General features: G+C 63.1%; 56 protein-coding genes (2 of these 56 running past the window's edge). 36 read left to right on the plus strand and 20 right to left on the minus strand.

Annotation, left to right across the window (positions count from 1 at the left end; genetic code table 11):
- Positions 1-599: the 3' portion of a carboxymuconolactone decarboxylase family protein gene (locus So717_RS16190; RefSeq protein ID WP_159979182.1), read on the plus strand. Its footprint begins 10 nt before the window's first position; 599 of the gene's 609 nt are visible here — the last part of the coding sequence; the start codon falls outside the window, past its left edge; it ends in the stop codon at positions 597-599.
- A 10-nt stretch (positions 600-609) separates the two neighbouring features.
- On the opposite strand, the gene So717_RS16195 is transcribed toward So717_RS16190, so the two are convergent.
- Positions 610-1,890 carry an alpha/beta hydrolase family protein gene (locus So717_RS16195; protein ID WP_159979184.1) on the minus strand — a complete coding sequence of 427 codons (1,281 nt, stop codon included), beginning with the start codon at positions 1,888-1,890 and terminating at the stop codon, positions 610-612.
- A gap of 217 nt (positions 1,891-2,107) precedes the next feature.
- On the opposite strand from So717_RS16195, the gene So717_RS16200 reads away from it, so the two are divergent.
- The gene (locus So717_RS16200; RefSeq protein ID WP_159979186.1) at positions 2,108-3,481 is read left to right on the plus strand and encodes an MATE family efflux transporter; all 1,374 of its coding nucleotides are present in this window, start codon (positions 2,108-2,110) and stop codon (positions 3,479-3,481) included.
- Positions 3,482-3,521: 40 nt separating this feature from the next.
- Here So717_RS16200 and So717_RS16205 read toward each other — a convergent pair whose 3' ends face one another.
- From So717_RS16205 to So717_RS16215, 3 genes are all read right to left on the minus strand, one after another.
- A complete protein-coding gene (locus So717_RS16205; protein WP_159979188.1) occupies positions 3,522-4,343 on the minus strand; it encodes an N-formylglutamate amidohydrolase in 822 nt (273 codons plus the stop codon).
- 190 nt (positions 4,344-4,533) lie between these two features.
- Complete coding sequence (locus So717_RS16210; RefSeq protein ID WP_159979190.1) at positions 4,534-5,154, minus strand: 2-hydroxychromene-2-carboxylate isomerase; 621 nt, start codon at positions 5,152-5,154, stop codon at positions 4,534-4,536.
- 4 nt (positions 5,155-5,158) lie between these two features.
- Positions 5,159-6,178, minus strand: coding sequence for a phosphotransferase (locus tag So717_RS16215; protein WP_159979440.1), 1,020 nt, complete (start codon positions 6,176-6,178; stop codon positions 5,159-5,161).
- A gap of 89 nt (positions 6,179-6,267) precedes the next feature.
- Here So717_RS16215 and So717_RS16220 point away from each other — a divergent pair, with 89 nt between their 5' ends.
- The 4 genes from So717_RS16220 (at position 6,268) to So717_RS16235 (ending at position 10,904) form a co-directional block, all read left to right on the plus strand.
- Positions 6,268-7,503: an acyl-CoA dehydrogenase family protein gene (locus So717_RS16220; protein ID WP_159979192.1), complete on the plus strand. Its 1,236-nt coding sequence runs from the start codon at positions 6,268-6,270 to the stop codon at positions 7,501-7,503.
- A gap of 280 nt (positions 7,504-7,783) precedes the next feature.
- Complete coding sequence (locus So717_RS16225) at positions 7,784-8,764, plus strand: membrane dipeptidase (RefSeq protein ID WP_159979194.1); 981 nt, start codon at positions 7,784-7,786, stop codon at positions 8,762-8,764.
- Positions 8,761-10,413 (plus strand): hypothetical protein, encoded by a 1,653-nt coding sequence (locus So717_RS16230; protein ID WP_159979196.1) that lies wholly within the window; start codon positions 8,761-8,763, stop codon positions 10,411-10,413. The genes So717_RS16225 and So717_RS16230 overlap by 4 nt, the downstream gene beginning before the upstream one ends.
- A complete protein-coding gene (locus tag So717_RS16235; protein WP_159979198.1) occupies positions 10,410-10,904 on the plus strand; it encodes a hypothetical protein in 495 nt (164 codons plus the stop codon). The genes So717_RS16230 and So717_RS16235 overlap by 4 nt, the downstream gene beginning before the upstream one ends.
- Before the next feature lie 74 nt (positions 10,905-10,978).
- Here the strand turns inward: So717_RS16235 and truA are convergent, their stop codons facing one another.
- A complete protein-coding gene (truA, locus tag So717_RS16240; protein WP_159979200.1) occupies positions 10,979-11,761 on the minus strand; it encodes a tRNA pseudouridine(38-40) synthase TruA in 783 nt (260 codons plus the stop codon).
- A gap of 114 nt (positions 11,762-11,875) precedes the next feature.
- On the opposite strand from truA, the gene So717_RS16245 reads away from it, so the two are divergent.
- The 7 genes from So717_RS16245 (at position 11,876) to So717_RS16275 (ending at position 20,344) form a co-directional block, all read left to right on the plus strand.
- Entirely contained in the window at positions 11,876-13,291 is a 1,416-nt protein-coding gene (locus tag So717_RS16245; RefSeq protein WP_159979442.1) for a YcjX family GTP-binding protein, read from the plus strand.
- On the plus strand, positions 13,288-13,737 hold the full coding sequence (locus tag So717_RS16250; protein WP_159979202.1) for a GNAT family N-acetyltransferase: 450 nt from the start codon (positions 13,288-13,290) through the stop codon (positions 13,735-13,737). Before So717_RS16245 ends, So717_RS16250 begins: the two co-directional genes overlap by 4 nt.
- Positions 13,737-14,741, plus strand: coding sequence for a YcjF family protein (locus So717_RS16255; RefSeq protein WP_159979204.1), 1,005 nt, complete (start codon positions 13,737-13,739; stop codon positions 14,739-14,741). The genes So717_RS16250 and So717_RS16255 overlap by 1 nt, the downstream gene beginning before the upstream one ends.
- 37 nt (positions 14,742-14,778) lie before the next feature.
- Positions 14,779-16,395 carry an FAD-dependent oxidoreductase gene (locus tag So717_RS16260; RefSeq protein ID WP_159979206.1) on the plus strand — a complete coding sequence of 539 codons (1,617 nt, stop codon included), beginning with the start codon at positions 14,779-14,781 and terminating at the stop codon, positions 16,393-16,395.
- A gap of 235 nt (positions 16,396-16,630) precedes the next feature.
- Positions 16,631-19,597 (plus strand): isoleucine--tRNA ligase, encoded by a 2,967-nt coding sequence (ileS, locus tag So717_RS16265; RefSeq protein ID WP_159979208.1) that lies wholly within the window; start codon positions 16,631-16,633, stop codon positions 19,595-19,597.
- Entirely contained in the window at positions 19,576-19,938 is a 363-nt protein-coding gene (locus So717_RS16270; RefSeq protein WP_438810663.1) for a DUF3253 domain-containing protein, read from the plus strand. The genes ileS and So717_RS16270 overlap by 22 nt, the downstream gene beginning before the upstream one ends.
- Positions 19,889-20,344 carry a methylated-DNA--[protein]-cysteine S-methyltransferase gene (locus So717_RS16275; protein ID WP_159979210.1) on the plus strand — a complete coding sequence of 152 codons (456 nt, stop codon included), beginning with the start codon at positions 19,889-19,891 and terminating at the stop codon, positions 20,342-20,344. The genes So717_RS16270 and So717_RS16275 overlap by 50 nt, the downstream gene beginning before the upstream one ends.
- An 85-nt stretch (positions 20,345-20,429) precedes the next feature.
- On the opposite strand, the gene So717_RS16280 is transcribed toward So717_RS16275, so the two are convergent.
- The 4 genes from So717_RS16280 to fsa all read right to left on the minus strand — a co-directional run bounded on the left by So717_RS16280 (position 20,430) and on the right by fsa (position 23,628).
- A complete protein-coding gene (locus So717_RS16280) occupies positions 20,430-21,134 on the minus strand; it encodes a CDP-alcohol phosphatidyltransferase family protein (RefSeq protein WP_159979212.1) in 705 nt (234 codons plus the stop codon).
- Between the two features lie 84 nt (positions 21,135-21,218).
- A complete protein-coding gene (locus So717_RS16285; protein WP_159979214.1) occupies positions 21,219-22,139 on the minus strand; it encodes a tyrosine recombinase XerC in 921 nt (306 codons plus the stop codon).
- Positions 22,136-22,819 (minus strand): DUF484 family protein, encoded by a 684-nt coding sequence (locus So717_RS16290; protein WP_159979216.1) that lies wholly within the window; start codon positions 22,817-22,819, stop codon positions 22,136-22,138. Before So717_RS16290 ends, So717_RS16285 begins: the two co-directional genes overlap by 4 nt.
- Before the next feature lie 155 nt (positions 22,820-22,974).
- Positions 22,975-23,628 carry a fructose-6-phosphate aldolase gene (fsa, locus tag So717_RS16295; protein WP_159979218.1) on the minus strand — a complete coding sequence of 218 codons (654 nt, stop codon included), beginning with the start codon at positions 23,626-23,628 and terminating at the stop codon, positions 22,975-22,977.
- A 118-nt stretch (positions 23,629-23,746) separates the two neighbouring features.
- On the opposite strand from fsa, the gene So717_RS16300 reads away from it, so the two are divergent.
- The 6 genes from So717_RS16300 (at position 23,747) to So717_RS16325 (ending at position 29,488) form a co-directional block, all read left to right on the plus strand.
- The gene (locus tag So717_RS16300) at positions 23,747-25,942 is read left to right on the plus strand and encodes a primosomal protein N' (protein ID WP_159979220.1); all 2,196 of its coding nucleotides are present in this window, start codon (positions 23,747-23,749) and stop codon (positions 25,940-25,942) included.
- Positions 25,943-26,075: 133 nt separating this feature from the next.
- The gene (locus So717_RS16305) at positions 26,076-27,308 is read left to right on the plus strand and encodes an MFS transporter (protein WP_159979222.1); all 1,233 of its coding nucleotides are present in this window, start codon (positions 26,076-26,078) and stop codon (positions 27,306-27,308) included.
- Positions 27,309-27,480: 172 nt separating this feature from the next.
- Complete coding sequence (locus So717_RS16310) at positions 27,481-28,356, plus strand: 50S ribosomal protein L11 methyltransferase (RefSeq protein WP_159979224.1); 876 nt, start codon at positions 27,481-27,483, stop codon at positions 28,354-28,356.
- A gap of 158 nt (positions 28,357-28,514) precedes the next feature.
- Positions 28,515-28,724, plus strand: a complete 210-nt coding sequence (locus tag So717_RS16315) for a hypothetical protein (protein WP_159979226.1) — start codon at positions 28,515-28,517, stop codon at positions 28,722-28,724.
- Positions 28,725-28,771: 47 nt separating this feature from the next.
- Entirely contained in the window at positions 28,772-28,969 is a 198-nt protein-coding gene (locus So717_RS16320) for a hypothetical protein (protein ID WP_159979228.1), read from the plus strand.
- A 48-nt stretch (positions 28,970-29,017) separates the two neighbouring features.
- The gene (locus So717_RS16325) at positions 29,018-29,488 is read left to right on the plus strand and encodes a hypothetical protein (RefSeq protein ID WP_202981917.1); all 471 of its coding nucleotides are present in this window, start codon (positions 29,018-29,020) and stop codon (positions 29,486-29,488) included.
- 80 nt (positions 29,489-29,568) lie between these two features.
- On the opposite strand, the gene So717_RS16330 is transcribed toward So717_RS16325, so the two are convergent.
- Positions 29,569-29,787: a DUF1127 domain-containing protein gene (locus tag So717_RS16330; RefSeq protein WP_159979230.1), complete on the minus strand. Its 219-nt coding sequence runs from the start codon at positions 29,785-29,787 to the stop codon at positions 29,569-29,571.
- A gap of 329 nt (positions 29,788-30,116) precedes the next feature.
- Between So717_RS16330 and ruvC the strand changes: the two genes are divergently transcribed.
- The 16 genes from ruvC to folD all read left to right on the plus strand — a co-directional run bounded on the left by ruvC (position 30,117) and on the right by folD (position 45,355).
- Positions 30,117-30,620, plus strand: coding sequence for a crossover junction endodeoxyribonuclease RuvC (ruvC, locus tag So717_RS16335; protein WP_159979232.1), 504 nt, complete (start codon positions 30,117-30,119; stop codon positions 30,618-30,620).
- Entirely contained in the window at positions 30,617-31,279 is a 663-nt protein-coding gene (gene ruvA / locus So717_RS16340; RefSeq protein ID WP_159979234.1) for a Holliday junction branch migration protein RuvA, read from the plus strand. The genes ruvC and ruvA overlap by 4 nt, the downstream gene beginning before the upstream one ends.
- Positions 31,280-31,282: 3 nt before the next feature.
- On the plus strand, positions 31,283-32,302 hold the full coding sequence (ruvB, locus tag So717_RS16345; RefSeq protein WP_159979236.1) for a Holliday junction branch migration DNA helicase RuvB: 1,020 nt from the start codon (positions 31,283-31,285) through the stop codon (positions 32,300-32,302).
- A gap of 37 nt (positions 32,303-32,339) precedes the next feature.
- A complete protein-coding gene (locus tag So717_RS16350; protein WP_159979238.1) occupies positions 32,340-32,963 on the plus strand; it encodes a hypothetical protein in 624 nt (207 codons plus the stop codon).
- The gene (ybgC, locus tag So717_RS16355) at positions 32,960-33,364 is read left to right on the plus strand and encodes a tol-pal system-associated acyl-CoA thioesterase (protein WP_159979240.1); all 405 of its coding nucleotides are present in this window, start codon (positions 32,960-32,962) and stop codon (positions 33,362-33,364) included. The genes So717_RS16350 and ybgC overlap by 4 nt, the downstream gene beginning before the upstream one ends.
- Before the next feature lie 98 nt (positions 33,365-33,462).
- On the plus strand, positions 33,463-34,158 hold the full coding sequence (gene tolQ, locus So717_RS16360) for a protein TolQ (RefSeq protein ID WP_159979242.1): 696 nt from the start codon (positions 33,463-33,465) through the stop codon (positions 34,156-34,158).
- Positions 34,159-34,161: 3 nt separating this feature from the next.
- Positions 34,162-34,638 carry a protein TolR gene (tolR, locus tag So717_RS16365; protein WP_159979244.1) on the plus strand — a complete coding sequence of 159 codons (477 nt, stop codon included), beginning with the start codon at positions 34,162-34,164 and terminating at the stop codon, positions 34,636-34,638.
- 9 nt (positions 34,639-34,647) lie between these two features.
- Positions 34,648-35,787 (plus strand): cell envelope integrity protein TolA, encoded by a 1,140-nt coding sequence (gene tolA, locus So717_RS16370; protein ID WP_159979246.1) that lies wholly within the window; start codon positions 34,648-34,650, stop codon positions 35,785-35,787.
- Positions 35,784-37,115, plus strand: a complete 1,332-nt coding sequence (tolB, locus tag So717_RS16375) for a Tol-Pal system beta propeller repeat protein TolB (protein ID WP_438810664.1) — start codon at positions 35,784-35,786, stop codon at positions 37,113-37,115. The genes tolA and tolB overlap by 4 nt, the downstream gene beginning before the upstream one ends.
- Positions 37,116-37,200: 85 nt before the next feature.
- Positions 37,201-37,722 (plus strand): peptidoglycan-associated lipoprotein Pal, encoded by a 522-nt coding sequence (gene pal / locus So717_RS16380; protein ID WP_159979248.1) that lies wholly within the window; start codon positions 37,201-37,203, stop codon positions 37,720-37,722.
- Positions 37,723-37,726: 4 nt separating this feature from the next.
- The gene (gene ybgF / locus So717_RS16385; RefSeq protein ID WP_159979250.1) at positions 37,727-38,557 is read left to right on the plus strand and encodes a tol-pal system protein YbgF; all 831 of its coding nucleotides are present in this window, start codon (positions 37,727-37,729) and stop codon (positions 38,555-38,557) included.
- Positions 38,550-39,809: a tRNA lysidine(34) synthetase TilS gene (gene tilS, locus So717_RS16390; RefSeq protein ID WP_238841008.1), complete on the plus strand. Its 1,260-nt coding sequence runs from the start codon at positions 38,550-38,552 to the stop codon at positions 39,807-39,809. The genes ybgF and tilS overlap by 8 nt, the downstream gene beginning before the upstream one ends.
- 80 nt (positions 39,810-39,889) lie before the next feature.
- Positions 39,890-41,809 (plus strand): ATP-dependent zinc metalloprotease FtsH, encoded by a 1,920-nt coding sequence (gene ftsH / locus So717_RS16395; protein ID WP_159979252.1) that lies wholly within the window; start codon positions 39,890-39,892, stop codon positions 41,807-41,809.
- Between the two features lie 114 nt (positions 41,810-41,923).
- Positions 41,924-42,520 (plus strand): MOSC domain-containing protein, encoded by a 597-nt coding sequence (locus So717_RS16400; protein WP_159979254.1) that lies wholly within the window; start codon positions 41,924-41,926, stop codon positions 42,518-42,520.
- A 147-nt stretch (positions 42,521-42,667) separates the two neighbouring features.
- Positions 42,668-44,344 (plus strand): formate--tetrahydrofolate ligase, encoded by a 1,677-nt coding sequence (locus tag So717_RS16405; RefSeq protein WP_159979256.1) that lies wholly within the window; start codon positions 42,668-42,670, stop codon positions 44,342-44,344.
- Positions 44,345-44,452: 108 nt separating this feature from the next.
- Positions 44,453-45,355, plus strand: a complete 903-nt coding sequence (gene folD, locus So717_RS16410) for a bifunctional methylenetetrahydrofolate dehydrogenase/methenyltetrahydrofolate cyclohydrolase FolD (RefSeq protein WP_159979258.1) — start codon at positions 44,453-44,455, stop codon at positions 45,353-45,355.
- A 140-nt stretch (positions 45,356-45,495) separates the two neighbouring features.
- Here the strand turns inward: folD and So717_RS16415 are convergent, their stop codons facing one another.
- Genes So717_RS16415 through So717_RS16425 form a run of 3 tightly spaced genes read right to left on the minus strand, consistent with a single transcriptional unit; the run spans position 45,496 to position 49,080 of the window.
- Positions 45,496-45,915 carry a PaaI family thioesterase gene (locus So717_RS16415; protein ID WP_159979260.1) on the minus strand — a complete coding sequence of 140 codons (420 nt, stop codon included), beginning with the start codon at positions 45,913-45,915 and terminating at the stop codon, positions 45,496-45,498.
- A gap of 9 nt (positions 45,916-45,924) precedes the next feature.
- Entirely contained in the window at positions 45,925-46,587 is a 663-nt protein-coding gene (gene pdeM / locus So717_RS16420; RefSeq protein ID WP_159979448.1) for a ligase-associated DNA damage response endonuclease PdeM, read from the minus strand.
- 39 nt (positions 46,588-46,626) lie between these two features.
- Positions 46,627-49,080, minus strand: a complete 2,454-nt coding sequence (locus So717_RS16425) for a ligase-associated DNA damage response DEXH box helicase (RefSeq protein ID WP_159979262.1) — start codon at positions 49,078-49,080, stop codon at positions 46,627-46,629.
- 150 nt (positions 49,081-49,230) lie between these two features.
- Here So717_RS16425 and So717_RS16430 point away from each other — a divergent pair, with 150 nt between their 5' ends.
- The gene (locus So717_RS16430) at positions 49,231-50,010 is read left to right on the plus strand and encodes a carbohydrate ABC transporter permease (RefSeq protein WP_159979264.1); all 780 of its coding nucleotides are present in this window, start codon (positions 49,231-49,233) and stop codon (positions 50,008-50,010) included.
- Between the two features lie 13 nt (positions 50,011-50,023).
- On the opposite strand, the gene So717_RS16435 is transcribed toward So717_RS16430, so the two are convergent.
- The 7 genes in view from So717_RS16435 to So717_RS16465 are tightly spaced (at most 60 nt apart) and all read right to left on the minus strand, a layout consistent with a single transcriptional unit that may run on beyond the window.
- Positions 50,024-51,331, minus strand: coding sequence for a DUF8689 domain-containing protein (locus So717_RS16435; RefSeq protein ID WP_159979267.1), 1,308 nt, complete (start codon positions 51,329-51,331; stop codon positions 50,024-50,026).
- Between the two features lie 60 nt (positions 51,332-51,391).
- Positions 51,392-51,886, minus strand: a complete 495-nt coding sequence (locus So717_RS16440) for a prepilin peptidase (protein WP_159979269.1) — start codon at positions 51,884-51,886, stop codon at positions 51,392-51,394.
- Positions 51,887-51,900: 14 nt separating this feature from the next.
- Positions 51,901-52,749: a tetratricopeptide repeat protein gene (locus So717_RS16445; protein WP_159979271.1), complete on the minus strand. Its 849-nt coding sequence runs from the start codon at positions 52,747-52,749 to the stop codon at positions 51,901-51,903.
- 32 nt (positions 52,750-52,781) lie between these two features.
- Positions 52,782-53,357, minus strand: a complete 576-nt coding sequence (locus So717_RS16450; RefSeq protein ID WP_159979273.1) for a tetratricopeptide repeat protein — start codon at positions 53,355-53,357, stop codon at positions 52,782-52,784.
- Positions 53,357-54,340 carry a type II secretion system F family protein gene (locus tag So717_RS16455; RefSeq protein ID WP_159979275.1) on the minus strand — a complete coding sequence of 328 codons (984 nt, stop codon included), beginning with the start codon at positions 54,338-54,340 and terminating at the stop codon, positions 53,357-53,359. Before So717_RS16455 ends, So717_RS16450 begins: the two co-directional genes overlap by 1 nt.
- 12 nt (positions 54,341-54,352) lie before the next feature.
- Positions 54,353-55,315, minus strand: coding sequence for a type II secretion system F family protein (locus So717_RS16460; RefSeq protein ID WP_159979277.1), 963 nt, complete (start codon positions 55,313-55,315; stop codon positions 54,353-54,355).
- 59 nt (positions 55,316-55,374) lie between these two features.
- Positions 55,375-56,303, minus strand: the 3' portion of a protein-coding gene (locus So717_RS16465) for a TadA family conjugal transfer-associated ATPase (RefSeq protein WP_159979279.1). It continues 493 nt past the right edge of the window; the window shows 929 of its 1,422 coding nt (coding positions 494-1,422); the start codon falls outside the window, past its right edge; its stop codon occupies positions 55,375-55,377.

Raw genomic sequence — 56,303 nt, forward strand, 5'->3', positions numbered from 1 at the left:
TTGCCACCATTCCATTTGAGGCCGCCACCGGCAAGCTGCGCAGGCTGTACGAGCGCATTGCAGGGCCCGACAACAATGTCGACAACATCATGATGGCGCACAGCCTGCGGCCGCATACGATGGAGGGTCACATGGCCCTCTACAAGTCTGTGCTGCATCACTCCGGGAACACACTCCCGAAATGGGTTTTGGAGGCGCTGGGTGTTTTTGTGTCGGGCCTGAATGGCTGCGCCTATTGCGAGACGCATCATTTTGCCGGTATGGCGCGCCTGCTGCGCGACGATGCACAGGCCGACCAGATCAGATCCGCACTGGCCGACCGGCGGGTCGACGCCGCCCCCATCAGCTCCGGTGAGAAGGCGGCCATGCGATATGCCGAGAAACTCACCCTGCGTCCGGCGGAGATGGTTGCGGAGGATGCCGACGCGCTGCGCACAGCCGGGTTTGACGACGGGCAGATCCTCGAAATCAATCAGGTGGTGAGCTATTTCGCCTATGCCAATCGGACGGTGTTGGGACTTGGGTGTTCAACCAAGGGCGATGTTATCGGGTTGTCACCGGGCAATTCGGACGACCCCGACGACTGGGGGCATCATTAGGCGCGCCCGGCTATTCGCCTTTCAGCCGCGTCTCAAACCGCAAACCTTCCGCGGTGCGGGCGGCAAACCCCTGCCAGTACGTGTGGTCTTCGGTGGGTTTGGCTTCTTCATCCAGCGCAATGATGCCATCGCTGGCGTTCGGGATCAGCTCCAGATAAGGCCGCTTGTCCAAATCGCCTTTCAGATGCAGTTCGAAGAACGCCGTCGAAAAGTGCTGCGCAATGTTGTTCATGCGCGTCGTGTCCCAGACCGGATCGGCATAGTGCTCGAAGGGCACAAAGTCGAGCTCTTCAACCGGGATCCAGGATTCCTTTGGCGCGGGGATCGGAGCTGCAGCGTTGTGATTGGCGTTTTCAAAGGTCAGCAGGTGACGCTCCGCGCCTGTGGCTTCCTCAAAGATCGTGCGGATGGTCTCGTAGACGGACACATCATCCGCCCCGCCCGCCATCAGCAGCGTCGGCACACGCAGGCCGGCCAGCCCGTTTGCATCCCAGAAGCCGGCGTTGCGACCCCAGGGCCCGATGGCGATGATGGCCTTCACGCGGCTGTCCACCAGCGCCTCGTGGCTGTCCGAGCCCGCAAGATGTGAGGAGAGCAGCCCATTGGGTGTGCCCCAATTGTATTCGGTGGCTGCCTGAGTGACGCCCGCGCCCCCAAAGATCAGCGCGCCGTAGCCGCCCATGGAATAACCGATGACGCCCACGGCGTCGGTGTTGATAATGGCGCCCAACTCACCCTCCAGCGCGGCCATCTGGTCCAGAATGAAACGCTGGTCAATCGGGCGGTGGTAAAGCGTGGCGCCAAAGGCCCCCTGGTCCGAATAGGTGCTGTCTGTGTGATCGATGGAAACCGTGACAAAGCCCTTGGAGGCCAGGTTTTCTCCTAGATGAGACATCAGGAAGCGGTTGCCCGGATAGCCGTGGCTTATCAGGATCAACGGATAGGTCTCGCCAGCGGCGGGCAGGGCGCCGCGCACCGCCCGACCGCTCAGGGTGACTTCGGTCTTCCCGTCACGCAGAACCGCGCGATAGTTTCCGCCTGGCCGCGTCCCGTCCGCCGCCGGATACCAGACCTCCGCTTTAAGAGGCCGGTCATAGAGCGGCGTGTCATTGCCGTCGATGCTCACAATATCAATCTGCGCGCTGTGAACAAACTCCAGCGTACGCACACCGATGGGTCTCGATCCGTAAGAGGCCAGTTCCGGCGCGTCGGGTCTGATTTGGTCAATCGGATTCGACAGCGCTGGCAGCGCAATCAGGGCCGCCGCCGCCGCAAGCAGTCGTGTGAACATAATGTACTCCCGCAGGTCTCGTCCTACCCGCAGGCACAGAGTGACAGGTTCTTCGGGCAATTCAACCAGTTGAGGCCGCTTTTTTGTGTCTGGAGGCGGCTTTTTACGGGCAAATTCAGTGGAACGGTGACGCTTTGAGGGGATCAACGTCCATTTTCACACTTCCCGTTATGCGAGAATACTTCCCCCCGACCCGCGAGAGGCGTATGGCAGGGATATGCGTAAAGTGATGACTTACCCCCAACACGTCTGGGCCATCCTGTGTTTGGGGCTTCCGCTCATTGGCGGTCACCTGGCTCAAGTGGCCATCGGTGTGACCGATACAGTCATGCTGGGCTGGTACGGGGTGGACGCCCTGGCGGCTGTCACGCTGGGGTCGACGGTATTCTTTGTGCTGTTCATCTTCGGGTCGGGCTTTGCCTGGGCGGTGATGCCGCTGGTGGCCTCGCTCGCGGCGGAGGGAGATGAGGTTGGATTGCGCCGTGCCACGCGCATGGGGCTGTGGTTAAGCCTGGGCTTCGCTCTGCTCGCTGTTCCGGTGATGATCTGGTCCGAGCCCATTCTGCGCGTGCTGGGGCAGGGGAATGTACTGGCCGCCCAGGCCAGCGCCTATCTGCGCATCGCCGGTCTTGGGCTTGTGCCCGCGCTGTTGGTCATGGTGTTGAAATCCTATCTGGCCGCGCTGGAACGCACACAAGTCGTGTTTTGGATCACGGTGCTGAGCGCGGTGACCAACGGGCTGATCAACTACTCGCTGATCTTCGGCAACTGGGGCGCGCCGGAGCTGGGCGTCCGGGGTGCGGCACTGGCTTCGGTTGCGACGCAAATCGTGGCGTTGTCAGGCGTGGTGGTTTATGCGCGCTGGGCGCTGCCTGAACATGCACTCTTTCAAAGGCTCTGGAGGCCGGACTGGCCCATGCTGGCGCGCGTGTTCCGCTTGGGGTGGCCCATCGGGCTGACCAGCTTGAGCGAGGTGGGCCTCTTTGCCGCCTCGGCGATGATGATGGGCTGGCTTGGCACGGTCACGCTTGCCGCACATGGGATCGCCATTCAGCTCGCATCCATCACCTTCATGATCCATGTGGGCTTGAGCAATACGGCCACCATCCGCGCGGGCAATGCCTATGGGCGCACTGACGTCGGTCACATGAAAAAGGGGGCCTTGGTGGTCACGATCATGTCGCTGGTGATGGCCTCTTTGACGATCGTCGCGTTTTTGCTGTTGCCTGAGCAGTTGCTGTCTTTCTTCATGAAGAGCGATGAGCCGCACCGCCTCCAGATTCTCGCTATTGGGACGGGGCTTTTGGCCATGGCGGCGCTGTTTCAACTGGTCGATGGGGCGCAGGTCATTGCGCTGGGGTTGTTGCGGGGCGTGCAGGACACCCGGGTTCCCATGATCTTCGCGGCTGTCAGCTATTGGGGTGTCGGGTTGCCCTGCAGCTATGTTTTCGGATTTATGCTGGGGCTGGAGGGTATCGGCATCTGGCTCGGGCTTGTTGTCGGGCTGGGCCTTGCCGGTCTGCTTCTGTCGGTTCGGTTTTGGGGGGTGGCCCTGCGCAAGCTGACGGTCCCATCGCAGGCGATGGCCTGAACGCCGCAGTGGAGCTGCCTGGGCTGGTATCACGGGCGGATCAATTGACCACGACCTTGCCATCCCGCGTGGCACCAACTGTGTCCGGCACCCAGACTTCCATATGTCGCAGAGCCCGTGCGAGCAGGTTGCGCAAGGCTTCGGCCCGGGCGGGATCGTAGTGCCAACCGTCCTCTTGCGCGGTCAGATAGGCAGGGCGCGCTATCTCGATTTTGAGCGCATGCACCCCAAGTTTCGGTCGCCCATGGCGCGCGACAGTCCAGCTGCTGTTGCGGCTTGCCTGCATCTTTGTGTGATAGCCCGAAGCCTTCAGCAAGATCCCCCCAACATCGGCTGCAAGGCTGTGGCTGCAGGCCACGCCTGTGTTCGTGTGCAGTCTGATGTCGGGCAGGCTTGGATCGACCGAGCCGATCCTGTCAACCCGCGCGGCGTGACAATCCAGAAGCAACGCATACCCGTGATTGGCCCGCACCCGCGCGATTTGAGAGGCAAGTGCGGCGTGGTAGGGCGCGTGAAAAGCCGCCCGCCAGTGCCGGATCTCCGCCGTACTGGGCGGGTCGTGCCAAATCTCTGCTCCGTCGAGGTTGAGGAAGGGCACCACCGCATCAGCGCTATTGACGCTGCCCGCGTCGGTCAGCGTTGGATCTCCGTTGGCATTGCACATGTAACGGTGAAAAGCCGGTATGATGATGGTGGCGTCGTCCGAAAGCCCGTCGAAGAGCTGGTCAATGTGCCAGTCGGTATCCGCAAGGCTGCGCCCCGTCGCGTTCAACCGGTCCATCACCACCTCCGGTATGTGAGAGGAGGCATGTGGCAGAGCGAGGATCAGCGGGCTGTTGCCCTTGACCGCCTTGATTGGCATTGGTGTCCTCCTCTCATGCGCCTCTCCGTGTCAGGGCACGGTGTGCCGGGGTCTGAATATCTGTGGTCACAGGGTCCGCGACGGGGGTTAAGCGCCGGTATAGGGATCGCACGACCACGACTTGGATGAGACCGGAAGGCCGTCCGGCCTGCTTGCGCGTCGGGCGTAAAGGCAAGATGTTCGTGGCGCATCACGCGGAGAGTTTTGCGAAGGGTTTCACCAGCGCACGGGCGACCATGTCGAGCCGGTCCTGACCGTAAAACATATCCCCTTCCACGAAATATGTCGGCGACCCAAGCACATGGCGGGCGATGGCCACTTTGGTGTTGGCCGCGTGCTGCGCCTGAATGGCATCGCTTTGTGCTGCGTCCACCAAGGCCGCACCGTCCATCCCCAGAGCATCGGCAAGCGCGGCAATGGTCGCGGCATCCGCGTGATCTGCGTCGTCGCGCCAATGCGCCTGCAAAAGCGCACGGGACAGCGCGTGCACGTCCAGGCCCATCGTCTGCGCCGCGATGATCGCGCCGTTGCCCAAGGCCAACGGGTTGTCGTGGTGTTTGGGGCGGCGCATGATCCAGGGCAGATCGCGGTACTCCGCCCAGCGGGTGATCTCTCGTCCGAAGTAGTAGGAACTGTGTGTCTTGGAGCGGGCGCTGAACGGCGCGCTGCCCGCGGCGGCGATCACCGGGTTGAGGTCCATTGGTTTGTGGATCACCTGCGCATCATGTTCAGCAGCGATCTCGGCCAGCCGCCAAGCGCCGAGGTAGGCAAAGACGGAGTGGCAGGAATAGAAGTATTCGATCTCTTTCATGGCATTACCCTTTCTCAGCCAATTGGCGCGCATCCTGGGCCATGCGTGCGATCACATCGCGCAGGCGACCCGTATCCTTGGGGTTGGAGGCATTGCCATCCAGCCCGCGCCTGAGCACGCCTTGCAGGATCGCAAGCAGGCGGAAATAGGAAAAGACCACATAGAACGTCCAGTGATCGGGGGCGGCAAGGCCACGGCGGCCGCAATAGTCCGCGACATAGGCGTCCTCACCCGGCAGGCCGAGGGCGGCACGATCCACTCCGCCGAGGCCCCGGAAGTGCCCGGCATGCGGCAGGCGCCAGTGCATGCATTGATAGGCCAGATCGGCCAGAGGGTGGCCCAGGGTGCTGAGCTCCCAATCGAGCAGGGCGATGACCGCCTCGCGGTCGGGCGCGAAGATCATATTGTCGATGCGGAAATCACCATGCACGATGCTGGCCGCGCCATCGTCTGCGACCATGTGGTCGCCCAGCCAACGCATCAGCCAGTCGGCATCGGGCAGCGCATCCGCCGCCGTCTGCATGTATTGCCCCGACCAGCGCGTGAGCTGGCGGGCGAAATAGTTGCCGGGCTTGCCGTAGTCCGCCAACCCGACCGCTGCGGGATCCACATCGTGCAGGGCAGCAAGCGTTGCGTTCATTGCATCATAGATGCGGGTGCGGGCTTCGGCGTCGAGGTCGGGCAAGGCGGGGTCCCAGAAGATGCGGCCCTCCACCATCTGCATGACCATGAACTGCGTGCCAAGCGGCGTCTCGTCGCCCGAGAGGTGGTAGACTTCTGGCACCGGCACAGGCGTGTCTGCCAGCGCCTGCATGACGCGGAATTCGCGGTCCACCGCATGTGCGGATTTCAGAAGCTTGCCGGGAGGTTTGGCGCGCAGCACGAAGTGGCCCGCGCCGCTGGTCAGCCGATAGGTCGGGTTCGATTGCCCGTCGGAGAACTTCTCGATCCCGTCCAAGCGTTCGAACCCCGCCACATGCGCTGCCAGATAGCGCTCCAGTTGGGCGGTGTCATAACTGTGCATCGCGGCGGCTCCCTGATGACCCATGGACATCTCCCCGCGATCTAAGCAACTCTGCGCGGGCGGGGAAAGCCCCGATTGCCAGGCGGGAGGTGCAGATGGACTTCGGAATGCGGGAGGAAACCCGGGCGCTGCTGGACCGGGTCGCGGTCATGATCCGCGACGAGGTCATGCCGCTGGAGGCGGAGTATCACGCCGAGATCGGCATAGGCGACCGCTGGGCCTATACCGCACGGCAGGCGGAGATCCTCGAAGGGCTGAAAGCCAAGGCCAAGGCGGCGGGACTGTGGAATTTCTGGCTGACCGACAGCGCGCGCGGCTTCGGGCTGAGCACAGTCGAATACGCTTACTTCGCCGAGGAAATGGGGCGCACACCGTTGGGGGCGGAGGTGTTCAACTGCTCCGCACCCGATACCGGCAATATGGAGGTGTTCGAACGCTACGGCACACCTGCGATGAAAGAGCAGTGGCTTGCGCCGCTGTTGGAGGGGGAGATTCGCTCCGCCTATCTGATGACGGAGCCGGAGGTGGCGTCGTCGGATGCCACAAACATCGCCATGTCCTGTGAAAAGGTTGGAAACGAGTATTTATTGAAGGGTGAAAAGTATTGGGCGAGCGGGGCGGGGGACCCACGTTGTGCGGTCTATGTCGTCATGGTGCGTACGGGTGATGAGGATGCGCCCAAGCACAAGCGCCATTCGATGATTGTGGTGGATGCCAAGACGCCCGGCATCGAGATTTTGCGGCCCATGATGGTCTTTGGCCATGATGATGCCCCGCACGGGCATATGCACATCCGGTTCAATGATGTGCGCGTGCCTGCGGAAAATATGCTGCTGGGTGAGGGGCGCGGGTTCGAGATCGCCCAAGGGCGGCTGGGGCCGGGGCGGATTCACCACTGCATGCGCTCGGTCGGGCAGGCCGAAGCGGCGCTGGAATTGCTCTGCCAGCGGTCGCTGCGCAAGGAGGCCTTTGGCAAGCCGCTCGCGCAGTTGGGCGCGAATTTCGACATCATTGCCGAGTGCCGGATGGAGATTGAGATGGCGCGGTTGCTCTGCCTCAAGGCCGCCTGGATGATGGATCAGGGTGACGCGCGCGCGGCCGCCCCGTGGATTTCCCAGATCAAGGTCGTGGCACCCCGCATGGCGCTGAAAGTGCTCGACGAGGCGATGCAGATGCACGGCGGGCAGGGCATCAGCCAGGACACCCCGCTGGCCATGGCCTGGACCTGGCAGCGTGCGCTGCGCTTTGCGGACGGGCCGGACGCCGTGCACCGGCGGCAAGTGGCGCGGGCTGAGCTGCGCAAATACACTCAACAAAAGATCTAACTGTTTCAAAGCCATATCCGATGTCCGGCGGTTTTACGCTGACCGGCCCTCTTGGGCGTCATGCAACAGGGAACCCACCGGGGGTGGCACGGGTTAAGCTTTCGCAAACCCGGCGTGCGGCTGCGCAGCCGGGTCGGGTTTAACCAGTACCTGGGGAGCAGGGTAACGAGTGCTCGGTGGGTCGGGCCTGCGGGTCTGACCCACCGTGGTTTACGCCTCTTTGCGCGTTTAAGTCGTTTTTGGCATTGAGTGGCAGTTGCTTGTCTTCCACACTGCTCTCATGCGCCCGCCTGTGATCGACAATCTGCAATATGCAAAGTTCTCGCCCCGCATCTTCGAGGAGATGCGCGCAGGCGGTGTGGATGCCGTGCATGTGACCGTGGCCTACCACGAGAGCTTTCGCGAGATGGTGCTGAACCTCGAACAGTGGAACCGCTGGTTTGAGGATCACCCTGATCTGATTTTCAGAGGCACCTGCGCCGAGGACGTGCTGCGCGCGCAGCAGAGCGGGCGCACTGCGATCTTCTTCGGGTTCCAGAACCCCAGCCCCATCGAGGATGACATCGGGCTGGTCGAGATCTGCCACCAGTTGGGCGTGCGCTTCATGCAGCTGACCTACAACAACCAGTCCTTGCTGGCGACGGGCTGCTATGAGGCGGAGGACACGGGCCTCACCCGTATGGGTCGCGAGGTGGTGGCGGAGATGAACCGCGTCGGCATGGTGGTCGACATGTCGCATTCCGCCGAACGTTCGACGCTGGAGGCGATTGAGCACTCCACTCGGCCCATTGCGATCACCCATGCCAACCCCGCGTGGTGGCATGAGGCCTTACGCAACAAGTCTGATACGGTGTTGCGCGCGCTGACAGAGGCAGGTGGGATGCTGGGGTTTTCGATCTATCCGCATCATCTGAGAGGCGGCAGCGCCTGCACGCTGGACGCGTTCTGCGCCATGATCGGTGAAGCGGCGCAGCGCTACGGCGCGCGGCACCTCGGGCTGGGCTCGGACCTGTGCCAGGATCAGCCGGACAGTGTGGTCGAATGGATGCGTGTGGGGCGTTGGACCAAACGCATCGACTATGGCGAAGGCTCCGCCGCGGCCCCCGGCTTCCCGCCAATGCCGACATGGTTCGCAGGCAACCGGGACTTTGGCGTCATCCGGCAAGGGCTACTGGCGCAGGGGCTGTCCGAGGCAGAGGTTGATGGCCTCATGGGGGGCAACTGGCATCGGTTCTATGCCGAAAGTTTTGGTCCGGCATGAAGGACTATGTGCCCCCTCCCGAGGCACCGCTGCGCGCCCCCGCCCAGGTGATGCGGCTGAGCCGGATGGGGTCGATGTTCCCGACCCGATTGTCGTTTCTGCGCACGTTGATGCGGTTTCTGGCGGCGGAAAAGGCGCAGGTATCCCGGCTTGTGTGGGCGATGTGCGCGCGAGGCTATGGCCATGCCGTCTATTCGATATCCTTCGGCGGGCATACCTATGCGCTGGTGGCGGTCTCCACGGAATTGGCGCCGCAGGACCGGACGGACAGGGTGATCGCCGAAGCCTGGGACAGCTCCTATGTGCTCTATGACGGGGTGCCGGATGCGGATGAGGTCGCGCGCATCTGTGCCACTGCCCCCCTGCAGGAGGCTGCGCGCTTCACCGAGCGTGATCTGGTGCTGAGCCGGGCCAACAAATCCGTGCGGCTCTTCCAGCATGTGGTGGAGCGACTGCGGGCGGGCCAGCAGCCAGACCGGCGGATGGTGGATGAGATCGGCTATCTGATGCGCACGACTGCGGTCTATGGCAATGGCAAGTTTGGCATTGCCGACCGTGCCTGCATCGACACCCGGCCCGGGCTTCAAGGTCCGTTCATGGCTGAGATGTTGACTGTTTGGCTGATCCGGCAGTTCACTCATGATCTGGTGGAGCATGTGGGGCAGGGCCGGCTTGACCGCGACCTCAAGCGGCATCTGGGCATCGGCAACTCCACAGGGTTGGGCATGGCGCCCTTTTTGGTCACGCATCCGGTGCTCTTGAACAACTGGATGCTGGCGCGAGAGACAGCGCTGGCGCGGGTGCGCGCCCTGCGGCATCTGGAGCCTGAGCGGGCGACGCGCCTCATCGCTCTGGCGGGCCGAGCTGGGCGGCATTTGGCGGAGTGGCGCGTGCCCGATGCGGCCCATCAGGCGCGGATCGACCGGTTACGCGCGGATTGGGCGGCTTTTGCCGCCGCGATGACGGCTGAGGCTTTGGCGAAGGACGGGGCCCTCGCGCGGTTGGTCCAAGCCTCCGCCGCGCAGAGCGAGGACCTGCAGGAGCTCTTGGTGGCTTTGATGCTTGAGCCGTTCCCGGAGTTGGTGAACGGGTTGGCCGACTGCATGGCCGACCCCGTTGGGCCGCTCCCGGACCCTTTGGCAGATACGGGGCAGTTGCGCGAGGAAATCGCGCGCAGTTTCGATTGGGCGCTGGTGCCCGATTACGCGGATGACGCGCAGTGCAAGCAGTTCTGGTATGTGAGTGCGGCAAAACAGGAGCCGCGACTGGGCAATCGGTTTGCAGACAGTGGGGCGGAGCTGGAAAGCCCGTTGGACATCGCGCGCCGGATCAAGGCCCTGTTTCTCGATCTGCCGGAATGGTCGGAGGCGGTGCCTGCGTTTCTTGAAAGATATCCGGATCATCTGCTGGCGGTCCAGCGCGTGGCCCTGACAACGCGGTATCCCTATGCGGAGATTCGCGACAATCTGATCGGGGCCGGGTGCCGGCCAATCGACATGCTGCGCTGCAAGTTGGCGTTTTTTGGAGCCTCCAAGTTTGACCCGAAGTCAGATCGCTGGACGCGCATCACCCTCTGCCAGGGCGCGCCGCTCGCTGATGAGTTGGACAGGCGGGCGGATGACTGGTGGTTGCCGGTCTTTGACGCATGAGCTGGTCGCGCGCCGAGGTTTCCGCGCTTGCGGCCAAGGCGGCCCGCGGCGCAGGTGCGCCCGCTGCGCAGGCCGCGCTCTTTGGCCAGGCGGCTGCGCTGCATTTGGCGCAAGGGCGCCGGGCGGAGGCGTTGACCGAGGCTCTGGATATGCTGCCGGAGGGGCCAATCGGGAGCCTGCCGCTGGTCCTGCAGAGAGCCCTTCCAGAGGCAGCGGTCGGGAACGTGGTTGACGTCGATTGGGACGGTGATCGCGAGTTGGCGCAAAGCTATGTCGATACCCTGCCGGTCCCATGTGTCGTGCGGACACAGGGCGTGGACAAGCTGACGCTTGGCTTTGTTGGATCGGAAAGACCGCTACCGCTCCGGCGGATCAGCGGCTGTGACGCGTTGATCGCACAGATGACCAAGCTTGCCCGGCGCACCTTTGTGCCGGAGAGTGCCGCGTCGCGGTTGAGCGGGGCAGGGGCGGGCCTGAGCGACAATGACTGATCGGGTGCGGGTGGCCTGAAAGCCCACCCCACCTGCTGGTAAAAACGGTTGGGACAGGCAGGTCAGGTGGGCCTTCAGGCCACCTTTGGTTGCGCAAACGGGTCTTCAGGATAGCCGACATCTGCGAGATAGAGGCCTTGCGGCGGGCAGACCGGGCCGCAGGCGGCGCGGTTGCACGCGGCCAAGGCTTCTGCCACCTGCTCGGGGAGCCAAGAGCCTGCACCGACCCGCTCCAACGTCCCGACGAAACTACGCACCTGATTGTGCAGGAAGGATCGCGCGCGCACGTCGAAATGCATCTCTGGACCATGTGTGGTCTCGACGCGTGTCACCTCCAGGCGGTCGAGCGTTTTCAGCGGGCTGTCGGACTGGCAGATCGATGAGCGGAAGGTGGTGAAATCGTGCTGTCCGATCAGATGCGCCGCTCCGGCCTGCATTGCGTCCACATCGAGGTCGTGCTTGACCTGCCACACCAGCCCGGCCTGATGGGTTGCGGGCGCCCGGCGCATCAGGATGCGAAAGAGATAGCGTCGCTCCAGCGCAGAGAACCGCGCGTGCCAATCGTCGGGCACCGCCGCACAGGACACGATAGCCACGGGGTGAGGTTTCAAGTGGTGGTTCAGCGCCTCGGAGAGGCGAAACGGATCCCACTCCGCCGCCATGTCACAATGCGCCACCTGCCCGAACGCATGCACGCCTGCATCCGTTCGCCCGGCCGCGGCGATGGTATGCGGGCCCGGCTCCAGCTTGGTCAGCGCGGCCTCGACCGCGCCCTGCACTGACGGCTGATCAGCCTGCCGCTGCCAGCCCGCAAAGGGCGCTCCGTGGTATTCGATTTTCAACGCATATCGAGGCATGGCGCTGGCCCTAGCGTGGTGGCGCGCGGGCGTCAAATGGCTTTGCCCCCTCTGGTGCCCGGGCGCGCCAACGCCTATGTAGCGCGGAATGAGACCTGCAGGGGCGATGGCACTTTGGGACTGACAACACTCGCCGACACGGTGCTGCGGCAGATCGAGACGGTGCAGGACACGGTCAACGAGACCCTGTTCGAGCCGGTGATCCGCGTCGGTGTCACCGGTCTGGCGCGGTCGGGCAAGACCGTTTTCATCACCTCCCTCATCGCCAATCTGCTGGACCGGGGGCGTATGCCGCATCTGGTGGCGGCTGCCGAGGGTCGCATCGAGGCGGCGTTCCTGCAACCACAGCCCGATGACACGCTGCCCCGCTTTGATTTCGAGACGCATCTGAGCCAGTTGACTGCACGGCAGCCGGTCTGGCCCGACAGCACGCGCGCTGTCTCGGAGCTGCGGTTGTCACTGCGGGTGCGCCGGGCAGGATTGCTGGCCGGGCTGCAGGGGCCGCGCACGCTTCATATTGATATCGTGGACTATCCCGGTGAGTGGCTGCTCGATCTGGCACTGCTGGAGAAGGATTACACCACCTGGTCGGCGGAGGTGCTGGCGCGACTGGCGGATCGGCCCGAGGCGGAGGCTTTTCGGGCGCAGGTGGTGGAGACAGACCCGGCAGCGGCGCTAGAAGAGCCGACCGCCAAGGCGCTGGCGGAGGCCTTTACCGGTTATCTGCAGGCGGCGCGCGTCTCGGGATATTATGACTGCACACCGGGGCGGTTTTTGCTGCCCGGTGATCTCGCTGGCTCGCCCGTGCTGACCTTTGCGCCCCTGCCGGGGGCGGCTCCGGGCCCGCGCAAATCGCTGATCCGCGAGATGGCGCGGCGGTTCGAGGCTTACAAGCGCGAGGTGGTGCGCCCCTTCTTTCGCGATCATTTCGCACGCATCGACCGGCAGGTGGTGCTGGTCGATGCGCTGGGGGCGATCCACAAGGGGCCACGCGCGGTGGAGGATATGCGTGGTGCGATGGCGGATATTCTGGGCGCGTTCCGGCCCGGGCAGAACGCCTTTCTGACGCAGCTTTTCCAAGGCAAGCGGGTGGAAAAGATCCTTTTTGCCGCAACCAAGGCGGACCATCTGCATCACCGACAACACCCGCGCGTGACCGCGATCATGGAGGCGCTGGTGCGCGGCGCCGTGGATCGGGCCCGTTTTGCCGGTGCGGAGACAGTGGCGCTGGCCATTGCGTCGCTGCGCGCCACCACCGAAGACACGATGAGCCACGAGGGCCAGCAGATCGACGTCGTGCGCGGCACGTTGCTGGACAGCGGCAAGCAGGCCGCCTTCTACCCCGGTGCCTTGCCCGAAGATCCGGCGAAGCTGCTTGCACCTGCCAAGGCCGGGGCTGAAAGCTGGCTTGATCAGGACTATCGTGTGATGAATTTCGCACCCTCGCCGCTAACTTTGCGCCCGGGCGACGGCCCACCGCATATCCGGCTTGATAAGGCTGCCCAATTCCTTTTAGGGGATAGGCTATGAGTGAGATTATCATCTCCCCGGCGCGCACGCTCGATGCGGGGGCAGTGGGTCATATCCTGTCGGCATCGAATGACACGATGCCCTGGCTGCCGCGGCTGCATTCAGCTGCGGAGGAGATCATGTACGCCGGTGACATGATCGAAGCGGGCTGGGTGCGCGTGGCCAAGCGCAATGGCAAGGTTGTGGGCTTCATCGCCCGCTGGGAAGAAGAGGTGCATGCGCTCTATGTTCTGCCGGATGCGCAGGACACCGGCGTGGGCACTGCGCTTTTGGAAGATGCCAAGGCGCAAAGCGGCAAGCTGAGCCTCTGGAGCTATCAGGCCAATTCCTCCGCCACGCGGTTTTACGGGCTGCGCGGGTTTATCGAAACGGCGCGCACCGATGGCAGTGACAATGACGCGGGCCTGCCCGACATCCGGTTTGAGTGGGTCAAGGGCGCCATTTGATGGCGCGGGGCCCTGTCCTCATCGAACTTGACGAGGCGGCGGGGCCGCAGGCTGCCGTGGCTGATGCGCCGCCGGTGCCAGAAGACGTGCTGGTGCCGCCGCAAGGGCAGGCCATGCAGGTGGCTGCGGGGCTTGCAGCCCGCAAGCCGTCGCGGCTGGTGCGCTGGGTCTGGTCGCTGGGGCTGGCGCTGCTGGGCGCGGTGATCTCGATCAACGCCTGGGGGTTTTTGTCGACGCTGGTGGCGCAAAACGCGCTGCTTGGGTGGGCGATCACCGGGCTGACGGGAGCGTTTCTACTGGCGTTGGCGGCGCTGGCCTTGCGGGAAGTGGCCGCTTTGGGGCGGCTGGGGCGGCTCGACGGATTGCGCCGGGCGGCGGATACGGCGCTGGCGGAGGATGACCTGCAGGCGGCGCGCGTGGTCACGGACCGGTTGCTGGCGCTTTACAAGGGTCGCGAAGACACGCGCTGGGGCCGCGACCGCATGGCGGAGCTGCGTGGGGATCAGATGGATGCGGCGAGCTTGCTTGTGCTGGCAGATCGCGAAGTTTTGGGCCCGCTCGATCAGGCCGCACAGCGCGAGGTTGAGGCGGCGGCCCGGCAGGTGGCGACTGTCACGGCGCTGGTGCCGCTGGCCTTGGCGGATGTGGCGGCGGCGCTCACGGCCAACCTGCGCATGATCCGGCGGATTGCCGAGGTCTATGGCGGTCGCTCCGGCTTTCTGGGTGGCTGGCGGCTGACCCGTGCGGTGATGGCGCATCTGGTGGCCACGGGGGCCGTGGCGGTGGGCGATGACCTGTTGGAGCCGGTGCTGGGTGGCTCCATCCTCGGCAAGCTGTCGCGCCGCTTTGGCGAGGGGCTTGTGAATGGCGCGCTGACAGCGCGGGTGGGCGTTGCCGCAATGGATGTGTGCCGCCCACTGCCCTTCGCATCTGGAAAAAAGCCCAAGGTACGCGATATTATAAAGCAGAGCCTCGGCGGTCTCTTCGGGTCCAAGTCATCCTGAGACCGCGTCGGGCGCAATCCGGACGGGAGTGGGTGTGATGGAGAGTTTTGCTGCCGATCTGGCGACCATGGTGCGCAGGCCGCTGGAGCCCGAACATGTGGCCGCCATGCGCCGCAAGGGTGTTGTGTCGCAGTTCAAGGCGGGTGAGTTCGTGCAGGAGCCGGGTGGGGCGTCTGCGGAGTTCCACTATGTTATGGACGGCGAGGTTGAGGCGGTCAGCCCGTCGAACATGGAACGCATTGGCATCGCGACACTGGGGCCGGGCCAGTTCTTTGGTGATCTGCAGTTTCTCTCGGGCGGCGTGTCGCTGGCGGGTGCGCGCGCGGTGGTGGACAGCACAATGCTCTGCGTGCCGCGCGATGAGATGCTGCAACTGATGTCCGACATGCCGGAGATGAGCGATATCATTGTGACGGTCATGGCCGCACGGCGACGCCGGGCGGTCGAGCAGTCGGATTCGGCGCTGACGCTGATCGGATCAGAGATCAGCCGTGACATTCGTCATGTGGCGAGCTTTGCCGCGCGCAACCGCATTCCGTATCGTGAGATTGAAGTGACCTCGCCCGATGCGGTGGCCCTCGCTGAGCAATGCGGCATCGCCGAGGCACAGCCGGGCGTGATCTTTGGTCGTGAGCACAAGATCGACCCGCCGACGCCGCGCGGCGTGGCGCAGGTGCTTGGACTTTACATGGACACCGATGGTGTCGAGAGCATTGACGTGCTGATTGTGGGCGGCGGGCCTGCGGGCGTGGCGGCGGGTGTCTATGCCGGAGCCGAAGGATTGAAGGCACTGGTGCTGGAGGACATGGCCGTCGGTGGTCAGGCGGGCACGTCGAGCCGGATCGAGAACTACATGGGCTTCCCCACAGGCATTTCGGGCGGCGATCTTGTAGGGCGCGGCGAGGTGCAGGCGATGAAGTTCGGCACCAAGTTCTCGGTGCCCCGGCGCGCGGCAACCCTGCGGCAGTGTGATGAGAAGTGGTTTCATGCGACGCTGGATGACGGCCAGGAGGTTAGTGCCAAGGCGTTGATCGTGGCCACGGGCGTGCAGTACCGCCGCTTGCCGCTGGAGGGGTTGGAGCGGCTGGAGGGTGCGGGTGTCTACTATGCCGCCACGGAGGTGGAGGCGCGCTGGTGCCGCGATGCGGAGGTGGCCGTGATCGGTGGCGGCAATTCGGCGGGGCAGGCGGCGATGTATCTGGCGCGCACCACGCGGCATGTGCATGTGCTGGTGCGCGGCGAGAGCCTGGCGTCGTCCATGTCTGATTACCTTTTGCAGCGGTTGACCACCCACCCGCGCATCACCGTGCACACGCGCACGGGGGTCCACGCCTTGCACGGGCGCGATACGCTGGAGCGCATCACCATCCGAGATCGCGCCTCGGGGCAGGACTGGGACCTGAAAACCTCAGCGCTTTTTGTCATGGTGGGGGCTGCGCCAAACACGGAGTGGCTGTCGGGGCTGATCAAGCTGGATGACCGGGGGTTTGTGCTGACGGGCGCGGAGGCGGGCGGCCGCTCGCAATATGAGACCTCCTGTCCCGGCGTCTTTGCGGTGGGAGACGTGCGTGCCGGATCGGTCAAGCGCGTGGCCTCCGCCGTTGGAGAGGGATCGGTCGTGATGTCGGAGGTCTGGGCGCATGTGAATGCATAAGGGAGCGGCGGCCTGAAAGCCCGCCGAACCTGCCTGCCGCTTGGGCGCATGGCTTGGGACTTGTCGGCGCAGAGCCTGCTGCGTATAAGGCGCGTCATGGATGATCTTCGCCTGATCCTCATTCGAATTATATCCCCGGCGCTCTGAGACCATGAGACGCCGGGCCAAGGTGTTTGCGATGCGCGCACCGACCGCTTTTCCTGACTTGTGACATGATATCCGAAGGACGCCCGCAATGTGCGCCGAGACCACCGACACCACTGAAAAACTTGACTATAAATCCACGCTGAACCTGCCGAAGACGGAGTTCCCAATGCGCGCGGGCCTGCCCAAACGCGAGCCCGCCTGGCTGCAGCGCTGGGAGGAGATCGGGGTTTATGACCGGCTGCGCGAGAAGGAAGGCCGCGAGAGCTTTGTGCTGCATGACGGGCCTCCTTATGCCAACGGCAACCTGCACATCGGCCACGCGCTGAACAAGACGATCAAGGATATGATCGTGCGCAGCCATCAGATGATGGGCTTCGACAGCCGCTATGTGCCCGGCTGGGACTGTCACGGTTTGCCCATCGAATGGAAGATCGAGGAGCAGTACCGTCAGAAGGGCCGCAACAAGGACGAGGTGCCGATCAACGAGTTCCGGGCCGAGTGTCGGCAGTTTGCGGATCACTGGGTTGGCGTGCAGCGCGAAGAGTTCAAGCGGCTAGGGGTGACCGGCAATTGGGACAAGCCCTACCTGACCATGGATTTCCACGCGGAGCGGGTGATCGCCGAGGAGTTCATGAAGTTCCTTATGAACGGCACGCTCTATCAGGGCTCGAAGCCCGTGATGTGGTCGCCCGTTGAACAGACAGCACTTGCTGAAGCCGAGGTCGAGTATCACGATAAGGAGAGCTTCACAATCTGGGTGAAGTTCAAGGCGATGATCAATGAAACCACGCCGCCGGTCGAGGGGGATGTGGGTCAGCTGCAGGCGCTGTCGGACCTCGATGGGGCCTATGTGGTGATCTGGACCACGACGCCCTGGACCATGCCGTCGAATAAGGCCGTCGTCTATGGCTCGGACATTTCCTATGGGCTCTACGAGATCACCGGGCGGCCGGAGGAGTGCTGGGCGCGCATCGGTGACCGTTACCTGCTGGCCGACAGCATGGCGGCGGATGTGCTGGGCCGCGCGCGTCTGGATGAGACGATGTACCGCCGTCTGCGGGACGTGACAGCGGAGGAATTGAGCCACTTGCGTCTGCGTCACCCGCTCGCGAGTGCCGAAGGGTCCAATGGCGAGTGGGACGATATCCGCGATTTCCGGGCCGCCGAGTTCGTGACCGACACCGAGGGTACGGGCTTCGTGCATTGCGCACCCAGCCATGGGATGGAGGAGTATGAGCTCTATCGCGATTTGGGTATGTTGCAGCAGGTCATCACCTACAATGTGACTGACGAGGGTATGTTCCGCGAAGATCTGCCCTTCTTTGGCGGCACCTATATCCTGAACCGCAAGGGCAAGGAGGGGGATGCCAACACCGCCGTCATCAACAAGCTGGCTGAGGTCGGCGGGCTGCTCGCACGCGGCAAGATCAAGCACAGTTATCCGCATTCCTGGCGCTCCAAGGCGCCGGTCATCTATCGCAACACGCCGCAGTGGTTTGCTGCCATCGACAAACCGGTGGGTGATGGGCAGGACATGCATGGCACCACGATCCGGGAACGCGCGCTGACCGAGATCGACAATGTGAACTGGACGCCCAAGTCCGGGCGTAATCGGCTGCATTCGATGATGCAGGCGCGTCCCGATTGGGTGCTGAGCCGCCAGCGCGCCTGGGGTGTGCCGCTGACGTGTTTTACGAAGAAGGGCACGCCGCCAACGGATGACGACTTCCTGCTGCGCAACGAAGAGGTGAACGCGCGGATCGTCGAGGCTTTCGAGGCCGAAGGCGCGGATGCCTGGTATGAGGAGGGTGCGAAGGAGCGTTTCCTTGGCAATGTGGTCAACCCGAATGACTACGATCAGGTGATGGACATCCTGGACGTTTGGTTCGATAGCGGCTCGACCCATGCCTTCACTCTGCGTGACCGCGCGGATGGCACCGAGGACGGTATCGCAGATGTCTACATGGAAGGCACCGATCAGCACCGTGGCTGGTTCCATTCCTCGCTTCTGCAATCGGTCGGTACAACGGGGCGCGCGCCGTATCGCAACGTGGTGACACATGGCTTCACGCTGGATGCCAAGGGCATGAAGATGTCCAAATCCATCGGCAACACGATTGTGCCCGAGAAGATCGTGCAGCAATACGGCGCGGATATCCTGCGGCTCTGGGTGGCGCAGACGGATTATACGGCGGATCAGCGGATCGGCGATGAGATCCTGAAAGGTGTGGCCGACAGCTATCGGCGTCTGCGCAATACCATGCGCTATATGCTGGGCTCGCTGAACGATTTCACGGAAGCCGACCGGATGGACCCAGGCCAGATGCCGGAGCTGGAGCGTTGGGTGCTGCACCGGTTGGCTGAACTGGATGCCGACGTGCGCGCACGTTATGCGCGGTTTGATTTTCAGGGCGTGTGGCAGGCGGTCTTCACCTTTGCCACGCTCGACCTCTCGGCGTTTTACTTCGATATCCGCAAGGATGCGCTCTACTGCGACGGTGATACGGTGGCGCGGCGCTCCGCGCGCAGCGTATTGGACTTGCTCTTCCACCGGCTGACCACATGGCTGGCCCCGATCCTCGTGTTTACAATGGAAGAGGTCTGGTTGGAGCGCTTCCCTAAGGCCGGCAGCTCGGTGCACCTGCAGGATTTCCCGGAGACGCCTGAGGCGTGGCTCGCGCCGGACTTGGCGGAGAAATGGTCTGATGTCCGGGCGGTGCGCCGGGTCGTGACGGCGGCGCTGGAGGTGCAAAGGACCGAAAAAGTGATCGGGGCATCGCTGGAAGCGGCGCCCGTGGTGTATGTGGCGGACGACGCGCTGCGGGCTGCGCTTGCAGGGCTACCCTTTGAGGATCTGTGTATCACCTCGCAGATTGCGGTGAGCGGTGATGCGGCACCCGAAGGGGCTTTTGCTCTGCCTGAGGTGCCGGGTGTGGCAGTGGTCTTTGCTAAGGCGCAGGGTGAGAAGTGTGCGCGTTGCTGGAAGATTTTGCCAGATGTGGGCGCCCATAGCGTGCCGGGCGTCTGCGCCCGGTGCGATACGGCGATTGGCTGAGCGCGAAGACATCGCGCAGGCCGTCCTCGCGTTTGCGCGCGCGCGGAGCGGGTAAAACGCTCTGCCCGCCCGAGGTGGCCCGTGACCTCGCACCCGCGGCCTGGCGTGCGTTGATGCCCGATGTGCGCGCCGTCGCTTCTGATCTGGCACATCAGGGGCAGGCTGTGATCACTCAAAAAGGCACGAGGGTCCGCGCGTTGACGGCCCGTGGCCCTATGAGGATCGGGCTGCCTGAACGTGAGCAGCAGGTTCCGGGTTGCGGGTTGAGGTGCGTCGGGCCATCCTGCACGCATGCCACGTCTCAGCATCGATACCCAGTTTGGTCGTCTTGTTCTCGTTGAAGAGGAGGGGGCGATCACAGCTCTGCGGTGGAACGGGAGTGATGCCGGTGCCCCAACGGTTCTGCTCAGGGAGGCTGCGCGGCAAGTGTCAGAGTATTGCGCGGGCACGCGCGAGCGCTTCGATCTGCCTTTGCACGTGCGGGGCTCCGCCTTCCAACAAGATGTCTGTACCGCAATGCGGGCGATTCCTTTTGGCGAGACGGTGACTTATGGTGATATTGCCCGCGATCTGGGGGCGATGCCTCAGGCCGTTGGACAGGCTTGTGGTGGCAACCCGATCCCGATCATTGTCCCCTGCCACCGGGTGATGGGGGCAAAGGGGCTGACCGGGTTCTCCGGTGCCGGTGGTGTCGAGACCAAGGTGGCACTTTTGCGACATGAAGGGGCCGCAGGGTTGCTGATCTAGACAAGGGCGGCCTGAAAGCCCGCCCCACCTGCCTGCAGCGGCGGGTGTGCCCGGCAGGTACGGCGGGCTTTCAGGCCGCCGCCGTCTACAGCCCGCCGTCGTTTCGGATGGGGAAGGCCTGCTGTGCCAAACCGGCGAAGACCAGATAGATTGAGGTGACAACCAGCCCCCAATGCGCCCAGCTTTGCGGGTGAAAATCGACCCAGGCCGCCCATCCGGCAAAGAAAGTCCAGGCGAGGGCCATCGGCAAGGTCACCATACGCCAGCGTTCAGTGCGCACCGGGTGCACGAATTTCAGCGGTAGGAACATCGCAATGGCCAGCGCCGTGACAAGCGCAAGCGACACCCAGAAATTCGGCTGCAGTGCGAAGATCACCAGCACCAGCATGTTCCAGCACCCAGGGAATCCGGAGAAGGAATTGTCCTTTGTTTTCATTCGTGTGTCCGCGAAATAGAGCGCCGAGGCAAAGGTGATCACGATGATAGCAAACCAGCCGGTCCAGCCATCCATCAGTCCAGATTTAAAAAGCGCGAAGGCCGGGATGAACACGTAGGTGAGATAGTCGATGATCAGATCAAGCAGGACCCCGTCGAACTCCGGTGCATTGACCTTCACGTGATAGTGGCGCGCAAGCGGACCATCGATTCCATCGACAAAAAACGCCACGACAAGCCACAGGAACATCAGATCCCACTTCTCGTCGACCGCTGCGAGCATTGCCAGCATGGCAAACACCGCGCCCGTGGCCGTGAACAAATGCACGCCAAGCGCGCGTAACCTCAGTGTCATGACCTGTTCATGCCGCAAGGTTCCTCAGGATGCAAAAAGAAAAACCGGGTCACTTTGCATCCGCCCTGCGACGGCCACACCTGGTCAGGCCTTGGGGTGCGCGCGATTGTAGACTTCCATCAATCGGCTGGTGTCGACCGCCGTATAGGCTTGCGTGGTGGAGAGAGACGCATGCCCCAGCAATTCCTGGATCGCCCGCAAGTCGCCGCCCGCATCGAGCAAATGTGTCGCAAAACTATGGCGCATCGCGTGCGGTGTGGCACTTGCTGGCAGACCCAGCTGCAGCCGTGCTGAGGCGATGGCTTTCTGAATGGCTCCGGGCGATAGCGCGCCGCCGCGCACGCCGCGGAACAGCGGGCGATCTGGCTCCAACGAGTAGGGACACATCCGCAGATAGTCATCCACCGCGTCCCGCGCGATGGGCACAACCGGCACCACCCGCTCCTTGCCCCCTTTACCAACGATACGAAGGCTGGCGGGCAGCGGTGCGTCGACACCTGTCAGACCCAGCGCTTCGGAGATGCGCAGCCCGCAGCCCCAGAGCAGGGTCACGACCGCCACATCTCGGGCAGCAACCCAGGGCGTCTGCGTCTGGAACTCCAGCGTGTCGATAAGGGCACGCGCGGAGTCTTCGGCCAATGGGCGCGGCAGTTTCTTCTGGAACTTCGGCGCGCGTACAGAGAGGACTGCGGTCGGCTCAAAGCCTTCGCGTTCGGCCAGCCAGCGGTAGAAGACCTTAACCGCTGAGAGCTTGCGCGCCAGAGACCGGGCTGCCACGCCCTGGGCACGTGTTGCGGCCATCCAGGAGCGCATGTCCGTAACCGTAATGCGCGCCAGCGCGGCCAACCCCTGGCGCTCCCCCTTGTGTTCGGTGATGAAGGCGAGGAAATCGGCCACATCGCTCTGATAGGCGGTCAGGGTGTTCTGTGCCGCGCCCTTTAGTGCGCGCTGATGATCGAGCCAGAGGCTTAGCGCACTGGCGGCCGCTGGGCTGATCAGGCTCATGGGAGCAAGCGGCGCAGCACCCGTTCCACAACACCGCCAAGAAACGCCAACAGATCCGTGCCCTGCTGAGGCCCGAACATCTGCCCATCCTTGGATCCCAGCAACAGCAGCCCCGGCATGCCGAGATCAAGCACCAGACAAGCCTCTGACGCAATGCTGGTCTGGCCATAGATTTCAGCCGCCCCGATCCCTGGCGGCCGCAGGGTGACCTCGCGGCTTGGTCCCGGCTGCGTTTGTCCCAAATAGGCCGCCACAAAGCCCTGTGGCGCCAGCGCCAGATGATCGTTCTGGAGTGCCACAGGTGCGTTGTCAGCGGTCTCAAGAACCAGCCTGACCGCATCCACCCTCAGAATGTCTGCCACCGGTCCGCCGAGATCGTCGAGGACTGTGTCGAGGTCGGCGGGATCCAGCAACCGCAGGATGGCGCGGTGGATTTGCTGGGTGCCTGCGACGTTTTCATAGGCTGCGGCGATCACCGACCGATGCGTGTCTTCCAACTGGTCCAGCCGGGTTTCCATCCGATCCATCGCAATGCCGCGCAGGTCGACGACATTGCTGCCCATGGCCCGCTCATTGGCGGCAACCAGAGCGTTCATGACATCCGGGTCATTCAGGATCACATTGGGCTGTGACAGGATCGCTGCGCGCACCGCGTCGCTGATTTTAGGCTCACTGCTCATGATTTTCTCTTTTTTGGTTTTCTCCAAGATACCACGCGGCACCTTGAATATCTGCGAGAAAATCGGTGGCGTGCCGGATCACCGGCGAGGTGTTGCCAATGGGTGCCAGCGCCGGGGGCGCGACGCTGGACCATGTGTCTCAACCGGGGGGGGTGTCAGAGGATCTTTTGGCCCGTCTTGGCCCAATCCGCCATGAACTGCTCAAGCCCCTTGTCCGTGAGCGGGTGCGCCGCCAGCTTCTTGATCACTTCCGGGGGGGCGGTGATGACATCTGCGCCGATCAGGGCGGAGTCCTGCACATGGTTTACGGAGCGGATGGAGGCGGCCAGGATCTCCGTCTCGAACCCGAAGTTGTCATAGATCGTGCGGATGTCCTGGATCAGGTCCATCCCATCGATGTGGATGTCATCCAGCCGCCCGATGAAGGGGCTGATGAAGCTGGCGCCCGCCTTTGCGGCCAACAGCGCCTGATTGGCCGAGAAACACAAGGTCACATTGACCATCTTGCCTTCGCCCGACAGGACTTTGCAGGCCTTCAGACCGTCCCATGTCAGCGGCAGCTTCACGGTGATGTTTGGCGCGATCTCAGCCAGCTTGCGGCCTTCGGCGATCATCGCTTCGGCTTCCAGTGCGACCACTTCTGCACTGACAGGGCCGCTGACGATGCCGCAGATTTCCTTGGTGACCTCCAGAATATCACGGCCGGATTTCAGGATCAGCGAAGGGTTGGTGGTCACCCCATCGACCATCCCCAGGTCGTTGAGGTCCGAGATCGCTTGCGTATCGGCGGTGTCGACAAAGAATTTCATCGGTCGGCTCCTTTCAGCAGGTATGTGAACGCTAACATCTTTCCGTCTTGCGCTTGGCTTTACCGCATGATCTGCGATGCTGAAACCCTCAAGCGCCAGTTTTTAAGGGACCGTCGCCTTGCACCTGCCGGAATTCTACGACGAGGGTGGTCTGATCGCTGTGCTGACAACCCAGCCGCTTGGTCGGGCGCTGGACTATCGCGCGCCTGAGGGGGGATGCCACTTGGGCGCTTTTGTCGAGGTGCCGCTGGGCCCGCGCAAGGTAATCGGGGTTGTCTGGGGGCCGGGGCGTGGCGACTATGACCTGTCGAAGATCCGTGCGGCCTATCGCGTGCTGGAGGCTGCACCCATGCGCGCGGAGATGCGCAGCTTTCTGGAGCGCGCGGCCGACTACACGCTGACACCGATGCCGGCGATGCTGCGGCTGGCCACACGCGCGCCGGGGCTGGGGGATCCACCCTCGATGCGCAAGATCTATCGGCGCGGGCCGTCAGAGCCCGACAAGATGACCGCGGCGCGGCGCAAGGTGTTGGAGGCGCTGGCAGAGTATGGCGATCTGGCGTTTACGCTGAAGGAGCTGGCCGAGATGGCGGGGGTTGGCACCTCGGTCGTGAAGGGGTTGGTGGCGCAGAACGCCGTGGTGGAGGAGGAAAGCCCCCGCGATCTGCCATACCCCCGGCTGGACCCGTCACGGCCCGGCAAGGTGCTGACGGAGGATCAGGCGGCAGGGGCGGCGCAACTGGCCGAGGCGGTGCGGTCAGAGCGCTATGGCACAACGCTGCTGCGCGGGGTCACCGGCTCGGGCAAGACGGAGGTTTATCTTGAGGCGGTGGCTGCGGCGCTGTCGGCGGGGCGGCAGGCGCTGGTGTTGCTGCCCGAGATCGCGCTGACGGCGGAGTTCCTGACCCGGGTGCAGGCGCGGTTTGGCACGAAGCCCGCCGAGTGGCATTCGGGGGCGACCATGACCGAAAGGCGGCGCATCTGGCGCATGGTCGGGCAGGGCGATGCGCAACTGGTGATTGGGGCGCGTTCGGCGCTGTTTTTGCCGTTTCAGAATCTCGGGCTGATTGTTGTCGATGAGGAGCACGACACCTCCTACAAGCAGGAGGAAGGGGTGCTCTACAATGCGCGCGATATGGCGGTGCTGCGCGCATCGATCTGCGGGGCGCATGTGGTGCTGGCCTCAGCCACGCCCTCGTTGGAGAGCTGGGCCAACGCGCAGGCTGGCAAATACAAACGGTTGGAACTGAACTCGCGCTTTGGTCCGGCGGTCATGCCCGAGATGCGGGCGATTGACATGCGGGCGGAGCAACTGCCGTCCAACCGCTGGATCTCTGCGGTCTTGCAGCGCGAAGTCGAGGCGCGGCTGGGGGCTGGGGAGCAATCGCTGCTTTTCATCAACCGGCGCGGCTATGCGCCGATCACGCTCTGCCGCGCCTGCGGGCATCAGATCGGCTGTGATCACTGTGACGCACGCATGGTCGAGCACCGGTTTCTCAAGCGGCTGGTCTGCCACCAATGTGGCGAGACAAAACCGATGCCGGAGGTTTGCCCCGCCTGCGAGGTCGAGGGGAAACTCGCGGCTGTCGGGCCGGGGGTCGAGCGGTTGGGCGAGGAGGCGGCGGCGCTGTTTCCGGAGGCGCGGATCGCGACGCTAAGCTCGGACATGTACGGCTCCGCCCGCGCATTGAAGGCGGAAATCGAAGGGATCGCCGAGGGGGCTGCGGATGTGATCATCGGCACGCAGCTGGTGGCCAAGGGCCACAACTTTCCCAAGCTGACGCTTGTGGGTGTCATCGATGCCGATTTGGGGCTGCAGGGGTCGGACCTGCGTGCCGCCGAGCGGACGTTTCAGCTCATGCGGCAGGTGGCGGGCCGGGCTGGGCGGGCCGAGAAACCGGGGGCCGCGCTGATGCAGACCTATCAGCCCGAGCACCCGGTGATCCGCGCCATTCTGGCGGGCGACGAGGAACGGTTCTGGGCTGCGGAGGCGCGCGAGCGAGAAGCGGCCGGTGTGCCGCCTTACGGTCGCATGGCAGGGATTATTTTAAGCGGCACGGATGTGGCGCAGGTGTTCGATGCGGGCAATTTGCTGGCGCGGCAGGATGGGCCGTTGCGCTCCATCGGTGCGCAGGTCTTTGGCCCCGCACCGGCGCCGATTGCGCGGGTGCGCGGGCGGCACCGGGTGCGGCTGTTGGTGAAGGCTGAGAAATCCGCGCCTCTGCAACAGGCGCTGGCGCGTTGGGTGGATCAGCTGCGGATCAAGGGAGATCTGCGGCTGGCGGTGGATATCGACCCGCAGAGTTTTTATTGATTTTTGAGTGTCCCGCGCCTGCGGCGCGTGACGGCCTCCGGCGGGGGTATTTGGAGCCAGAAGAAGCGGGATGCAGGGCACTTGTGCGTTTTTGCGGGTCGTCAAGGCCCCGGAAAAGGCCTAAGGGTCGGCTATGGCCCGAGTTGTGACACTTCAAAACGCGCAGATGCTGCCGCTGTGGCGGCGGCCTATCGCTTTGCTGTTTCTGATGGCGGTGGCGATGCCCCTGGGGTTTTCAACGTGGAATGCACTGCTGAACAATTTTGTCAAAGACGTGGCGCATTTCGATGGGTTTGACATCTCGGCGCTGCATTTTCTGCGCGAGATACCGGGGTTTCTGGCGGTTGGGGTCATCCTGCTGCTGCTGTTATTCAGAGAGCAATGGCTGGGCCTGGCTTCGCTGGCGCTCTTGGGGCTTGCTACGGCTTTGACAGCCCAGTTCCCGTTCTATGGCGGGATCATGGTGCTGACGATCCTGAGCTCCATCGGCTTTCACTACTATGAGACGGTAAACCAGTCGCTGCAGTTGCAATGGCTGCCAAAAGACCGCGCGCCGCAGACGCTGGGTTGGTTGCTGTCTGCCGGGTCGGCCGCGACGTTTTGTGTCTATGTCGTGATCCTGCTGCTCTGGAAGCCGTTCGCGCTCAGCTACAACACGCTCTACATGGTGGGTGGCGGGCTGTGTCTGGTCATTGCGCTGTTTGCGATGCTGGCCTATCCGAAATTCGAGGCGCCGCATCCGCAGACCAAGACGATGGTGCTGCGCAAACGGTATTGGCTCTATTATGCGCTGCAGTTCATGGCGGGCGGACGGCGGCAGATTTTCATGATCTTCGCGGGCTGGATGATGGTGGAGAAATTCGGGTTCGAAGTGCATGAGATTGCCGGGCTCTACCTGATCAATCTGGTGATCAACATTGTGGTGGCGCCTTTCCTTGGCCGGATCGTCGCGCGCTTTGGAGAGCGCAATGCGCTGGTGTTTGAATATGCGGGGCTGGTTTGTGTCTTTGTGGCTTACGCCGGGGTCTACTACCTCGACTGGGGTTTTGCGATTGCGGCGGCTCTTTATGTGCTGGATCATATTTTCTTTGGACTTGCGCTGGCGCTGAAGACTTATTTCCAGAAGGTAGGTGACCCGGGCGATATGGCGCCCACGGCCGCTGTGGCCTTCACGATCAACCATATTGCTGCGGTGGCGCTGCCCTTGCCGCTGGGTCTGCTGTGGCTGGCTTCACCTGCGGCGGTGTTCCTTGTGGCGGCCTGTATGGCCGGCATTTCGCTGATCCTTGCGCTGATGATCCCGCGGCACCCGGAGCCGGGGCATGAGACCGTTTTTGCGGGTAGCATGGCGGCGCCCGCAGAATAGGCAGGACGCATCGGCGGAGGTGGCACGACGCCTTCGTGAGGCCCGCAGGTGTTTTCGTTGTGTTGGCATCTTGCTTCGGCATCCCATAGCTCTGCCTCGCCTTGACCGGTGCAGGCCTTGACCTTCGGACACCGCCACCCTAACCGCTGCGAGACAGATACCGGAGCTGCCGATGCCGACCTTTACCGCCCTGACAACCCTGCCCGGAAAGGCCGCTGCCGAGCGTCTCGGCAGCGCGATGGAGCGGATGACCCCGGAGCCCACAGGCATTGGTGTCTTCGAGGTCGAAGATGGGTCGGGCCTTTGGGAGGTTGGTGGCTATTTCACCGAACACCCGGACGAGGCTGCACTGGCGCTGCTGGCGGCGGCGATGGGTGCCAGGCCCTTCGTCGTGTCTGAACTTCCCGAAACCGACTGGGTGGCGCATGTGCGGCGTGAGCTCGCTCCGGTGCAGGCCGGTCGCTTCTTTGTCTATGGCAGCCACGATGCGGATCAAGTACCGCACGAGGCCCAGCCGCTGTTGATCGAGGCGGCAATGGCCTTTGGCACTGGGCATCACGGCACGACGCTGGGCTGTCTGCAGGCTTTGAACCGGCTGCTGGAGCAGGGTGTCCTCGCCCGGAACGTGGTTGACATCGGCTGTGGGACGGCTGTGCTGGCCATGGCAGCAGCGCGGGTCTGGCCAAATGCCGTTCTGGCCAGCGACATCGACGAGGTGGCGGTTGACGTGGCCAACAGCAATGTGGTGGCCAACGGGTTGCAGGGGCGGGTGCGCTGTGTCGAGGCGGCGGGTTTTGACCATCCCGATCTGTTTGCAGCCAGCCCGTTCGATCTGATCTTTGCGAATATTCTAAAGGGGCCGCTTGTGGCGCTGGCGCCGGATGTGGCGCGCCACCTGCAGCCCGGCGGATATGCCATTCTCTCGGGCATCCTGAATGAGCAGGCTGATGAGGTGATTGCGATCTATGCCGGGAACGGCATCCATCTGCAGCACCGGGAAGAGATTGTTGACTGGACGACGCTCACCCTAGTGCGAGATTCGCCATAATCCGCATATTTGTGGATGTTTCGTTGGATTTTAGACAAGTTTGCGGCCATTTCTCGCGGGTTGGGTTGCGGCCTGATCCGCAGGAATTTGTGATGCCAAATGATGCTCACATCGAAGCGCACCCAGGATCGAGACGCTGCAATCGAAGGCGCGGCAGAATGGATCTGCGACTGCCGCTGCTTCTGGCGGCGGGCGTGGTGCTCTTGAAGTCTCTGCCGATGTTTTCGACTGGGTCTGGCGACATGAGGATTGAGGCGCTGCGCTCGGGGCCGGTGGCTGAATGGGCGAACGCCCGGGTTGTGCAGCCCGATGTGCTGTCGCGGACGCGGGCGGAAAACCGGCGGATGGCGGCGGGTCGGGCGCTCTGATCGCAGTTCGCGCGGGCCTTGACGACCATGTCTGAGGAGGGACCCCGATGGCTTTGCTTGCCAGTCCAGATGTTTCTGTTTGCACCGGCAAAGACTGTTCCATGGATGGCACATGGTCAATTGTGCAAGAGATCGACGTAGACAGCGAAGCAACAAAGGCCATCGGGTCGATGGCCTCGGTCCTGGAGCGCTCAGCAGATCATCGGGTGGCGCGGCGTCGGCCAAGGCTGCCAAACGGCGAGTGAGGTGCCACCCCATTGCGACCATATGCGAGTTGTGCTGCTCTACGCAGCATGTTCCGACCAAGACATAACCTGAAAAACGACCCTGAGAAGCGCTGGCGCCAATCAGACCGGGTTTTCTTTGGCTTTGGCGCTTGCCATATTTTGGCTGGCGTATTCTTGGAAACTCCACCGCTTGATGGCTTCTACGCGGAATGGATTGTCCCGTCAGAAGACTTTGGCGGAACCCACATATACGTTACGAACGGCGTGCTGGCATTCGATTTTCGTGGGTATTCTTTGCGGCAGAACCTGCTGCAAAGGCACTTTCGCCACCATCAAGACCTGTATCCGGGGTGGAGCGCTGTGGTGGAAGAGATTGATTTTCCGCTGCTTGACACCACCGAAGTGAACAAACGCAAGCACCTCGGCCCAGATCAATATTTTGATGACCCACGACCGCGAGCACGGGCATTCATAGCCGCGATCCCTGTCCCGTTCGGGGTTCATGGCACGCGGGCCCCCAACAGCAGCTCTCGATAGGTCTTGTTTCAATAGAAAAACCCCGCCTTGCGTTTGCAAAGGCGGGGCTCTCTGTTTGTCGGGGCTGACGGCGCCGCTGCTCAGCGGTTGATGCGGCTGTCTGCGACGGCGTCGATGTCGGCGCGGCTCAGACCGATATCTTCAAGCTCGCGGTCGGTCAGGGAAGCCAGTGCGTTGCGGGTCACGCGGGCATCGTTCCATGCGACAACGGCAGCAACCGCTGCATTGATCATGCCGAAGAAACGGCTTGCAACGGGTGCGGAACCGTAGGTGGTGCGGGAAGTGTCAAAAGTAGCCATTGAAGCCGTCCTTTATCTGAAGATTGACCGGTCATGCCGGTGTGTTGTGCATCGCAGATAGGGCTCGCCTGATTTTTGGGCAAGATGTGAAAACGCAAGGTCGATATGCGCCGGATGCATGGGTCGTGAGAGAGTTAACACTCAGTAAACAAAAAGAAAATCTTTTGTGACGGAGGTCTGAATTCGACCTGGGAGTGACGCTTTTGGACCTTTTGAACGCGGTATGCCGGGCCGCGGGTGTTTGTGGGTGGGGCGCAGGAAGCGCTTTGCGGATGTTCGCCTTTCGTGCTAATGCGGAAAAAACGAGATAAATTGTAGAGGCAGGGCCAATGACGCGGATTATCGGCATCGATCCGGGGCTGCGCACCCTAGGCTGGGGCGTGATCGAGGTTGTGGGGAATCGGCTGACGCATGTGGCAAACGGATTGTGCCGGTCTCAGGGGGCCGATCTGGCGGCACGGCTGTTGTCATTGCATGCGCAGCTGAGCACTGTGGTGGCGCAGTTTGTGCCGGATCAGGCGGCGGTGGAGCAGACCTTTGTCAACAAGGACGGCGTGGGGACGCTGAAATTGGGGCAAGCGCGCGGGATCGCGATGTTGGTGCCAGCGCAAGCCGGGCTTCCGGTTGGGGAGTATGCGCCGAATTCTGTCAAGAAGGCGGTGGTGGGTGTGGGGCATGCGGATAAGCGGCAGGTCCTGCATATGGTTCAGCTGCAATTGCCAGGGGCGGAAATTGCCGGGCCGGATGCGGCGGATGCGCTTGCGATTGCGATCTGCCATGCGCATCAGAGCGCGGGGGGCTTGCGCGCGGCTATCGAAAAGGCGCGCGCATGATCGGGAAGATTTCTGGCCGTATCGAATACCGCGCTGTCGATCATGTGCTCATCGATGTGCGCGGCGTGGGCTATCTGGTCTATTGCTCGGAGCGCACGCTGGCCGGTTTGCCCGGGGTTGGCGAGGTGGTGGCGCTGTATACGGATCTGGTGGTGCGTGAGGATCTGATGCAGCTTTTCGGGTTTCCGACGCTGGTGGAGAAGGAGTGGCACCGGCTGCTCACCTCGGTGCAAGGTGTGGGTGCCAAGGCGTCGCTGGCCATTCTGGGTACGCTGGGCGCGGATGGGGTCAGCCGGGCGATTGCCCTGGGCGACTGGAACGCGGTGAAGGCGGCGAAGGGGGTGGGGCCCAAGATCGCGCAGCGCGTGGTGCTGGATTTGAAAGACAAGGCGCCTGCTGTGATGGCGATGGGTGGACCCGTTGCTGCCGTCTCGGACGGGGGAGCTGGTGCGGGGGGCATCGAGACCCCCGCGCCAGCGGCCCCTGCTGCGCAGGTGCCCGCCTCGTCTCAGGCCGATGCGCTCTCGGCTTTGGGCAATCTGGGCTATAGCCCCGGCGATGCGGCGGGGGCCGTGGCGCAGGCGGCCAGCGAGGCGCCGGAGGCGGAGACGCCTGTGCTTATTCGGGCGGCGTTGAAGCTGCTGGCACCGAAGGGCTAGGGCATGAGCGATATTGACCCCACTGTGCGGGCGGACCCGCTGCCTGAGGATCAGGACCGGGCGCTGCGCCCACAGATGCTCGATGAATTTGTCGGGCAGGCGGAGGCGCGCGCGAACCTGCGGGTGTTCATCCAATCGGCGCGACAGCGGGGTGAGGCGATGGATCACACGCTGTTTCATGGCCCTCCCGGTCTGGGCAAGACGACGCTGGCCCAGATCATGGCGCGGGAGCTGGGCGTGGGGTTTCGCATGACCTCTGGCCCGGTGCTGGCCAAGGCCGGCGATCTGGCGGCGATTCTGACCAACTTGGAGCCGCGCGATGTGTTGTTCATTGATGAGATTCACCGGTTGAACCCTGCCGTGGAGGAGGTGCTTTATCCGGCGCTGGAGGATTTCGAGCTGGATCTGGTGATCGGTGAGGGGCCAGCGGCGCGCACCGTGCGGATTGAGTTGCAGCCTTTCACGCTGGTGGGCGCGACAACGCGAATGGGGTTGCTGACGACGCCGTTGCGGGACCGGTTCGGCATTCCGACGCGGTTGCAGTTCTACACGGAGGATGAGCTGTTCATCATTGTGGAGCGCAATGCGCGCAAGCTGGGCGCCCCTGCGGATGAGGGTGGCGCGCGGGAGATTGCGCGGCGGGCGCGGGGCACGCCGCGGATTGCAGGGCGGTTGTTGCGCCGGGTCGTGGATTTTGCCGTTGTTGAGGGAGATGGGACGGTGACCCGCGCCTTGGCGGATATGGCGCTGACGCGACTGGGGGTGGATCATCTGGGCCTCGATGGCGCCGACCGGCGGTATTTGTTGTTGATGGCCGAGAATTATGGCGGTGGTCCGGTGGGGATTGAGACCTTGAGTGCTGCGTTGTCGGAGAGCCGGGATGCGTTGGAAGAGGTGATTGAGCCGTTTCTGTTGCAGCAGGGGCTTATTCAGCGCACACCGCGCGGGCGGATGCTGGCGCAGAAGGGGTGGTCGCATCTGGGGCTGGATGCGCCTCGGGGGCAGACGGATCTCTTTGAGTGATCTGACAGCGCAGTTGAGTATTTGTGGAAGGATGAAGATGCAGGCATCCGAGATCGAGGCGCTGTTCACACGGGAGAGTGGTGACTTTGCCTTTGCGCGCTGGGGGCGGCCCATTGCGCCGGTGGTTTTTGGCGTGGATGACGAAACGCTGGGTGTCGTGAAGGGTGCGCTGGAGGCGGTGATGGTGCTGTCAGGGCACAAGATGGCTGAGACGGACCCGGAGCTGGGCAGCAACCTGATGGTGTTTTTCTTCCGCGATTGGGAGGAGTTGCCGGAGGTTCCGGGGTTGGACCGGTTGATCCTGGATCTGCGCCCGCTGGTGGCGCGGTTGAAGGCGGCGGAGGCGAACCAGTACCGGGTGTTCCATTTTGATGCGGAGGGCGCAATCAAGGCGTGCTTTGTGTTTCTGCGCATGGATGAGCATCTGAGCGCTGTGCCCGCCGAGACGCTTGCGCTGAGCCAGATTGTCCGGTCTGTGCTGCTCTGGTCGGATGCGGCGTTTCGAGGCCGCTCTCCCTTGGCTGTGGCGGGGGGCAAGACCATTCTGCGGCCCGAGATCTCGGCACTGATCCGGGCAGCTTATGATCCCGTCATGCCCACTGCGGCGCAGGATGCTTCCCACGCGTTGCGCCTGGCGGCGCGGGTGGGGCAGATGCAATGAGCGGCGTGCATCGCTTTCCCGTCCGCGTCTACTATGAAGACACGGACATGGCGGGGATCGTCTATTACGCCAACTATCTGCGCTATATCGAGCGGGCGCGCAGCGATTGGGTGCGTGAGATCGGCGTTGATCAATTGGCGATGAAGGCGGAGGGCGTGGTCTTTGCCGTGCGGCGGGTCGAGGCGGACTACATCCAGCCGGCGCGGTTCGACGATCAGCTTGAGGTGGAGACGACGCTCGTAAAGCTGACACCGGCGCGCATGATCATGTCTCAGACCGTGCTGCGGGCAGCGGAGGTGTTGTTCCGGGCAGAGATCGTCATCGCCTGCATCGGGCCGGGCGGAAAGCCGGCGCGGCTTCCAGCAGAACTCCGCGCATTGCCTATCGCCGTTGGATCATGACAGCATAGTGATAGCAATCCGCCTTGTTCTTCGATAGACTTGGCTGAAATTGAGGTCGGCAAACGGCCCTTGAGCGGTGAATAGGTAGAGCAGGCATCATGGAAGCAGACACGCTGGCACTGGCGCATGAGATTGATTTCTCATTCTGGGGGCTTTTTGCCCGCGCCACCCTGATTGTAAAAATCGTGATGATCATGTTGATCGTGGCCTCTTTCTGGTCGTGGTCGATCATCGTGATGAAATGGTTGATCTACCGTCGCGCGCGGGCTGAGGCTGAGGCCTTTGACCGCGCCTTCTGGTCTGGAGAGCCGCTGGATGGTTTGTTTGAGACCATTGGCCCTGCGCCCTCGGGCAGTTCAGAGAAGATCTTTGCCGCCGGGATGACTGAGTGGCGGCGCTCGCATCGGGATGACGGCGGGTTGATAGCAGGGGCGACGTCGCGCATCGACCGGTCGATGGATGTGGCGATCAACAAGGAAGCGGATTATCTGCGCGGCGGGTTGACGGTACTGGCCACGGTGGGGTCGTCGACGCCGTTCATCGGGCTCTTTGGCACGGTGATCGGGATCATGAACGCCTTCATCGAGATTGCCGAGCAGCAGAATACCAATCTTGCCGTTGTGGCGCCGGGTATTGCGGAGGCTCTGCTGGCCACCGGGTTGGGGCTGTTGGCCGCCATCCCGGCGGTGATCTTTTACAACAAGCTCAGCGCGGATTGTGATAAGATCCTATCAGGCTACGAGGCCTTTGCGGATGAGTTTGCGACGATCCTCAGCCGCCAGTTGGACGGGTAAGCCATGGGTGCGGGTGTCATTCAGAACCAGGGCGAGGGCACGCGGCGCAGACGTCGCGGGCGTGGCAAGACGCAGCCGATGGCGGAAATCAATGTCACGCCCTTTGTGGATGTGATGCTGGTGCTCTTGATCATCTTCATGGTCGCCGCGCCGCTGCTGACGGTGGGTGTGCCGGTGGAGTTGCCCAAGACGGCAGCGGGTGCTTTGCCTACGGATCAGGAAGAGCCGCTGACTATCACCATCACGGCAGAGGGTGCGGTGCAGATCCAGACAACGGAGACGGCCCGCAATGAGCTGGTGCCGAAGCTGCGTGCGATTGCCGCTGAACGCACAACCGATCAGATCTTTCTGCGCGCGGATGGCGCTGTGTCTTATGCGCAGGTGATGGAGGTGATGGGCGCGCTGAATGCGGGTGGATTTGCCAACATCGGGCTGGTGACGGACATTGGCGGGCCGACGCTGGACTCGCAGGACCAGTAGGGCGCGGCGGTGCATGTCGGGCATTATATCTCAGGAGCGGGTCACACGGCGCTGATCGGCTGGCTGATCTTTGGCGATGTCTTTGCCGCAGAGCCGCTGCCTTTTGAGGCCACACCGGTGTCGGTGATCACAGGCGCGGAATATGCCGCTCTCGTGGCGCAAGGGCAGGCGCCGCAGTCTGCGACGGAGGTGGCGCAGCCCTCCAGCCCAGAGGTCACACCTGATGCGCCCGAAATCACAGTCACCGAAGATGCGGCAAATGACCAATCCGTGCCTGCGCCAGCCGAGACGCCAAGCGCCGATGATGCGCCGGATGTGTCGCAGATTGAACCACTCCCGCAGGCGGATGTGAGCGACGAGGCGCCGGTTCTGTCCGAGCCTCCGGCGGATGTGGCGGTGCTGGTGCCCGAAGTGAGCGACACACCGGTACCGGAGGCCGCTGAACGTGTGGCGCCTGAGGCCGTCGCACAGCCCGACCCCGAGGCGCTGCCCGATCCGGTAGAGCAGGAGGCGGTGGCCCCTGATGAAGCGGGTGAGACGCCGCAGGAGCCTGCCGAGGCAACCGCGCCAGAGGCGGCTGCGACCAAGATTGTGACCGAAGCAGAACGTCCGAGCGCCGTTCCCGACACCTCAATCCGCCCGCCTGCGCGCCGCCCCGACGCACCTGTGCAAACCGCGCAACCGGCGGAGACCGAGGAGCCGGAGCCGCCTGCCGCTGAAGAGCTGGAACAAGAGGCGGAACCCGAAGATCCCGTCGCAGCGGCCTTGGCAGAGGCGCTGAGCGGGGAGGACACTCCCTCAAGCGCGCCCAGCACCCCGCAAGGCCCGCCGCTGACTGCGGGCGAAAAAGACTCGCTGCGCGTTGCAGTGCAGGCCTGTTGGAACGTGGGCTCGCTCTCGACCGATGCGCTGAACACCACCGTGGTGGTCAACGTGGCGATGACGCAAGACGGCAAGCCGGTGGCCTCCTCCATCCGCATGGCTTCCAGCTCCGGCGGGTCCGAGCAGGCGGCGCGGCAGGCCTTTGAGGCCGCCCGCCGCGCGATCATCCGCTGCGGTGCGCGCGGTTTCGATTTGCCCGTAGATAAGTATAGTCAGTGGCAGGATATTGAGATGACGTTTAATCCCGAAAGGATGCGGATCAAATGAAGATGTCTGGAGCGGTCTTGAGTGTCGTCCTCGCCTTTGGCGCAAGCCAGGCAGCCCCGGTGCTTGCGCAAACCCAAGGCCCGCTGCGCATCGAGATCACCGAAGGGGTGATCGAGCCCTTGCCTTTTGCCTTGCCGGTTTTTGAGGCTGAGACGGGCGATGCGGGCGGGCTAGCGGCGCAGATCAGCCAGGTTGTCTCTGCCGATCTCTCTGGCACCGGGCTTTTCCGCGAAATCCCTTCCAGCGCCTTCATCAGCCAGGTCAGCAGCTTTGCCGCGCCTGTGCAGTATGCGGACTGGAAGGCGATCAATGCACAGGCGCTGATCACCGGGGCCGTCTCGGTGCAGGGCAATCAGGTCTCGGTGAAATTCCGGCTCTATGACGTTTTCTCGGGCGCTGAACTGGGGGATGGGCTTCAGTTCACCGGCACAGCCGACGGCTGGCGGCGCATGGCGCATAAGGTGTCCGATGCGGTCTATAGCCGGATCACCGGAGAGGGCGGCTATTTCGACAGCCGTGTCGTCTATGTCTCGGAGACCGGCGGCAAGGACGCGCGGCAAAAGCGGCTGGCGATCATGGATTATGACGGCGCCAATGTGCAGTATCTCACCGACAGCAGCGCAATTGTGCTCGCGCCCCGCTTCTCGCCGGATGGTGGGCGGGTACTCTATACCAGCTATGAGACGGGCTTCCCGCGCATCTACGTGCTGGACGTCGGCTCCGTGCAGCGGCGTGAGGTGGCAAGCCAGGATGGCACCATGAGCTTTGCGCCGCGCTTTGCACCGGATGGTCAGAACATTGTCTTTTCGCTCAGTCAGGGCGGCAATACCGACATCTGGGCCATGAACATCGGTGGGGGTGGGGCGACGCGGCTGACCTCGGCGCCGTCGATTGAGACCGCGCCCAGCTTCTCGCCCGATGGCAGCCAGATCGTCTTTGAAAGCGACCGCTCTGGCTCGCAACAGCTCTACATCATGCCGGCGGGGGGAGGGGAGGCACAGCGCATCTCCTTCGGTCCCGGGCGCTACGGCACGCCGGTCTGGTCCCCGCGCGGCGACCTCATCGCTTTCACCAAACAGAACGCCGGGCGCTTTCACATTGGTGTGATGCGCACCGACGGATCGGAAGAACGGCTGCTGACCGCGTCGTTTCTGGATGAGGGTCCCACATGGGCCCCCAATGGCCGCGTGATCATGTTTACCCGTGAAACACAAGGCGAAGGCGGGCGCTCCTCCCTCTATTCCGTTGATATCTCAGGGCGGAACCTGCGGCCCGTGCGCACGCCGGAAGGCGGGTCTGATCCGTCGTGGTCACCGCTGCTGCAATGAGTGTCGAAAGCTGTTCCAAGGGCCGCGTGCCTATGGTAAAACGCCAGTAAAATAACGACAACAACGCAGACATGAGGCAAAGAGCATGACACTCAAGGCAAAAATTCTTCTGGCGGTTGCGGGGCTGGCGCTCGCGGCCTGTACGAACCCGGATCGCTTTGGCGCAGGTGGTGCCGGCGGGGCCGGTGGCACGGGCGGCATCAACGGGGCCGTGATCCCCGGCAGCCCGAATGACCCGACCTCCCCCGCCTATTTCAACCAGACCATCGGGGATCGGGTGCTGTTTGCTGTGGATCAGTCGACCATCACCGATCAGGGCCGCGTGGTGCTGGACGGGCAAGCCACCTGGCTGCTGACCAACACCGATTTCACCGCCGTGATCGAAGGCCATGCAGACGAGCAGGGCACGCGCGAATACAACGTGGCGCTCGGGGCACGCCGCGCGAATGCCGTGCGCGAATATCTGGTGTCCAAAGGCGTGGCAGGCAACCGTCTGCGCACCGTGAGCTACGGCAAGGAGCGCCCGATTGAGATTTGCTCCAACGAATCCTGCTATGCCAAAAACCGCCGCGCGGTGACCGTGCTGGCCGCCGGGCTGACGGGCTAAGGCGATGCGGGTCTTCATCGCCCTCGCCACTGCGCTGGCGCTCCTGCCCGCGACCACCCATGCGCAGGATGATCAGACCCTGGCGGATATCCGGCAGGAGATGACTGTACTCTATGTCGAGATCCAGCGGTTGCGGCGAGAACTCTCCACAACCGGCGGGGCCTCGGTCAACACCGGAGGCGAGACGGTTCTGGACCGGATGAGCGCCATTGAAGCAGAGATGCAGCGTCTGACGTCAAAAACGGAAGAGCTGGAGTTCCGCATCAACCGGATTGTTGAAGACGGCACCAACAGGCTTGGTGATCTGGAATTCCGTCTGGTGGAACTGGAGGGGGGCGATATCGCAGCGCTTGGTGAGACATCGACGCTAGGCGGGGATCAGCCCGCCTCGACCGCGCCTGCAACAGGGGGCGCCGCCACTTCGGCGCCAGCGGGGGCTGGCATACAGCTGGCCGTTGGCGAGGAAGAGGACTTCAAGACGGCGCAGTCCGCTCTGAGCGAGGGCGATTTTGAGCGTGCAGCGCAACTCTTTGCGGAGTTTAGCCAGACCTATCCCGGCGGACCTCTGGCGGCGGGAGCGGATCTGGGGCGTGGCGAAGCGCTTGAGGAGCTGGGTGACACGCGGGAGGCCGCGCGCGCCTATCTCAACAGCTTCAGCGTCGACCCGACCGGGCCGGTCGCGCCGCAGTCGCTTTATCGCCTTGGGCGCTCGCTGGGCGGGTTGGGGCAAATGCAGGAAGCCTGTGTGACGCTTGGAGAGGTCGGGTTGCGCTTCCCGCAGGACCCTGCGGCTGAAGAGGCGCGCGGCGAGATGCAACGCCTGGGTTGTGCGTGATACCATGACCGGGGCGCTGAGCGATGCGGTTGCTCAGCACCTCTTGCCGCATCCTCCGGCCGGTCTGGGGGTCGCTGTGTCTGGCGGGAGCGATTCCACCGCGCTTTTGCATCTGTTGTACAAGGTTGCACAGTCGTATTCGATCACGCTGCACGCGGTTACCGTCGATCACAAGCTCAGGCCCGAGGCCGCTTGCGAAGCCGCGCAGGTCGCCCAGTTGTGTCGGGATCTGGACATCCCGCACACGGTTCTGAGCTGGACCGATTGGGACGGGCGCGGCAATCTGCAAAAGGCGGCGCGTGATGCACGATACCGCCTGATCGGGGCCTGGGCGCGCGATCAGGCGCTGGACGCCGTTGCCCTCGGCCATACGCTGGACGATCAGGCCGAAACCGTGCTGATGCGGCTTGCGCGTGGGTCCGGCGTGGACGGGCTGGCCGCGATGGCGCCGCGCCGTCTGTCGCAGGGCATCACGTGGATCAGGCCTCTGCTTGGTTTGACCCGGGCCGAGCTGCGGTCGGATCTGCAGGCGCAGGGGGTGCCCTGGGTTGACGACCCCAGCAATGACGATCTGCGCTTTGATCGCGTGCGCATGCGCCAGGCGTTGGCCCTTCTGGCCCCGCTGGGCATTGATGCACAGGCGCTGGGGCAGGTTGCCTTCAATATGGCCCGTGCGCGGGATGCGTTGGGCTGGCAGGCCTTTTTGGAGGCGCGCCGGATTGCCCGGATCGACGCAGGGGCTGTGCGCATCGACTGGCGTAGCTACCGAACATTGCCCGACGAGGCTGCGCGCCGCATCCTGCTAAGCGCCATCGGTTGGATCAGCGGGTCAGGCTATGCGCCGCGCCGCAGGCCCGTTCTGGGGTTGATTGACGCGCTGAAGCAGGGAACCGGCGGCACGGTCGATGGCGTCCAGGCCTGGCGCGACAGGGACACGCTGTGGGTGGTTCGGGAGTATCAGGCCGTGCGTGACCTTCGCTGCGCTCCGGATGCGCTGTGGGACGGGCGGTGGCGCGTTGAGGGCCCCGCCGCGCAGAGCGATCTGCACCTCACCGCGCTTGGAGAAGACGGCTTGAAGCAATTGCCAGACTGGCGCGCAGCGGGGCTTCCGCGGGATGTCTTGCGTGTCACACCGGCGGTCTGGCGCGGGGCAGATCTGGTTGCGGCGCCGCTGGCAGCCCTTGGCAAAGACTGGGTGGCCCGCATCGACGGCGGCGAAGATGCCTTCTTTGCCGCACTTTTATCGCATTGAACATGGGCGCTGAGTGTCTATCTTAGCAAAGTAGCGATACGAAGGGCTTTCGTATTGCACGCAAGTTTAGGAGAAAATCGTTGGGTAACGCACGCAACATCGCCTTCTGGGTCGTCCTGTTTCTGTTGATACTGGCCCTGTTCAACCTGTTCAGCGGGCCGGGCAGCACACTACAGAGCCGCGAGATCAGCTACTCCGAATTCGTGAACGCAGTGGAGTCTGGCGACGTCAGCAATGTGACGCTGGATGGTGAGCAGGTGCGGTTCCGCCGGGGTGACGCCGACTACGTGGCGATCAAGCCGGAAGATGCTGAAATCACGCAGCTTTTGATCGAAAACGACATTGTGGTGCGGGCTGAACAGCAACAGCAGTCCGGCTTCCAGACCTTCCTGATGTCGTTGTTGCCGTTCCTGCTGCTGATCGGCGTCTGGATCTATTTCATGAACCGGATGCAGGGTGGCGGCAAAGGTGGCGCCATGGGCTTTGGCAAGTCCAAGGCCAAGATGCTGACCGAAAAGCATGGCCGCGTGACATTTGATGATGTTGCGGGAATCGATGAGGCCAAGGAAGAGCTCGAAGAGATCGTGGAATTTCTGCGCAACCCACAGAAATTCTCGCGCCTGGGCGGGAAAATTCCGAAAGGCGCGCTGCTTGAAGGCCCTCCCGGAACCGGTAAAACGCTTCTGGCGCGTGCGATTGCGGGTGAAGCGGGCGTTCCCTTCTTCACAATCTCGGGATCGGACTTCGTGGAAATGTTCGTGGGCGTGGGTGCGTCCCGTGTGCGCGACATGTTCGAACAGGCCAAGAAGAACGCGCCTTGCATCGTCTTCATCGACGAGATTGACGCAGTCGGTCGGCACCGGGGTGCCGGCTATGGCGGCGGCAATGACGAGCGCGAACAGACGCTCAACCAGTTGCTGGTCGAGATGGATGGGTTCGAGGCCAATGAAGGTGTGATCATCATTGCAGCCACCAACCGTAAAGACGTGCTGGACCCCGCGCTGCTCCGCCCGGGCCGGTTTGACCGTCAAGTGACCGTGGGCAATCCCGACATCAAGGGCCGCGAAAAGATCCTCGGCGTGCACGCGCGTAAGACTCCGTTGGGCCCCGACGTCGACTTACGTATCATCGCACGCGGGACACCTGGGTTCTCGGGCGCCGATCTGGCGAACCTTGTGAACGAGGCCGCTTTGGGCGCGGCTCGTGTGGGCCGTCGCTTCGTGACGATGATCGATTTTGAGAACGCGAAGGACAAGATCATGATGGGGGCCGAGCGCCGCTCCATGGTGATGACGCCGGAGCAGAAGGAGATGACCGCCTATCACGAGGCTGGACATGCGCTGGTGGGCATCAAGCTGCCGAAATGCGACCCGGTCTATAAGGCGACGATCATCCCGCGCGGCGGCGCGCTCGGCATGGTGATGAGCCTGCCCGAGATGGACCGTTTGAATATGTTCAAGGATGAATGCCACCAGCGTCTGGCCATGACCATGGCGGGCAAGGCGGCGGAGATCCACAAATATGGCCCCGATGCGGTGTCGAACGGCCCCGCCGGTGACATCATGCAGGCCTCGGGCCTGGCGCGCGCCATGGTGCTGCGCTGGGGCATGTCGGACAAGGTCGGCAACATTGACTACTCCGAGGCCGCTGAGGGCTATCAGGGCAACACAGCCGGTTTCTCTGTTTCGGCCAACACCAAGGAGTTGATTGAGGAAGAGGTGCAGCGCTTCATCCAGGATGGTTACGATTGGGCGCTGAAGATCATCACCGAGAACGAACAGGAGTTCGAACGTCTGGCGCAAGGCCTGCTGGAGTACGAGACCCTCACCGGTGACGAGATCAAGCGCGTGATGAATGGTGAGCCGCCGGTGCCGCCCGCAGGTGAGGACGACAAGCCCGACAGCGGCTCGGCACCCAGCGTGATCGGCATCCCGAAAGCCAAGGCGAAGGCGAAAAAGACGCCGCCGTCGGATGGCGGGATGGAGCCGGAGCCGACCTGATCACGGACCACGATGACAACATAACAAAATACCATGGGCCCCGCCGCGCACGGGGCCTTTTCTTTTGGCGGGGGCTTTGATCAGACTGCTTGGGAATTAAACGGAGACCTCGCCATGCCCGGCCTTTTGCCCACGCGTTTCACTGGCACCATCACTTGGCTGGGGCGGGTGATCGACAGCCACGACACGCTGCGCGCTGAACCACTGGAGACGGCGGAGCTGAGTTTCACCGGGATTGACGGAGAATGCCATGGTGGGTTGACGCGCCCCTCTTGCGTGCGGGTCAAGGCGCAGTACCCGAAGGGCACCGAAATCCGCAATGTGCGCCAGCTTTCCGTGCTCTCTGCGGAGGAGTTGAGCGCGATTGCCGCCGACATGGGGTTAGAGGTGATTGATCCTGCGTGGGTGGGTGCCTCCATGGTGATCAAAGGTATCCCAGACTTTACCCACATTCCCCCGTCCTCGCGGCTGCAAATGTCCAGCGGAGCAAGCCTCACGGTGGATATGGAGAACCGCCCCTGCGTGCTGCCGGGCCGCGAGATCGAGAAGGATCATGCGGGCTTTGGCGCGAGGTTCAAGCCGGCGGCCAAGAACCGACGCGGGGTCACCGCCTGGGTTGAGCGGGAAGGGGGAGTCGCCCTCGGCGATACTGTGACGCTGCACATCCCCGACCAGCCGGTCTGGGCGCATCTGGGTGACGCGCGAACGTAACAATCGTTTCCGAAACGAAACGATTGCGACACTTCCCGCCGCTGACGATTGCGGAAAGGTCGGAATCACCCTTCTGCGCGTGGGTGCGCGCTCGTATGCAGGACGCAGCAACTTCGCCGCGCGCGGCGTCTCATCGGGGAGTGTTCCATGGCCTATAAATCTGACATTGAAATTGCACGCGCCGCGTCGAAAAAGCCGATCCAGGAGATCGGGGCCAAGCTGGGCATCTCCAGCGACGATCTGCTGCCCTATGGCCACGACAAGGCTAAGGTGTCGCAGTCATTCATCAACTCGGTGCAGGGCAACGAGAACGGTAAGCTGATCCTCGTGACGGCGATCAACCCGACCCCCGCCGGTGAGGGCAAGACCACCACAACCGTGGGTCTGGGTGACGGTCTGAACCGCATTGGCAAGAAGGCTGCCGTCTGTATCCGCGAAGCCTCGCTTGGCCCGAACTTCGGCATGAAGGGTGGGGCGGCTGGCGGTGGTTATGCCCAGGTTGTGCCGATGGAAGAAATGAACCTGCATTTCACGGGTGACTTTCACGCGATCACGTCGGCGCACTCGCTGCTCTCCGCGATGATCGACAACCACATCTACTGGGGCAACAGCCTGGAGATCGACACCCGCCGCGTTGTCTGGCGCCGTGTGGTCGACATGAACGACCGGGCGCTGCGGCAGATCACGACGTCGCTTGGTGGCGTGGCCAACGGCTTCCCGCGTGAGGCGGGCTTTGACATCACCGTGGCTTCCGAGGTTATGGCGATCCTCTGCCTGTCCAAGGACCTGAGCGATCTGCAGAAGCGCCTCGGCGACATGATCGTGGCTTATCGTCGCGACCGCTCGCCCGTCTATGCCCGCGACATCAAAGCTGATGGCGCGATGACTGTGCTGCTGAAAGACGCGATGCAGCCGAATCTGGTGCAGACGCTGGAAAACAACCCGGCTTTCGTGCATGGCGGACCCTTCGCCAACATCGCACACGGCTGTAACTCCGTGATCGCCACAACGGCCGCGTTGAAACTGGCAGACTATGTGGTGACCGAAGCGGGCTTTGGCGCGGACCTCGGGGCCGAGAAGTTCCTCAACATCAAATGCCGCAAGGCCGGGCTCGCACCCTCCTGTGTGGTCGTCGTGGCCACCGTGCGCGCGATGAAGATGAACGGCGGCGTGGCCAAGGCGGACTTGGGCGCGGAGAATGTGGATGCGGTGAAAAACGGCTGTGCGAACCTTGGCCGTCACATCGAGAACGTCAAATCCTTTGGCGTGCCGGTGGTCGTGGCGATCAACCACTTCGTGACCGACACCGATGCCGAAGTGCAGGCTGTGAAGGATTACGTGGCCGGTCAGGGCGCCGAAGCGGTGCTGTCGCGCCACTGGGAGCTGGGCTCCGAAGGCTCCGCCGATCTGGCCACCAAAGTCGTGGAAACCATCGAGAAGGGCGAGGCGGATTTCGCGCCGATCTATCCCGACGAGATGGGGCTGGCCGACAAGATCAACACCATTGCGACCAAGATCTACCGGGCAGATGCCGCGCTGATGGATCAGAAGATCCTCAATCAGCTGAAGGATTGGGAAGAGCAGGGCTATGGCAATCTGCCGGTCTGCATGGCGAAGACGCAGTACAGCTTTACCACCGATCCGAACGAGCGTGGCGCGCCGACCGGGTTCACCATTCCGGTGCGTGAGGTGCGATTGAGCGCGGGTGCTGGCTTTGTGGTGGCGATCTGTGGTGAGATCATGACCATGCCGGGCCTGCCGCGTGTGCCGTCGGCGGAAGCCATCAAGCTCAACGCGGATGGTGACGTCGAAGGCTTGTTCTAAGCAAGGACGGGCGCTTTGGGGCATCGAGCCCCGCGCGCCCGGTCGCGCCTTTGGGCGCTCCGGCACCGGGTGGAGCCGGTCCAACAGGAAAAATGAAAAGAGGGTTCGATGGCGGCGACGGTGATTGATGGGAAGGCCTTTGCGGCGCAGGTGCGTGGGCAGGTGGCGGAGCATGTGGCGCGTCTGAAACAGGATCACGGGATCACACCGGGGCTGGCCGTGGTGTTGGTGGGCGAAGATCCGGCGAGCCAGGTCTATGTGCGCTCCAAGGGCAAGCAGACCGTTGAGGCGGGCATGAAATCGGTGGAGCACAAGCTGGATGCGGAGACCTCCGAGGCGGATTTGCTAAAGGTGATTGAGGATCTGAACAACGACCCGTCGATCCACGGCATTCTGGTGCAGTTGCCGTTGCCGAAGCATCTGGACGAGGATCTGGTGATCAACTCCATCGCACCTGAGAAGGATGTGGATGGGTTCCATATCTCTAACGTTGGTCTGTTGGGCACGGGGCAGAAGTCGATGGTGCCTTGCACGCCGCTGGGGTGTTTGATGATGCTGCGCGATCATCACGGCAGCTTGTCTGGCATGGATGCGGTGGTGATCGGGCGGTCGAACATCGTGGGCAAGCCGATGGCGCAACTGCTGCTGGGTGATAGCTGCACGGTGACCATCGCGCACAGCCGCACCAAGGATCTCGCAGACGTTGTGCGCCGCGCCGACATTGTGGTGGCTGCGGTCGGGCGGCCTGAGATGGTGCCGGGTGACTGGATCAAGCCGGGCGCCACGGTGATCGATGTGGGTATCAACCGGCTCGATGCGCCGGAGAAAGGCGAGGGCAAGACCAAGCTTGTGGGCGACGTGCACTACGAAAGCTGTGCTGCTGCGGCGGGTGCGATCACGCCTGTGCCGGGCGGGGTGGGGCCAATGACCATCGCCTGCCTGCTGGCGAACACGGTGACGGCCTGCTGTCGGGCCAATGGGTTGGCGGAGCCTGAGGGGCTGACCGCCTGACGCCGCTGCCAAGCTTTCGGTTTGCGGTGACATCTGTGTAGAGGGGCACCGAGCCTGCATCCCCCATCGAGGGGGATGCAGGCGCGGCCCGGCTTGTCAGCCGGGCGGTCTGGTAGAGAGCGCCGGGAAAGGTTTGTCCGTCAGCGTGGTACCGGCACCATCGTGCCTTGCAGGACGGCGATCAGCGTTTCCGCACCGTCCTTGAGCGCGTGCACATCGCTGCTGACCACCACAAGTCTCCGCCCGGGTTTGATGACGTGCCCCCGGGCGACCAATGCATCCCCAACCGCAGGGGCCAGCAGGTTGATCTTGATCTCGGCGGTGACCACTTCGCAGTCGAGCGGCAGGAGTGAGAGTGCTGCATAGCCTGCGGCGCTGTCTCCGATGGAGAAGGTCAAACCGGCATGACCGAAGCCTTGCTGCTGGGTCGCCGTCGGTAAAATGGGCGCGGTGATCTCAACCGCGCCGTCTGCGACTTGCGTGAGCTGCGCGCCCAGCGTGTGCATCATCGCCTGCGCCTCAAAACTCTCGCGAATACGGTCTGCGGTTTCATTGTCCATCTGCACCTCCTACCGTGGCATCGGCACACATGTGGGCACGGGGCCGGTGAGGATGGCAAGGGCGTCCGGGGCCATCAGCGTGCCAAGCACGTCGCTGTGACTGTGCAGCCCGCCGGTGTAGGTGCCATAGGCAGGCAGGATCAGGCGCCGGGTGTCCAGAAGAAACGCGGGCCGTGTGATGGTGCGGCCCCTTGCGTACAGCCCAGCCTTGGGGTGGTAGTGGCCTGACACCTCACCGCCCCCTTGCGCGGTCGCAATGTGGCGGAAGGTCAGCGGGCCCAGCGTGAGGTCTTGCAGGTGCGTGCCGCCGCACTCCAGAGGGCCGGGGTCGTGGTTGCCCTCAATCCAGACCCAGCGGCGCCCGGCCTGTAGCTGCGTGATCCAGAGCCGCTCCTGTTCGGGCAGGCTGGCGGCGGCGGTCAAATCGTCGAAGCTGTCGCCGAGACAGATGACCGTGCGCGCTTGCGTTGCCGCGAGATCACCGGCCAGCCGCTCAAGCGTGTCGCGGGTCTCATAGGGCGGCAGCGCCTGCCCGCTGCGCCGGGCCACGCGTTCCGATTTCGCCAGATGCAGGTCGGAGACGCAGAGCAGAACCTCCTCCGGCCACCAGAGCGCGCCGGAGCCGAGTGCTTTGAGTGCAGCCCCGGCAAAGGTGAAATCATGGAAGTTCATGCTTTGTTCATGGCCCATCTTGCGCTGTGGCGCAAGCGCTCAATAGCCCACGCGCCAGCGGGGCGTGATGGCCGGTTGCGGGGTGAGGTTCGCAAGTCCCGAAGCTTCCATCAGCCGGGCGGCCTCGTCGGCCAACAGTTTCTCCTCTGCAGCCCCTTTGACCGGCACGCGCCCCATTTCGAGGAACAGTGGCGCGGCGAGCGGGGTCACGCGTTCCAGCGTGATGTGGTCGATCCGGTCACCGACCCGCTGTGCCATTTCCTCAATGCGCCCAAAATCGACCAACCCGCGCAGGGCCTCTTCGCGGGTGATGTCGAGCAGCAGGTGCCCGGGGTCGTATTTTTGAAGCGTGTCGTAGAGGATGTCGGAGCTGAAGGTCGCCTGCCGCCCGGTCTTGCGTGCCGAAGGCGTGTTGCGCTGGATCAGCCCGGCGATGGTGGCGCTGGCGCGGAAGGTGCGTTTCATCACGGCGTTCCCGGCCAGCCAGGTCTCCAACCCGTCCTGCAGCGCATCCAGTTCAAAGAGCGGGGCAGGGTCGCGCACGGGCGTCAGCCCCCAGATGAGCGTGGCATAGTCGGTTGCGACAAAGCCCATGGGGTTCAGCCCCATCTCCTCCATGCGTTTGGTGAGCAGAAGCCCTAGCGTTTGCTGCCCATTGCGCCCGGCAAACCCATACACCACCGTCTGTTCGCGCCCGTCATGCGGGAAGCTTTCGATCAGCAGCCGCCCCGGCTCGGGGAGCTGGCTGACCTGGCGTTGCAGGTGCAACCAGTCGGCGGTGTGGGCGGGCAGTTCGGGCCAATCGTCCTGTTGGAACATCTCGATCACGCGGGCGCTAAGCTGGGTGGAGGTGGCGAATTTCGTGCCGAGGAAGGTGGCGACCTTGGGCTTCTTGGCGGCATTGCGGCTGACCTCAACGGTCATCTCGCGCAGACCTTCATAGCGGACGATCTGCCCGCCAATCAGGAAGGTGTCGCCGGGGGTGAGCGACGCGGCGAAGCCTTCCTCCACCTCGCCCAAAGGCTTGCCGCCGCGGTTGCGTTTCAGGCGCACTTTCAGCGTATCGGTGTCCTGGATCGTTCCGATGTTCATGCGGATCTGCTGCGCCGCGCGCGGGTCGCGCAGCTGCCACTGGCCGTCGGCGCGCTGCAATAGCCGCTGCCATTGGTCATAGGCGCGCAGCGCGTAGCCGCCGGTGGCGCAGAAGTCGAGGCAGGCGTCGAACTCGGCGCGGCTGAGCGTGGCATAGGCGCCGACGGTGGTCACCTCATCGTAAAGCGCACCGGCATCAAAGGGACCTGCGGCGGCGGTGATCAGAATGTGTTGGCACAGCACGTCACGGGGGCCGCGCCCGCGCGGGTCGCCATCAAGCGCTCCTGCTCGGACTGCCTCCAATGCGGCCACACATTCGACCACTTCGAAGCGGTTTGCCGGGACCAGAAGCGCCTTGGAGGGCGCGTTGTAGCGGTGGTTGGCGCGGCCTATCCGCTGCACCAGACGTTTGACGTTCTTGGGGGCTCCGATCTGGATGACAAGATCCACGTCACCCCAGTCGATCCCGAGATCGAGGCTGCCGGTGCAGACGATGGCGCGCAGCTCACCGCGCACCATGGCGCCTTCGACCCTTTCACGTTGCTGGCGGTCGAGGGAGCCGTGGTGGATGCCGACGGGCAGGCTGTCGTCATTGGCCAGCCACAGATTGTGAAAGAAAATCTCCGCCTGTGCCCGTGTGTTGTGGAAGATCAGCGTGGTCTTGTGTTGGCGGATCTGCTCCAGCACGGCGGGAATGGCATAGGCCGCGCCACCGCCCGACCACGGCGGCGCCTCCTCGGTGGTCAGCATCGAGATATCGGGCGCGGGGCCGGGGTCGGCCATCAGGATCTCACAAGGATCAGGATGTCGCGCCAGCTGGTGCGCGATGGCGGCAGGGTCTTCGACCGTCGCCGAGAGGCCAACGCGCCGCAGATCCGGGCAAAGCCGTTGCAGCCGCCCCAGCGCCAGCATCAGCTGGTCGCCACGCTTGCTTTCCGCCAGCGCGTGGATCTCATCGACCACCACGCGTTTCAGCCCCTTGAACATGCGCGGCGCATCCTCATAGGAGGTCAGCAGCGCGAGGCTTTCGGGCGTGGTCAGCAGGATATGCGGCGGGTCCGCGCGCTGACGCTTCTTGCGGCTGGCAGGTGTGTCACCGGTGCGGTCTTCGATGCGGATGGGCAGACCCATCTCCGTCACCGGCGTGGTCAAATTTCGTTTGATATCCGCCGCGAGGGCTTTCAACGGCGAGATATAGAGGGTGTGCAGCCCATCCTGCGGTGTCTCCGCCAAATCGACCAGCGTGGGCAGGAACCCGGCCAGTGTCTTGCCGCCCCCCGTCGGCGCGATGAGCAGCAGCGCGGGCGCCTCCGCACGGCTCAACATCTCTTGCTGATGGGGGTGGATCGCCCAGCTCTTGGTTGCGAACCAGTCGTGAAATGTCTGGGGAAGGGCTGCCATGCCGGGCAAGATAGCGGATCGCGGGGGCGGGGCCAGCCCTTCCGGCTCTCGAACCGGCAGATCCCGACACTTGGCGCGCCCCCTGTACGCCCGGCGCCGGACGCGGTAGGGCCTTCTCGCGGGCAAAGGCGAGGGGCGATAGCATATGTCATGAAGGCGGGCCGTCTTGTCGATCACATCATTCTGCTCTTGGGCGCCGCCGTGATGACGGGCCCGGTGCTGTTGCTGATCGCCCAATTGGATCTGCGGCCCGCGGCGTTAGCTGCACTCGTGTCTGAGGTCTGGCAGAGCGGCGCCGGGGGCAGCGCTCTGGGCGCGGGAACCATGCTGTGGAATTCGCTGCTGCTGGCCTTTGGGGTGGCGGCGATCAAATGCGGAGCGTCCTTTGCGGCTGCCTGCGCGCTGGTCTATTGGAGGCTTCCGGGGCGTGAGTGGATTTATGCGGTGATCCTGCTCAGCATGTTCTTTCCCATCGAGACGCGTATCCTGCCGACTTTCGCGGTGACGCACCAACTGGGGTTGCTCAACAGCCATTGGGGGATGATCCTGCCGATCACGGCCAGCGGTCTGGGTGTGCTTGTTTTTCGGCAGGCTCTGCAACAGATCCCTATTGAGATCATCCATGCCGCCCGGATCGACGGAGCCGGGCCGCTGCGGATCATCGTGGATATTGTCGTGCCGCTGACCGCGCCGATGATTGGCGCGCTCTTTGCCATTTTGTTTGTGCTGGGGTGGAACCAATATGTCTGGCCGATCATGATCAACACCACCAGTCAGGAGCATGATACGCTGGTGCGCGGCATCGCCTATGCCGGGGCCGGGTCAAAATCGGGGATCGTGCTGGCGCTTATGGCGCTGGTGCCGCCCGTGATCCCGGTGGTGTTGCTGCAACGCCAGTTGACCCGCGCGCTGACCACGGAACTGAAATAGATCTGTCGGCAGATCACTTCACAATGTGTTCGTCCTTCACAAACATATTGGCCCAGGCGCGGTCGATCAGATCCGGTGTCATTTGGTGGGGCAGGCCCTCGAACTCGCAGATCGAGATCATCTGGTCGATCAGGAAGACGGGCTGGTAGTTGGCATAGATATTGTCGATCTCGGGGTATTTAGCCTGCAAGAGATGCACGATTGAGGCTTCATCAAGCGGCACCCCGCGTTTCTCTGCCACCATCGCAAAGATTTTCAGGAAATTCTCCTGATCTGGACCATCGACCTTGATCTTGAAGAAGATGCGGCGCAGGGCGGCTTGATCGAAAATCTCATTCGGGTGGAAGTTGGTGGAGAAGATCACCAGCGTGTCAAAGGGGACCTCGAATTTCTCCCCTGACTGCAGCGCGAGGATGTCCTTGTTTTCCTCCAATGGCACGATCCAGCGGTTCACCAGGCTTTGCGGTGGCTCGGCCTGGCGGCCAAGGTCGTCGACGATGAAGATGCCGCCCGTCGATTTCAATTGCAGCGGCGCCTGATAGGTCCGGGCTGTGGGGTTATAGACCAGATCCAGCATATCAAGGCTGAGCTCGCCGCCGGTGACCACCGTGGGGCGGTCGCACTTCACATAGCGCTGGTCGAACCGTGTGGTGCGGCGCAGTGAGGTCGGGTCGTCCTGCTCCATCGGCAGAGCCGTGTGCACGATTGGGTCATAAACGGTGATGACTTGGCCTGCGTATTCGATGGCGCGGGGCACAAAAACATGATCGCCCAGGGCGGCGCGGATGCCATTCGAGATCGAGGATTTGCCGTTGCCCGGCGGGCCATACATCAGGATCGACCGCCCGGCGGAGACGGCGGGCCCCAGCTGGCCCAGCAGCGTGTCGGGCAGCACCAGATGGCCCATGGAGGCGGTCAACTGATCGCGGGTGATCTGCATATTGCGCACCGATTGGCGTTTGACCTGAGCCGCGTAAACATCCAGCGGCACCGGCATGGCGCCGAAGTATTCCGACTGCGCCAGCGCATCCAACGCGCGGGCCTTGCCCTGTTCGGTCAGCTGATAGCCCATCTCATTGCCGTTGTTGGCGTTCAGCGTGCCAGTGGCCTCCAGCAGCCGCTGCGCGCGCGCCATATCGACAAGCTCCTGCGTGACCGGGATGGGCAGGCAGATCGCCTTGGCCAGATCGCTGACCATCTCCAGATTCTTGCGGAACAGGGTCTTCAACACAATGTCCCGCATCATCACGACGGGCAGCTTCATCTCGTCCAGGGTCCGTGGCGGCGGGGGCGCCATCACACTGCCTGTCTGCATGTTCATGGGTTGGCCTCAATACCTGTGGTCGGTTTGTTGCCGCATAGCAGGGGAAAGTGGCGGAAATCAGGCGCCGTAGACCGTGCCGAGGATCAGGTAGAGCGACAGGGTCATGCCAAGGGCGAGGCCCATGGGGAACTTCTTGTCCTGATCCCAACTGGCCCAATGCGGCGCCAATTGGCGCAGCGGCGAGGCGCGGACCAGACGGTGCGTAACAAATGCGGCCAGCACCGACCCGGCGAGCAGAGCGATGATCAGCCGGAAGTCTCCGGCATCAACAAAAGGTGCGGCAGCGGCGATGAATTTGGCGTCGCCCGCGCCCATGGCCCCAATGGCGTTGAGCAGCACACCCGCAACCAGCAGGATCGCAAGCTGCGCCAGCCGCCAGAGATAGGTTTCAAGGTCGGGCATCACAAAAGGCCCGACCAATACAAACACAAGCGCCAGTGCCACCACCGTCGGGTTGGTGATTTTCATGCGCGAGAGGTCCGTGAAGGCCACGTAAAAGCACAGAGGCAGAACGAAGGGCAAGAACACCCAGGAGGAGGCGGTGATCGCCACGCCCCGCCGACCTGTCAGGCGCCCAGGGCGTTCAGCGCGCGCACTGCGGGCTCAAAGTGCTGCGGGTGCGTTTCGATGGCGTCCCGCAACAGCGACTTTCCCACCGTGATATCGCCCTGCTTGATCGCTGACAGCGCCATGGTGTGCAACAGCTGCGCCCGTTCGGTCTGATCCATCGGGATCACCGGCAGTGTGTAGTCACCCTGGGCGCCGCGCGCGAGCACCAGGTTGTTCTTGGCGGTAAACAGCGTCGGGTCTTGTCGGATCGCCTCGCCAAAGAGACGCTCGGCGTCCTGATAATCCCCTCGGGTCAGCTTCGAATAGCCCCAGTTGTTCAGCACGCCGGAGGGTTTCGTGGTCAGCCCCGTGGCGATCTCGTAAAAGCTGTCGGAGCGGGTCCAGTCTTCATTGCTGTCCGCCAGCATCGCCTCCAGCCGGTAGCGATTGAAGGTCTCATGGGTGGGCGGCAGCGCGTCCAGCGCGGCTTCGGCCTCTTTCCACTTGCCGGTGCGGATCAGCGCATCGGCATAGGCAACGCTGTCCTCGGGGCCTGCGCCCTCCATCTCTGTGACCTTGGCCCAGGCGGGGGCGGCTTCGGCAAAGCGCTTGGCGCGCACCAGCGAATAGGCCAACCCGCGCTGCAGGTCGAGCCGGTCAGGATTGGCCTTGAGGCTGCGGGTGAAGTAGCTGACCGCCTCATTGGGGTCTGCCACGGTGAGCATCACATCGTTGAGGTTGCTCTCGTCAATGACGTTCACGTCCTGAAAGGCGCGTTCGACCGTGTCTTGCGCGTCTTTTTCGGCGCAGCCTGCAATCAGGACAGCACCCGCCAAACAGGCGGACATAAAGATGGGGTGGCGCATGGGGTGCGTCCTTTTTACTGCTCTTGCCTCTGCTACGGCGCTTGACGGATCAGGAAATCGCTGCTGCCGCGCCGCACCAACTTATAGGTGTCGGTTTCAGGTGTATTTGTACCAGAATTTTCAGATTTTGCGAGCGCTAAGCGCAGGTTGTCCCGGATTGCGATACTTTCGCCATTGTCGAGCGCGAAGGCGCGCTTGAAAATCTGCTCCGCCTCAACGGGTTTGCCCGCTTCCATGAGCACCACGCCGAGGTTGTTCCAGTCTTCGGGTCGTGCGTCTTCGCGGGCGATGGCGCGCCGCAGCAGCCGCTCGGCCTGGCCCAGCCGCCCAAGGCCCAGATTGGCGCTGCCGAGGCCGGAGAGGATCTCGGCATCGACCGCGCCCCGCTCAAGTGCTGCGCGGCTGAAGGATTTCAACGCCAGTTCGTATTCGCCTGCGGCAATCAGCCGGTGTCCGACTTCGACCCCGTCAACCGCCTCGGCAGTGCGGTCGACGCCGGGGGCATCCAACTGGCCTTCGGGCAGAGCCACCGGATCAACGCCCCTGACACAGGCGGCGCAGAGGAGCGCAGAAACAAGAAGGGCGGCGCGCGGGGGCCGGTGTCTCATCAGTTTGCGGTCATCGCCCCCAGTTGCGTGATGCCATGCACCGACGGCCCGATCAGAATGATCAGCAGCGGCGGCACGGTCAGCATCATAGTGGCAAGGGTCATCTTGGTTGGCAACTTGTTTGCCGCCTCTTCGGCGCGCATCACGCGTTTGTCCCGCATTTCGGAGGCATAGACGCGCAGCGCCTCGGCAATGGAGGTGCCAAAGCTGGCAGACTGGATCATGACCGTCACGAAGGAGGAAACATCCTGCACGCCGCAGCGCTCCCCCATGTCCTTGAGCACTTGGGTCTTGTCCTTGCCGGCCTTCATCTCATAGGCCACGATCTCGAATTCCTCGGCCAGCGCGGGGCAGGACGATCGCAGTTCGCGCGCCACCCGGACAATGGATTGATCGAGCGACTGGCCTGCCTCGACACAGACCAGCATCATGTCCAGACTGTCGGGAAACCCGCTGGTGATCTCCTCTTTTCGCATCTCGACGCGGCGGGTCACCCAGTACGTCGGAAGGTAGTAGCCCGCAGCCAGAGGCACGATGAAATAGATCATCATCTGGTTGCGGGTGAAGCCTTCCCCGCCGCCCAGCACGATCAGGTAGACGAAGGCCAGCAGCAGCCCAAGCAGGGCCAGCGCGAACTGAGCAAAGTGAAAGATTCGCACCGCATCCTTGCTCTGATACCCGGCCTGGCGCAGCTGCAGCTGTCGCTTGCTCAGCTCGGCCATGTCCTTGGGTTCCAGAAAGCTCGCGAATTTCTGAAGCTGTTCATTGTGCTCGCCCTGCCGCAAACGCTGCTGCGGTTCTTTTGTCGCACTCGGCGATTGGGCCGCGCGTTTCAGCTTGCTCATCGGGTCTTCGGGCTGCTGCGCGATCAGGATGAGTGTGACCGCCACCATGATCACCCCAACCGTGCCCAGCAGGATGATCGGGCCAAGCGGGCCCAAAAGATCAGTGATCAGGGTGCTTAGAATGTTGAAAAGGTCCATCAGCTCAGCTCCTTACACCTTGATGTTGGTCAGAATGCGCATGACAATCAGGTTCAGCGTCAGCATGATGCCCACCACAAAACAGGCCGGGATAAAGAGCGGGTGGTCGCGCACCGTGTCGTAGTAATTCGGGTCCGAGACATTGATCACGATCAGCGCGACAACGGGGAAGGCGGAGAGAAACTTGCCTGACCACTTCGCCTCTGCCGTGATGGCCTTGACGCGCCGGAAGAGACGAAACCGCGCGCGGATCACCTTGGCCAGCCCGGCGAGGATTTCAGCAAGGTTGCCACCCGAGGTTTGCTGGATGGTCACGGCCACGGCGAGAAAGCGCAGATCCTGCATGTCCAGCCGTTCGGCCATCTCCTTGAGTGCATCGCCCACGTCGCGCCCATAAGCGGCCTCATCGGCGATCAGTCCGAATTCGGAGCCCAGCGGGTCCTGCACCTCCTTGGCGACGATCTGAATGGCGGAGGAAAACGGGTGGCCCACCCGCAAGGAACGCACCATCAGCTCCACAGCGTCGGGCAGTTGTTCTTCGATCATCGCCAGGCGCTTGGCCGCCTTGGTCGACACCCAGAGATAGACCGCGCCCACCCCAATGCCGACCGACAACAGGGCACGTACGGCGACCTCGGTCGCCGTTCCGACCGTCAACCCAATGAACGCTACGCCTGCCAGCAGAACCATGATCAGGATAAGCTGATGCGGGGTGAAGGCGATGGCGGCCTTCTGCGCCTTTTCGCCCAGCAGGGAATAGAGCGGGATGCTGCGCGACTTCATGTGCTGCTGCATTTCCTTGCGCAGCTTTTCCAGAACCTCATCGCGACCATTGCCCTTGTCGAGCATCTCCAACCGCCGGTTCACGCGGCTGTTGAGACTGATGGATTTGCCGAAGGTGACGAGATAGAGGCCTTCGACCAGCAACAGAACACCGATGAAAATCAGGCCGTAGACGAGGAATTCGGGGTTCATGAACAGGTCCTCAAGTAGCGGAGCGGTAGGACATAAGACAAGCCTTAAGAAGCCGGTGCCTATTCGGCGGCGATGGGGTCATAGATGGCGGGTGGCAGATCGTAGCCCCAGAGGCGGAAGCGCTCGGCATAGGCCGACCGCACGCCAGTGGCGGTGAAATGCCCGATGATCTTGTTGTCGGGCGTGAGGCCCACGCGCTGGAAGCGGAAGATTTCCTGCATGGAGATGACCTCACCTTCCATACCTGTGATCTCGGTGATCGAGGTCATCCGGCGCGAGCCGTCTTGGAGGCGCGAGGCCTGGACGATCAGATTGACAGCACTTGCGATCTGACTGCGCACCGCCTTGATCGGCATTTCAATGCCGGCCATGGCAATCATGTTTTCCAATCGCGAAATCCCGTCGCGGGCAGAGTTGGCGTGGATCGTCGTCATTGAGCCGTCGTGGCCGGTGTTCATCGCCTGCAGCATGTCGATGACCTCCTCGCCGCGCGTCTCGCCGACGATGATGCGGTCGGGGCGCATGCGCAGCGCGTTCTTGAGACAGTCGCGCGGCGAGACCTCACCCTTGCCCTCCACGTTTGGTGGGCGGCTTTCCATGCGGCCCACATGGGTTTGTTGCAGCTGCAGCTCGGCTGTATCCTCGATCGTGAGGATGCGTTCGGCATCGTCGATGAAGCTGGAGAGCGCGTTGAGCGTTGTCGTCTTGCCCGAACCCGTGCCGCCGGAGACAATAATGTTCAGCCGGGTGGCCACCGCCGCTTGCAGATATGCGGCCATTTCTTCGGTGAAGGCGCCGAATTTCACCAGATCATCAATGCCAAGCTTGTCTTTCTTGAACTTCCGTATGGAGACAAGGCTGCCATCGACCGCGACAGGCGGCACCATCGCGTTAAACCGCGACCCGTCCTTGAGGCGGGCGTCCACGTAGGGGTTGCTCTCATCCACACGGCGGCCCACGGCGGAGACAATCTTGTCGATGATCCGCA

The organism is Roseobacter cerasinus, assembly GCF_009811755.1.
Lineage (GTDB): Bacteria > Pseudomonadota > Alphaproteobacteria > Rhodobacterales > Rhodobacteraceae > Roseobacter > Roseobacter cerasinus.

Bases quoted from the DNA above. Each gene is read 5' to 3' on its own strand.
- So717_RS16195 (WP_159979184.1), bottom strand. From the start codon at position 1,890: ATGTTCACACGACTGCTTGCGGCGGCGGCGGCCCTGATTGCGCTGCCA.
- So717_RS16200 (WP_159979186.1), top strand. From the start codon at position 2,108: ATGCGTAAAGTGATGACTTACCCCCAACACGTCTGGGCCATCCTGTGT.
- So717_RS16205 (WP_159979188.1), bottom strand. From the start codon at position 4,343: ATGCCAATCAAGGCGGTCAAGGGCAACAGCCCGCTGATCCTCGCTCTG.
- So717_RS16210 (WP_159979190.1), bottom strand. From the start codon at position 5,154: ATGAAAGAGATCGAATACTTCTATTCCTGCCACTCCGTCTTTGCCTAC.
- So717_RS16215 (WP_159979440.1), bottom strand. From the start codon at position 6,178: ATGCACAGTTATGACACCGCCCAACTGGAGCGCTATCTGGCAGCGCAT.
- So717_RS16225 (WP_159979194.1), top strand. From the start codon at position 7,784: ATGCGCCCGCCTGTGATCGACAATCTGCAATATGCAAAGTTCTCGCCC.
- So717_RS16230 (WP_159979196.1), top strand. From the start codon at position 8,761: ATGAAGGACTATGTGCCCCCTCCCGAGGCACCGCTGCGCGCCCCCGCC.
- So717_RS16235 (WP_159979198.1), top strand. From the start codon at position 10,410: ATGAGCTGGTCGCGCGCCGAGGTTTCCGCGCTTGCGGCCAAGGCGGCC.
- truA (WP_159979200.1), bottom strand. From the start codon at position 11,761: ATGCCTCGATATGCGTTGAAAATCGAATACCACGGAGCGCCCTTTGCG.
- So717_RS16250 (WP_159979202.1), top strand. From the start codon at position 13,288: ATGAGTGAGATTATCATCTCCCCGGCGCGCACGCTCGATGCGGGGGCA.
- So717_RS16255 (WP_159979204.1), top strand. From the start codon at position 13,737: ATGGCGCGGGGCCCTGTCCTCATCGAACTTGACGAGGCGGCGGGGCCG.
- So717_RS16260 (WP_159979206.1), top strand. From the start codon at position 14,779: ATGGAGAGTTTTGCTGCCGATCTGGCGACCATGGTGCGCAGGCCGCTG.
- ileS (WP_159979208.1), top strand. From the start codon at position 16,631: ATGTGCGCCGAGACCACCGACACCACTGAAAAACTTGACTATAAATCC.
- So717_RS16275 (WP_159979210.1), top strand. From the start codon at position 19,889: ATGCCACGTCTCAGCATCGATACCCAGTTTGGTCGTCTTGTTCTCGTT.
- So717_RS16280 (WP_159979212.1), bottom strand. From the start codon at position 21,134: ATGACACTGAGGTTACGCGCGCTTGGCGTGCATTTGTTCACGGCCACG.
- So717_RS16285 (WP_159979214.1), bottom strand. From the start codon at position 22,139: ATGAGCCTGATCAGCCCAGCGGCCGCCAGTGCGCTAAGCCTCTGGCTC.
- So717_RS16290 (WP_159979216.1), bottom strand. From the start codon at position 22,819: ATGAGCAGTGAGCCTAAAATCAGCGACGCGGTGCGCGCAGCGATCCTG.
- fsa (WP_159979218.1), bottom strand. From the start codon at position 23,628: ATGAAATTCTTTGTCGACACCGCCGATACGCAAGCGATCTCGGACCTC.
- So717_RS16305 (WP_159979222.1), top strand. From the start codon at position 26,076: ATGGCCCGAGTTGTGACACTTCAAAACGCGCAGATGCTGCCGCTGTGG.
- So717_RS16310 (WP_159979224.1), top strand. From the start codon at position 27,481: ATGCCGACCTTTACCGCCCTGACAACCCTGCCCGGAAAGGCCGCTGCC.
- So717_RS16315 (WP_159979226.1), top strand. From the start codon at position 28,515: ATGGATCTGCGACTGCCGCTGCTTCTGGCGGCGGGCGTGGTGCTCTTG.
- So717_RS16320 (WP_159979228.1), top strand. From the start codon at position 28,772: ATGGCTTTGCTTGCCAGTCCAGATGTTTCTGTTTGCACCGGCAAAGAC.
- So717_RS16325 (WP_202981917.1), top strand. From the start codon at position 29,018: ATGTTCCGACCAAGACATAACCTGAAAAACGACCCTGAGAAGCGCTGG.
- So717_RS16330 (WP_159979230.1), bottom strand. From the start codon at position 29,787: ATGGCTACTTTTGACACTTCCCGCACCACCTACGGTTCCGCACCCGTT.
- ruvC (WP_159979232.1), top strand. From the start codon at position 30,117: ATGACGCGGATTATCGGCATCGATCCGGGGCTGCGCACCCTAGGCTGG.
- ruvA (WP_159979234.1), top strand. From the start codon at position 30,617: ATGATCGGGAAGATTTCTGGCCGTATCGAATACCGCGCTGTCGATCAT.
- ruvB (WP_159979236.1), top strand. From the start codon at position 31,283: ATGAGCGATATTGACCCCACTGTGCGGGCGGACCCGCTGCCTGAGGAT.
- So717_RS16350 (WP_159979238.1), top strand. From the start codon at position 32,340: ATGCAGGCATCCGAGATCGAGGCGCTGTTCACACGGGAGAGTGGTGAC.
- ybgC (WP_159979240.1), top strand. From the start codon at position 32,960: ATGAGCGGCGTGCATCGCTTTCCCGTCCGCGTCTACTATGAAGACACG.
- tolQ (WP_159979242.1), top strand. From the start codon at position 33,463: ATGGAAGCAGACACGCTGGCACTGGCGCATGAGATTGATTTCTCATTC.
- tolR (WP_159979244.1), top strand. From the start codon at position 34,162: ATGGGTGCGGGTGTCATTCAGAACCAGGGCGAGGGCACGCGGCGCAGA.
- tolB (WP_438810664.1), top strand. From the start codon at position 35,784: ATGAAGATGTCTGGAGCGGTCTTGAGTGTCGTCCTCGCCTTTGGCGCA.
- pal (WP_159979248.1), top strand. From the start codon at position 37,201: ATGACACTCAAGGCAAAAATTCTTCTGGCGGTTGCGGGGCTGGCGCTC.
- ybgF (WP_159979250.1), top strand. From the start codon at position 37,727: ATGCGGGTCTTCATCGCCCTCGCCACTGCGCTGGCGCTCCTGCCCGCG.
- So717_RS16400 (WP_159979254.1), top strand. From the start codon at position 41,924: ATGCCCGGCCTTTTGCCCACGCGTTTCACTGGCACCATCACTTGGCTG.
- So717_RS16405 (WP_159979256.1), top strand. From the start codon at position 42,668: ATGGCCTATAAATCTGACATTGAAATTGCACGCGCCGCGTCGAAAAAG.
- folD (WP_159979258.1), top strand. From the start codon at position 44,453: ATGGCGGCGACGGTGATTGATGGGAAGGCCTTTGCGGCGCAGGTGCGT.
- So717_RS16415 (WP_159979260.1), bottom strand. From the start codon at position 45,915: ATGGACAATGAAACCGCAGACCGTATTCGCGAGAGTTTTGAGGCGCAG.
- pdeM (WP_159979448.1), bottom strand. From the start codon at position 46,587: ATGAACTTCCATGATTTCACCTTTGCCGGGGCTGCACTCAAAGCACTC.
- So717_RS16425 (WP_159979262.1), bottom strand. From the start codon at position 49,080: ATGGCAGCCCTTCCCCAGACATTTCACGACTGGTTCGCAACCAAGAGC.
- So717_RS16430 (WP_159979264.1), top strand. From the start codon at position 49,231: ATGAAGGCGGGCCGTCTTGTCGATCACATCATTCTGCTCTTGGGCGCC.
- So717_RS16435 (WP_159979267.1), bottom strand. From the start codon at position 51,331: ATGAACATGCAGACAGGCAGTGTGATGGCGCCCCCGCCGCCACGGACC.
- So717_RS16445 (WP_159979271.1), bottom strand. From the start codon at position 52,749: ATGCGCCACCCCATCTTTATGTCCGCCTGTTTGGCGGGTGCTGTCCTG.
- So717_RS16450 (WP_159979273.1), bottom strand. From the start codon at position 53,357: ATGAGACACCGGCCCCCGCGCGCCGCCCTTCTTGTTTCTGCGCTCCTC.
- So717_RS16455 (WP_159979275.1), bottom strand. From the start codon at position 54,340: ATGGACCTTTTCAACATTCTAAGCACCCTGATCACTGATCTTTTGGGC.
- So717_RS16460 (WP_159979277.1), bottom strand. From the start codon at position 55,315: ATGAACCCCGAATTCCTCGTCTACGGCCTGATTTTCATCGGTGTTCTG.